The 55,397-nt window shown below is 69.4% G+C and carries 58 protein-coding genes (2 of these 58 running past the window's edge); 42 read left to right on the top strand and 16 right to left on the bottom strand.

Features of this window, described 5'->3' with window-relative positions; translation table 11 throughout:
* Both CLV49_RS03400 and CLV49_RS03395 read right to left on the bottom strand, forming a co-directional pair.
* A protein-coding gene (locus tag CLV49_RS03400; protein WP_106562271.1) for an N-acetylglucosamine kinase crosses the window boundary here: on the bottom strand, positions 1-574 show its 5' portion. 359 nt of this gene lie to the left of the window's left edge; the window shows 574 of its 933 coding nt (coding positions 1-574); the start codon lies at positions 572-574; its stop codon lies off the left edge, out of view.
* Positions 571-1,209: an SGNH/GDSL hydrolase family protein gene (locus tag CLV49_RS03395; RefSeq protein WP_106562270.1), complete on the bottom strand. Its 639-nt coding sequence runs from the start codon at positions 1,207-1,209 to the stop codon at positions 571-573. Before CLV49_RS03395 ends, CLV49_RS03400 begins: the two co-directional genes overlap by 4 nt.
* 111 nt (positions 1,210-1,320) lie before the next feature.
* On the opposite strand from CLV49_RS03395, the gene proC reads away from it, so the two are divergent.
* Positions 1,321-2,172: a pyrroline-5-carboxylate reductase gene (proC, locus tag CLV49_RS03390; protein ID WP_106562269.1), complete on the top strand. Its 852-nt coding sequence runs from the start codon at positions 1,321-1,323 to the stop codon at positions 2,170-2,172.
* A gap of 83 nt (positions 2,173-2,255) precedes the next feature.
* On the opposite strand, the gene CLV49_RS03385 is transcribed toward proC, so the two are convergent.
* Positions 2,256-2,927 carry a potassium channel family protein gene (locus tag CLV49_RS03385; protein WP_106562268.1) on the bottom strand — a complete coding sequence of 224 codons (672 nt, stop codon included), beginning with the start codon at positions 2,925-2,927 and terminating at the stop codon, positions 2,256-2,258.
* Positions 2,920-4,362 carry a TrkH family potassium uptake protein gene (locus tag CLV49_RS03380; RefSeq protein WP_106562267.1) on the bottom strand — a complete coding sequence of 481 codons (1,443 nt, stop codon included), beginning with the start codon at positions 4,360-4,362 and terminating at the stop codon, positions 2,920-2,922. Before CLV49_RS03380 ends, CLV49_RS03385 begins: the two co-directional genes overlap by 8 nt.
* An 86-nt stretch (positions 4,363-4,448) precedes the next feature.
* On the opposite strand from CLV49_RS03380, the gene CLV49_RS03375 reads away from it, so the two are divergent.
* Together CLV49_RS03375 and CLV49_RS03370 are read left to right on the top strand one after the other, a co-directional pair.
* Entirely contained in the window at positions 4,449-4,886 is a 438-nt protein-coding gene (locus CLV49_RS03375) for an ArsR/SmtB family transcription factor (RefSeq protein ID WP_106562266.1), read from the top strand.
* A gap of 151 nt (positions 4,887-5,037) precedes the next feature.
* Positions 5,038-5,256, top strand: coding sequence for a helix-turn-helix domain-containing protein (locus CLV49_RS03370; RefSeq protein ID WP_106562265.1), 219 nt, complete (start codon positions 5,038-5,040; stop codon positions 5,254-5,256).
* Positions 5,257-5,274: 18 nt separating this feature from the next.
* On the opposite strand, the gene CLV49_RS03365 is transcribed toward CLV49_RS03370, so the two are convergent.
* Entirely contained in the window at positions 5,275-5,778 is a 504-nt protein-coding gene (locus CLV49_RS03365; protein ID WP_127054533.1) for a hypothetical protein, read from the bottom strand.
* 291 nt (positions 5,779-6,069) lie between these two features.
* Here CLV49_RS03365 and CLV49_RS03360 point away from each other — a divergent pair, with 291 nt between their 5' ends.
* The 7 genes from CLV49_RS03360 to CLV49_RS03330 all read left to right on the top strand — a co-directional run bounded on the left by CLV49_RS03360 (position 6,070) and on the right by CLV49_RS03330 (position 10,254).
* Complete coding sequence (locus tag CLV49_RS03360) at positions 6,070-6,168, top strand: 30S ribosomal protein bS22 (protein ID WP_003792170.1); 99 nt, start codon at positions 6,070-6,072, stop codon at positions 6,166-6,168.
* 132 nt (positions 6,169-6,300) lie between these two features.
* The gene (locus CLV49_RS03355; protein WP_106562263.1) at positions 6,301-7,275 is read left to right on the top strand and encodes a metal ABC transporter substrate-binding protein; all 975 of its coding nucleotides are present in this window, start codon (positions 6,301-6,303) and stop codon (positions 7,273-7,275) included.
* A complete protein-coding gene (locus CLV49_RS03350; protein ID WP_243696778.1) occupies positions 7,272-8,036 on the top strand; it encodes a metal ABC transporter ATP-binding protein in 765 nt (254 codons plus the stop codon). The genes CLV49_RS03355 and CLV49_RS03350 overlap by 4 nt, the downstream gene beginning before the upstream one ends.
* Before the next feature lies 1 nt (position 8,037).
* Positions 8,038-8,934, top strand: coding sequence for a metal ABC transporter permease (locus CLV49_RS03345; protein ID WP_106562262.1), 897 nt, complete (start codon positions 8,038-8,040; stop codon positions 8,932-8,934).
* Between the two features lie 10 nt (positions 8,935-8,944).
* Positions 8,945-9,631, top strand: a complete 687-nt coding sequence (locus CLV49_RS03340) for a metal-dependent transcriptional regulator (RefSeq protein ID WP_279432425.1) — start codon at positions 8,945-8,947, stop codon at positions 9,629-9,631.
* A 39-nt stretch (positions 9,632-9,670) separates the two neighbouring features.
* Positions 9,671-9,955: a glutaredoxin family protein gene (locus CLV49_RS03335; RefSeq protein WP_106562260.1), complete on the top strand. Its 285-nt coding sequence runs from the start codon at positions 9,671-9,673 to the stop codon at positions 9,953-9,955.
* Positions 9,952-10,254: a Dabb family protein gene (locus tag CLV49_RS03330; protein ID WP_106562259.1), complete on the top strand. Its 303-nt coding sequence runs from the start codon at positions 9,952-9,954 to the stop codon at positions 10,252-10,254. The genes CLV49_RS03335 and CLV49_RS03330 overlap by 4 nt, the downstream gene beginning before the upstream one ends.
* A gap of 86 nt (positions 10,255-10,340) precedes the next feature.
* Here CLV49_RS03330 and aspS read toward each other — a convergent pair whose 3' ends face one another.
* Positions 10,341-11,681: an aspartate--tRNA(Asn) ligase gene (gene aspS, locus CLV49_RS03325; RefSeq protein WP_106562258.1), complete on the bottom strand. Its 1,341-nt coding sequence runs from the start codon at positions 11,679-11,681 to the stop codon at positions 10,341-10,343.
* A gap of 81 nt (positions 11,682-11,762) precedes the next feature.
* On the opposite strand from aspS, the gene CLV49_RS03320 reads away from it, so the two are divergent.
* The 5 genes from CLV49_RS03320 to ccsB all read left to right on the top strand — a co-directional run bounded on the left by CLV49_RS03320 (position 11,763) and on the right by ccsB (position 16,601).
* Positions 11,763-12,398 carry a histidine phosphatase family protein gene (locus tag CLV49_RS03320; protein ID WP_106562257.1) on the top strand — a complete coding sequence of 212 codons (636 nt, stop codon included), beginning with the start codon at positions 11,763-11,765 and terminating at the stop codon, positions 12,396-12,398.
* A complete protein-coding gene (locus tag CLV49_RS03315) occupies positions 12,395-13,012 on the top strand; it encodes a TlpA family protein disulfide reductase (RefSeq protein WP_106562256.1) in 618 nt (205 codons plus the stop codon). Before CLV49_RS03320 ends, CLV49_RS03315 begins: the two co-directional genes overlap by 4 nt.
* Positions 13,009-13,743, top strand: coding sequence for a cytochrome c biogenesis CcdA family protein (locus CLV49_RS03310; protein ID WP_243696779.1), 735 nt, complete (start codon positions 13,009-13,011; stop codon positions 13,741-13,743). The genes CLV49_RS03315 and CLV49_RS03310 overlap by 4 nt, the downstream gene beginning before the upstream one ends.
* A gap of 64 nt (positions 13,744-13,807) precedes the next feature.
* Positions 13,808-15,517 carry a cytochrome c biogenesis protein ResB gene (gene resB, locus CLV49_RS03305; RefSeq protein WP_424979035.1) on the top strand — a complete coding sequence of 570 codons (1,710 nt, stop codon included), beginning with the start codon at positions 13,808-13,810 and terminating at the stop codon, positions 15,515-15,517.
* Between the two features lie 70 nt (positions 15,518-15,587).
* Positions 15,588-16,601, top strand: coding sequence for a c-type cytochrome biogenesis protein CcsB (gene ccsB / locus CLV49_RS03300; RefSeq protein WP_106562255.1), 1,014 nt, complete (start codon positions 15,588-15,590; stop codon positions 16,599-16,601).
* Positions 16,602-16,708: 107 nt separating this feature from the next.
* Here the strand turns inward: ccsB and CLV49_RS03295 are convergent, their stop codons facing one another.
* A complete protein-coding gene (locus CLV49_RS03295; RefSeq protein WP_106562254.1) occupies positions 16,709-17,701 on the bottom strand; it encodes an o-succinylbenzoate synthase in 993 nt (330 codons plus the stop codon).
* 56 nt (positions 17,702-17,757) lie between these two features.
* Between CLV49_RS03295 and CLV49_RS03290 the strand changes: the two genes are divergently transcribed.
* The 4 genes from CLV49_RS03290 (at position 17,758) to CLV49_RS03275 (ending at position 22,163) form a co-directional block, all read left to right on the top strand.
* The gene (locus CLV49_RS03290) at positions 17,758-18,765 is read left to right on the top strand and encodes a hypothetical protein (RefSeq protein WP_106562253.1); all 1,008 of its coding nucleotides are present in this window, start codon (positions 17,758-17,760) and stop codon (positions 18,763-18,765) included.
* Positions 18,766-18,817: 52 nt separating this feature from the next.
* Complete coding sequence (locus tag CLV49_RS03285; RefSeq protein WP_106562252.1) at positions 18,818-19,723, top strand: 1,4-dihydroxy-2-naphthoyl-CoA synthase; 906 nt, start codon at positions 18,818-18,820, stop codon at positions 19,721-19,723.
* A gap of 19 nt (positions 19,724-19,742) precedes the next feature.
* A complete protein-coding gene (gene menE, locus CLV49_RS03280) occupies positions 19,743-20,933 on the top strand; it encodes an o-succinylbenzoate--CoA ligase (protein ID WP_106562251.1) in 1,191 nt (396 codons plus the stop codon).
* A gap of 261 nt (positions 20,934-21,194) precedes the next feature.
* The gene (locus CLV49_RS03275) at positions 21,195-22,163 is read left to right on the top strand and encodes a 1,4-dihydroxy-2-naphthoate polyprenyltransferase (protein WP_424979037.1); all 969 of its coding nucleotides are present in this window, start codon (positions 21,195-21,197) and stop codon (positions 22,161-22,163) included.
* An 83-nt stretch (positions 22,164-22,246) separates the two neighbouring features.
* Here CLV49_RS03275 and CLV49_RS03270 read toward each other — a convergent pair whose 3' ends face one another.
* Positions 22,247-22,510, bottom strand: a complete 264-nt coding sequence (locus CLV49_RS03270; RefSeq protein WP_243696781.1) for a DUF4229 domain-containing protein — start codon at positions 22,508-22,510, stop codon at positions 22,247-22,249.
* A gap of 137 nt (positions 22,511-22,647) precedes the next feature.
* Between CLV49_RS03270 and CLV49_RS03265 the strand changes: the two genes are divergently transcribed.
* From CLV49_RS03265 to CLV49_RS03255, 3 genes are read left to right on the top strand one after another with little or no spacing between them, the layout of a single operon-like run.
* On the top strand, positions 22,648-23,070 hold the full coding sequence (locus tag CLV49_RS03265; protein ID WP_106562250.1) for a PLD nuclease N-terminal domain-containing protein: 423 nt from the start codon (positions 22,648-22,650) through the stop codon (positions 23,068-23,070).
* Between the two features lie 9 nt (positions 23,071-23,079).
* Positions 23,080-24,846 (top strand): 2-succinyl-5-enolpyruvyl-6-hydroxy-3-cyclohexene-1-carboxylic-acid synthase, encoded by a 1,767-nt coding sequence (gene menD, locus CLV49_RS03260; protein WP_106562249.1) that lies wholly within the window; start codon positions 23,080-23,082, stop codon positions 24,844-24,846.
* A gap of 59 nt (positions 24,847-24,905) precedes the next feature.
* Positions 24,906-25,754: a PPK2 family polyphosphate kinase gene (locus CLV49_RS03255; protein ID WP_106564852.1), complete on the top strand. Its 849-nt coding sequence runs from the start codon at positions 24,906-24,908 to the stop codon at positions 25,752-25,754.
* Positions 25,755-25,779: 25 nt separating this feature from the next.
* Here CLV49_RS03255 and CLV49_RS03250 read toward each other — a convergent pair whose 3' ends face one another.
* Together CLV49_RS03250 and CLV49_RS03245 are read right to left on the bottom strand one after the other, a co-directional pair.
* Positions 25,780-27,030, bottom strand: a complete 1,251-nt coding sequence (locus CLV49_RS03250) for an isochorismate synthase (protein ID WP_341810884.1) — start codon at positions 27,028-27,030, stop codon at positions 25,780-25,782.
* A gap of 65 nt (positions 27,031-27,095) precedes the next feature.
* Positions 27,096-27,647 carry a hypothetical protein gene (locus tag CLV49_RS03245; protein WP_106562248.1) on the bottom strand — a complete coding sequence of 184 codons (552 nt, stop codon included), beginning with the start codon at positions 27,645-27,647 and terminating at the stop codon, positions 27,096-27,098.
* A gap of 134 nt (positions 27,648-27,781) precedes the next feature.
* On the opposite strand from CLV49_RS03245, the gene CLV49_RS03240 reads away from it, so the two are divergent.
* From CLV49_RS03240 to CLV49_RS18445, 8 genes are all read left to right on the top strand, one after another.
* Complete coding sequence (locus CLV49_RS03240; RefSeq protein WP_279432427.1) at positions 27,782-28,498, top strand: demethylmenaquinone methyltransferase; 717 nt, start codon at positions 27,782-27,784, stop codon at positions 28,496-28,498.
* A gap of 22 nt (positions 28,499-28,520) precedes the next feature.
* A complete protein-coding gene (locus tag CLV49_RS03235; RefSeq protein ID WP_106562247.1) occupies positions 28,521-29,321 on the top strand; it encodes an MBL fold metallo-hydrolase in 801 nt (266 codons plus the stop codon).
* Positions 29,322-29,398: 77 nt separating this feature from the next.
* Positions 29,399-30,988, top strand: a complete 1,590-nt coding sequence (locus tag CLV49_RS03230) for an APC family permease (RefSeq protein ID WP_106562246.1) — start codon at positions 29,399-29,401, stop codon at positions 30,986-30,988.
* Between the two features lie 17 nt (positions 30,989-31,005).
* Entirely contained in the window at positions 31,006-31,320 is a 315-nt protein-coding gene (locus tag CLV49_RS03225; RefSeq protein ID WP_106562245.1) for a hypothetical protein, read from the top strand.
* Positions 31,321-31,408: 88 nt separating this feature from the next.
* A complete protein-coding gene (locus CLV49_RS03220) occupies positions 31,409-31,921 on the top strand; it encodes a GNAT family N-acetyltransferase (protein ID WP_106562244.1) in 513 nt (170 codons plus the stop codon).
* A 69-nt stretch (positions 31,922-31,990) separates the two neighbouring features.
* A complete protein-coding gene (locus CLV49_RS03215; protein WP_106562243.1) occupies positions 31,991-33,055 on the top strand; it encodes a polyprenyl synthetase family protein in 1,065 nt (354 codons plus the stop codon).
* Between the two features lie 71 nt (positions 33,056-33,126).
* The gene (locus CLV49_RS03210; RefSeq protein ID WP_106562242.1) at positions 33,127-34,503 is read left to right on the top strand and encodes an FAD/NAD(P)-binding protein; all 1,377 of its coding nucleotides are present in this window, start codon (positions 33,127-33,129) and stop codon (positions 34,501-34,503) included.
* 77 nt (positions 34,504-34,580) lie between these two features.
* A complete protein-coding gene (locus CLV49_RS18445; RefSeq protein WP_208019906.1) occupies positions 34,581-35,321 on the top strand; it encodes a hypothetical protein in 741 nt (246 codons plus the stop codon).
* A 9-nt stretch (positions 35,322-35,330) separates the two neighbouring features.
* Here the strand turns inward: CLV49_RS18445 and CLV49_RS03200 are convergent, their stop codons facing one another.
* From CLV49_RS03200 to CLV49_RS03190, 3 genes are all read right to left on the bottom strand, one after another.
* Positions 35,331-36,326, bottom strand: coding sequence for a CPBP family intramembrane glutamic endopeptidase (locus tag CLV49_RS03200; protein WP_106562241.1), 996 nt, complete (start codon positions 36,324-36,326; stop codon positions 35,331-35,333).
* A 76-nt stretch (positions 36,327-36,402) separates the two neighbouring features.
* A complete protein-coding gene (locus tag CLV49_RS03195) occupies positions 36,403-37,941 on the bottom strand; it encodes a PucR family transcriptional regulator (RefSeq protein ID WP_106562240.1) in 1,539 nt (512 codons plus the stop codon).
* Positions 37,942-37,951: 10 nt separating this feature from the next.
* Positions 37,952-38,929, bottom strand: coding sequence for a CPBP family intramembrane glutamic endopeptidase (locus CLV49_RS03190; RefSeq protein ID WP_158261893.1), 978 nt, complete (start codon positions 38,927-38,929; stop codon positions 37,952-37,954).
* A 116-nt stretch (positions 38,930-39,045) separates the two neighbouring features.
* Here CLV49_RS03190 and CLV49_RS03185 point away from each other — a divergent pair, with 116 nt between their 5' ends.
* The 7 genes from CLV49_RS03185 to CLV49_RS03155 all read left to right on the top strand — a co-directional run bounded on the left by CLV49_RS03185 (position 39,046) and on the right by CLV49_RS03155 (position 48,020).
* Positions 39,046-40,260: a sensor histidine kinase gene (locus tag CLV49_RS03185; protein WP_106562239.1), complete on the top strand. Its 1,215-nt coding sequence runs from the start codon at positions 39,046-39,048 to the stop codon at positions 40,258-40,260.
* Positions 40,257-40,976 (top strand): response regulator, encoded by a 720-nt coding sequence (locus CLV49_RS03180; protein ID WP_243696782.1) that lies wholly within the window; start codon positions 40,257-40,259, stop codon positions 40,974-40,976. The genes CLV49_RS03185 and CLV49_RS03180 overlap by 4 nt, the downstream gene beginning before the upstream one ends.
* 145 nt (positions 40,977-41,121) lie before the next feature.
* A complete protein-coding gene (gabT, locus tag CLV49_RS03175) occupies positions 41,122-42,489 on the top strand; it encodes a 4-aminobutyrate--2-oxoglutarate transaminase (RefSeq protein ID WP_106562238.1) in 1,368 nt (455 codons plus the stop codon).
* A gap of 37 nt (positions 42,490-42,526) precedes the next feature.
* Positions 42,527-43,987: an NAD-dependent succinate-semialdehyde dehydrogenase gene (locus CLV49_RS03170; protein ID WP_106562237.1), complete on the top strand. Its 1,461-nt coding sequence runs from the start codon at positions 42,527-42,529 to the stop codon at positions 43,985-43,987.
* A gap of 113 nt (positions 43,988-44,100) precedes the next feature.
* Positions 44,101-45,465, top strand: coding sequence for a flavin monoamine oxidase family protein (locus CLV49_RS03165; RefSeq protein ID WP_106562236.1), 1,365 nt, complete (start codon positions 44,101-44,103; stop codon positions 45,463-45,465).
* Positions 45,466-45,606: 141 nt separating this feature from the next.
* Positions 45,607-46,479 carry a universal stress protein gene (locus CLV49_RS03160; protein ID WP_106562235.1) on the top strand — a complete coding sequence of 291 codons (873 nt, stop codon included), beginning with the start codon at positions 45,607-45,609 and terminating at the stop codon, positions 46,477-46,479.
* 5 nt (positions 46,480-46,484) lie between these two features.
* Entirely contained in the window at positions 46,485-48,020 is a 1,536-nt protein-coding gene (locus tag CLV49_RS03155) for an APC family permease (protein ID WP_106564847.1), read from the top strand.
* Between the two features lie 3 nt (positions 48,021-48,023).
* On the opposite strand, the gene CLV49_RS03150 is transcribed toward CLV49_RS03155, so the two are convergent.
* Both CLV49_RS03150 and CLV49_RS03145 read right to left on the bottom strand, forming a co-directional pair.
* Positions 48,024-48,779 carry a cache domain-containing protein gene (locus CLV49_RS03150; protein ID WP_106562234.1) on the bottom strand — a complete coding sequence of 252 codons (756 nt, stop codon included), beginning with the start codon at positions 48,777-48,779 and terminating at the stop codon, positions 48,024-48,026.
* 3 nt (positions 48,780-48,782) lie between these two features.
* A complete protein-coding gene (locus CLV49_RS03145; RefSeq protein WP_243696786.1) occupies positions 48,783-49,532 on the bottom strand; it encodes a FadR/GntR family transcriptional regulator in 750 nt (249 codons plus the stop codon).
* 136 nt (positions 49,533-49,668) lie between these two features.
* On the opposite strand from CLV49_RS03145, the gene CLV49_RS03140 reads away from it, so the two are divergent.
* The 5 genes from CLV49_RS03140 (at position 49,669) to CLV49_RS03120 (ending at position 54,555) form a co-directional block, all read left to right on the top strand.
* A complete protein-coding gene (locus tag CLV49_RS03140; protein WP_106562232.1) occupies positions 49,669-50,748 on the top strand; it encodes an ABC transporter ATP-binding protein in 1,080 nt (359 codons plus the stop codon).
* Positions 50,749-50,754: 6 nt separating this feature from the next.
* Positions 50,755-51,933 carry an ABC transporter substrate-binding protein gene (locus CLV49_RS03135; protein WP_106562231.1) on the top strand — a complete coding sequence of 393 codons (1,179 nt, stop codon included), beginning with the start codon at positions 50,755-50,757 and terminating at the stop codon, positions 51,931-51,933.
* 6 nt (positions 51,934-51,939) lie between these two features.
* Positions 51,940-52,866: an ABC transporter permease gene (locus CLV49_RS03130; protein ID WP_106562230.1), complete on the top strand. Its 927-nt coding sequence runs from the start codon at positions 51,940-51,942 to the stop codon at positions 52,864-52,866.
* A gap of 7 nt (positions 52,867-52,873) precedes the next feature.
* Positions 52,874-53,674, top strand: coding sequence for an ABC transporter permease (locus CLV49_RS03125; RefSeq protein WP_106562229.1), 801 nt, complete (start codon positions 52,874-52,876; stop codon positions 53,672-53,674).
* A gap of 77 nt (positions 53,675-53,751) precedes the next feature.
* Positions 53,752-54,555, top strand: coding sequence for a hypothetical protein (locus tag CLV49_RS03120; RefSeq protein WP_106562228.1), 804 nt, complete (start codon positions 53,752-53,754; stop codon positions 54,553-54,555).
* A 42-nt stretch (positions 54,556-54,597) separates the two neighbouring features.
* Here CLV49_RS03120 and CLV49_RS03115 read toward each other — a convergent pair whose 3' ends face one another.
* Positions 54,598-55,397 carry the 3' portion of a DUF1206 domain-containing protein gene (locus CLV49_RS03115; protein ID WP_106562227.1) on the bottom strand. 13 nt of this gene lie beyond the right edge of the window, so only the last 800 of its 813 coding nucleotides appear in the window; its start codon lies off the right edge, out of view — the gene reads right to left on this strand; its stop codon occupies positions 54,598-54,600.

Below are 55,397 nucleotides of genomic sequence, written 5' to 3'. Positions count from 1 at the left end.
CGTCACCCTGGATCACCATGTAGAGCTCGTCGAGGGCACCGAATCGGTCGCGCGCCGCCGCTTCGAGGACCGTCGGCTCTCCGCGTCCGTCGAACGCGCGCATGGCGGCATCGAGCCCGCTCCGGCCGATCCAGAACCCGCTCCCGACATCTCCGACGAGGTACCCCCATCCGTCGACCTTCGCCACGGAGGTCTCGGAGACCGCGAGGATCACGACCCCGGTGCCGACGGCGAGCATCGCGCCCGTCGCCGTACCGTTCGCCGCGAGGTAGCCGCTCACGGAGTCGTGCGCGAGTGCGACCCGCCGAACCCCGAGGGGAGCGACAGCGGCGAGGAGCACGTCGGGCCGGGAGGCCGCCGGCGTGAGGCCGGAGAGCCCGAGCGCGAGTTCCCCGACGGGACGGCCGGAGCGCTCGCTCAGCTCGGTCGCGAACGCGGCCACTTGCGGGAGGATCGGGCGGTCCGTGAGGACTCCCGGTGCCTCGTGTTCCTCGAGCACGGCACCGCTCGGGTCCGTCAGGCGCAGCCGTGTGCCGGTCTGCCCACCGTCGACGGCGAGTCTGTTGCCGGTCATGCGCCGACCTCCTCGTCGTCCGTGCTGAGCACCGTGCGGAGCCAGAGCGCGGCGAGGGCGTCGTGCCCCTCCGGCGTGGGATGGACGCCGTCCTCGGCGAGTGAGGGGGCTCCCCTCTCCGCAGCGAGCCGGCCGAGCTCGACGTCGGCGGGCACGAGCACGGCGTCGAACTCGGCTGCGAGCGCCCGGACGGCCTCGATCTTCGGATCCAGGTCCTCTCGCCACATCTTCTGCGCGCGCAGCACCGGGAGGACGAACGGCTCGACGAGCACGAGGGCGAAGCCTGCCTCTCTCGCGGCCGTGAGCAGCGTGCGGTAGCGGGAGGTGAAGTCCTCGACGCTCGTCTCGTCGTGGTCGTCGTAGCGACGCCAGGTGTCGTTGATCCCGACGAGGATCGAGAGGACATCGGGGCGGTGCGCGAGGACATCGTCGGAGAGACGCGCGAGGAGGTCCACGACCCTGTCGCCGCCGACACCCGTGTTCACGACGTCCACGCCGTCGAACTCCCGAGAGTCGGCGAGTCGTCGGACGTAGCCGTCCCCGAGCCCGTCGCCGACGCCGTCGCGCCGACCGGCGTCGGTGATGCTGTCACCGGTGAAGAGCACGCGCGTGCCGTGTCCGATCGTGATGGCCATCGTTGGTGTCGTCTCCTCGTCGATGAGGCGGCGCTCGCCGCCACCGAGTCACGATATCGCCTCCTGGCCCCTCCACGCGGCCGGAGGGGGCCGCGTCTCTAGGATGGAGGAATGGCTACCCCGACGAGACTTCCCCGCATCGCGATCCTCGGAACCGGCTCGATGGGGGGTGCCATCCTGACGGGTCTCGTGCGGCCAGAGGTCGAGGTCGACGGCGGCATCACCGTGACGAACCGTTCACGCGAGAAGGCCGAAGCCCTTGCGCAGCTTCCCGGGGTCACGTCGCTCGCCCTCTCGGACGATCCGGACGCGAACCGGCGAGCGGCGGCGGGGGCCGCCATCGTGCTCGTCGCGGTCAAGCCGGCGATGGTGCCCGATCTTCTCCGCGAGATCGCCGACGTCCTCGCGCCGGGAACGATCGTGGTGAGCGTCGCCGCCGGGGTCACCGTCGCGACGTTCGAAGAGATCCTGCCGGAGCACGTCTCCGTCATCCGCTCCATGCCGAACACCCCGTCGATCGTCGGGCGCGGTCTCGCCGGCGTCTCGGCCGGTTCGCGCTCGAGCGCCGAGGACCTCGCCGTGGTGCGTTCCGTCTTCGAGACCGTCGGAGCGGTGCTCGAGGTGCCCGAGTCGAAGCTCGACGCCCTCAGCACCATCTCGGGCTCGGGCCCCGCCTACGTGTTCTACCTGATCGAGGAGTTCACGCGCACCGCCATCGGGAAGGGCTTCACGCCGGAAGAGGCCGACCTCCTCGTGTCGCAGACGTTCCTCGGAGCGGCCGAGCTCCTCGTCTCGTCCGACAAGACGGCTGAGGAGCTGCGCATCCAGGTGACGAGTCCGAAGGGGACGACCGAACGGGCCATCGCAGTGCTCGAGGCGGCGGGACTGGAGCGCACCTTCACGGAGGCGACGGACGCGGCGCTCGCCCGCTCCCGCGAACTCGCCGCCCCCACCCCCTCCTGACCCCCCTCCAATACCCCAAAAAGATTCGGATGCAGCACGAAATTCGATGCTGTATCCGAATCTTTTTGGGGTGAGAGACGGGGTCAGGAGTCGAGCGCGGCGAAACGTTCGATGTCGGCCGAGGTGCCGGAGACGATGATGAGGTCGTGGTTCGACACGACGGTGTCCGCCGTGGCATAGGTGAACGGCTTTCCCGGGCTCTTCACACCGACGACCGTGATGCGGTGCTTCGTCCGCACACCGCTCTCCGTGAGGTTCAGGCCGCGGATCGGCTTCGGCGGATACATCTTCACGAGGACGAAGTCGTCGTCGAACTGGATGAAGTCGAGCATGCGCCCGCTCACGAGGTGGGCGACGCGCTCCCCGGCTTCGGCCTCGGGGTAGATCACGTGGTTGGCTCCCACACGGGCGAGGATCTTGCCGTGCGACTGCGAGACGGCCTTCGCCCAGATCTGGGGGACTTTGAGGTCGACGAGGTTCGCGGTGATGAGCACGCTCGCCTCGATGGACGAACCGACCGCGACGACCGCGATCGAGAACTCCTGCGCGCCGATCTGCTTGAGGGCCTCGATGTTGCGGGCGTCTGCCTGCACCGTGTGGGTGATGCGCTCAGACCACTTCTGGACGAGACCCATGTCCTCGTCGATCGCGAGAACCTCGCGGTCGAGGCGGTCGAGCTCGCCGGCGCATGCCGCTCCGAAACGGCCGAGGCCGATCACGAGGACGGGTGCGTCGTGCTTGATGCGATCAACCAACGATCGGCCTCTCCTCTGGGCGTCTGAACAGCTTCGATCTCTGACTCGCGGCCACGGCGGCTGCGAGTGTCACTGTACCAACGCGCCCGAGGAGCATCGTCATCGCGAGCACCACCTTGCCCGACTCGGGGAGGTCGCCCGTGAGGCCGGTCGAGAGCCCCACGGTACCGAACGCAGAGATGACGTCGAAGAGCACGTAGTCGAGCGGAGCATTCGTGATGTGGAGGAGGGTCACCGTGGAGAGAGCGACGATCGTCGCGCCCCAGAGCACGACGCTCACGGCCACGCGCGAGACGTCGCCGGGGATGCGGCGCCCGAACGCCTCCATGTCCGGGTTGCCCTTCGCCTCGGCGACGGCGGAGAGGAACAGGACGGCGATCGTCGTCACCTTGATGCCCCCGCCGGTCGACGCGGACCCGCCTCCGATGAACATGAGCATGTCGGCGACGAGGAGGCTCGAGCCGTTGAGATCGGGGATCTCGATGGTCGCGAACCCGCCGGACCTCGTCATCATCGAGAGGAACAGCGACTGGAAGACCGTGTCGGAGGCGTTGAGGGTCCCGAACGTCTTCGGATTGTCGTACTCGAGGACGATGAAGGCGACGGCCCCGAGTACGAGGAGCAGGAGCGTCGTGACGACCGTGAGCTTCACGTGCAGCGACCACAGCCGCGGGCGCAGGAGCTGCTTCTGGAGTGCGTAGATCACCGGGAAGCCGACGGCGCCGAGGAACACGCCGATCATGAGGATGGAGAGGAACCAGTAGTCGTTCTCGAACCGGGCGAGTCCTTCGGCGTTCGGGGTGAATCCCGTGTTCGTGAAGGCCATGGCCGAGTAGTAGAAGCTGTTCCAGATGGCGTCCCAGAGGGGGATCCCGTCGATGAGCATGCGTGGGAAGAGCAGAGCCGCGACTCCCGCTTCGATGACCACGAGGCTGAGCGCCACGGTCACGAGGAGGTTTCCGACCTCGCCGAGGCGCACCGCCTGGCTCTCGGAGACGGGACCGTGGTGCGCCCGCATCGGGTTGGAGTCGCTCGCTGCCATGAGCTTCGCGCGCAGGCCGAGCTTTCGTGAGATCGCGAGGCCCAGGATGGAGGCGAGCGTGAGCACGCCGACGGCGCCGATCTGCACGCCGACGTAGATGAAGATGTGGCCGACCAGGGACCAGTGGGTCGCCATGTCGACCGTCGCGAGACCCGTCACGCAGATCACGGAGACCGCGGTGAAGAACGCGTCGGCCAGGTCCGTGCGCTCCCCGGCGACCGTCGCGGCCGGCATGCTGAAGAGCAGAGTGAACACCAGGATGAGGAACGTGAACACGAGGATCGCGAACCGCGACGGGGAGCTCCCGGTGAAGTCGTTCACCCGGTCGCGCACGCCGGCCCAGAAAGACCGGTGCGCGATCGGGGAGCGACGGAGGTCGCCCTTGAGTGCCATGGGTGCTCCCGGTGCGTGGATTCGGCTCGGAGCCGAGCGAAACGAATGTCATGGTACTCCGTCTCTCGACTCACTAGCCTGGTGGGATGGCCGATATCTTCACCGTGATCGCTGACCCCACGCGTCGCGACATCCTCCAGGTGCTGCTCGACGGGTTCGAGCCGGGGATCGAGGGTGTGCAGCCCGGCACGAGCGTCTCGGAGATCGTGGCCCAGCTCGGGCTCAGTCAGCCCACGGTGTCGAAGCACCTCAAGGTGCTGCGGGAGGCCGGCCTCGTGTCCGTGCGGGAGGAGGGGCAGCACCGCTTCTACAGCCTCGATTACACGCCCCTCGAGTCGGTGGAGGACTGGTTGATCCCGTTCCTCAGCGCGGATTTCGATCCCGCGGAGCAGGCGAGGCAGATGGTCGCGAGCCTCCCGGACCAGGCGCGCCACGTGGCCGATGCGATCGGACATTCGCTCGCCGACACGACGCACCGGGTCACGTCGGCTGTGCAGGCTGTCGGCAAGAAACTGCGGCCCTGAGGGCTGGTCCCTTCGATGGTCCCCCGCGTTTGGGAGCGTGGCTTTCCCGCGCGCCGCTTACTAAGGTGATCATCATTCACATCGGTCGCTCCCGCACCTGGGAACGGCTTTCTCCGTCGTCCGGCGGATCCGATGTCCTGGGGAGGCCCTCTTGAGCAACGAACTGTCCGACGCACGCTTCCTCACGGTCGCCGAAGTCGCCGACATGATGCGGGTCTCGAAGATGACCGTCTACCGTCACGTCCACTCGGGGGAGCTGCCGGCGATCCGCTTCGGGCGCTCGTTCCGCGTGCCGGAGTCCGCGGTGCTCGCGGTCCTGAACAACCCTGTCATCGGTTCGGCCTCGGACCTCGGCGAGCATTCCGCCTGAGTCCCTGCCTGCTCGGGATCAGAGCGCGTCGAGTGCAGCAGGATCGCTGACGAGTCGGCGTGCGCTCTCGTGAGCGACACGCGTAGGTCGACTCTGGAGATCGTCGATCCCGCGTCGGACGAATTCTCGATGGACGCGCCCGCTCACCTCGAAAAGCCAGACGTGCGGCAGGTCTCCGAGAAAGGGTCGCACCTCGTGTCCGTGCGAGTGCGGAAGGGCGTGGAGCAGGTGGTATCCGGAGATCGGCAGGCCGGCGCGGGTTCGGAGGTCGGCCGGCGCCGAGAGGAAACCGACGACGTCCAGTTCGTCGAGAGCGTCGATGAGTCGCTGGGACACGATCTTGTAGCCGGCGCCGTTCGCCGCGATCATGTCGCCCATGAGCATGCCGCCGAGGAGGGGCTCGAACCACAGGGCGAACGGAGCGGAGTCGAATCCGCCGTCCGAGACGAGATCGTCCTCGTCGCGACCGTCGGGGAGGCGGAAGTCTGCGGGCCCCGTCCGTCCCATCCATGCGCTCTGCACCTGAAGACGCGACCTCCCGTGGTCAGCGCCCAGTACCCACCAATCGTCGATGTCATCGACCACGGTGATCCCCCGATCCCTTGGTCTTTCGATCATGGCCTGCGAAGCGGAGGGTCGGTAGTCGGATGTTTGGGGGACACGGCAACATAGTGGATGACGGCGCACCGGTCAGTCACCGGATCTCGCCCGAACGGACCTGTGCGCAGCATGCAGTTGCATCGGCTAGACTGTCCCGAGGCATTTTCCCGGTCGCGGTTGTCGCGGCCCTTTCCGATCTTCAGTGAGGTACCCGTGGGTTCTGTTATCAAGAAGCGCCGCAAGCGTATGGCGAAGAAGAAGCACCGCAAGCTGCTTCGTAAGACCCGCCACCAGCGCCGCAACAAGAAGTAGAGTCGCGCGCGTCGAACGAGCGTCAGGCCGAATGGCCTGGCGCTTTTTGGCGTTCGTCCACTCCGGCCTGATCGTAGAAAGTTTGGATACCCGAACATTGTAAATCGATCAGCCGAACATTAGGATGAACTCATGCCATCCCCGGTTCCACGTACGACAGCGTTCCGACGCCGGCCGTCGTTCCGTGGCAGACGTGTTCGGCGACGCGCGGCGCTCCCGGGGGCGGCCCTCGTGCTCGTCCTGCTTGCCGGATGCGCTCCGGCGCCAGAGGCGGACGACCGGCCCGTCGTCGTCACGACGTTCACGGTGCTCGCCGACATCGCCCAGAACGTCGCGGGTGGGCATCTGCGGGTCGAGTCGATCACCAAGGTCGGGGCCGAGATCCACGGCTACGAGCCGACCCCCGGGGACGTGCGGGTCACGGCGAACGCCGACCTCATCCTCGACAACGGACTCGGGCTCGAATCGTGGTTCGAGCGCTTCGTCGGCGAGCTCGACGTGCCCCACACCGTGGTGAGCGATGACGTGGACCCCATTCCGATCGCGTCGGACGCGTATGCCGGCCGGCCGAACCCTCACGCGTGGATGTCTCCGCTCGAGGCGAGGGACTACGTCGATGCGATGGTCGCGGCGTTCGCCGACCTGGACCCGGCGCACGCCGCCGACTTCCGTGCGAACGGCGACGCGTACAACGTGAAGCTCGACGAGGTGCACGACGAGCTGGCCGCCGGACTCGAGTCGCTTCCTCCCGGTCAGCGGGCGCTCGTGACATGCGAGGGAGCGTTCTCCTATCTCGCCCGGGACGCAGGGCTCACCGAGGCCTACTTGTGGCCGGTCAACGCCGAGCAGCAGTCGACACCTGGCCAGATAGCCGACGTGATCGATTTCGTGAAGGAGAATGACGTCGCCGCCGTCTTCTGCGAGTCGACGGTCTCGGACTCCGCGATGCGGCAGGTGGCCGGTGCGACCGGTGCCGACTTCGGGGGAGTGCTCTACGTGGACTCCCTGTCGCTTCCCGACGGCCCCGTACCGACCTATCTCGATCTCCTGCGGCACGACGTCCGCACGATCGTGGCCGGACTGTCGGGAACGGGAGGCGACTCGTGAGCGGGCGGCTGGAGCCGGCCCCGAGCCGCGACGCCGCTCTCGAGCTCCGCGACGTCACCGTCCGGTACGGCGACGTCGTCGCGCTGGAGGGCGTCCACCTCTCGATCGCTCCCGGTCGCATCTGCGGTGTCGTGGGCATGAACGGCTCGGGCAAGTCCACCCTCTTCAAGACGGTGATGGGTCTCGTGACTCCGGACTCCGGGAGCGTCGCGGTCGCCTCCCTCGCGCCGACTGCGGCGCGAAAGCGCGGCCTCGTCGGCTACGTGCCGCAGAACGAGGATGTGGACGGCCAGTTCCCCGTGAGCGTCGCCGACGTCGTCATGATGGGGCGCTACGGGCGGATGGGCTTCTCGAGGCGACCGCGAGCGGCCGACCATGCCGCCGTCGCTGAGGCGCTCGACCGGGTGGAGCTCACGGAACTCGCCGACCGGCAGATCGGACGGCTCTCGGGCGGGCAGCGGAAACGTGCGTTCGTGGCCCGCGGAATCGCGCAGGGTGCGGACATCCTGCTGCTCGACGAACCGTTCGCGGGTGTCGACAAGCGCTCGGAGGCCACCATCAGTCGTCTCCTCCGCGAGCTCGCGGAGGACGGCCGCACGATCGTCGTCTCGACGCACGACCTGCGGGCGCTCCCCGCGCTGTGCGACGAAGCGGTGCTGCTCCTGAGGCGGGTGCTCGCGCACGGGGATCCGCGCGACGTGCTGCGTCCGGAGCAGCTCGCTCGTGCATTCGGACTCGACGTGCTCGCGGAGGAGGGCTGACATGGCCGGTCTCGACGGATTGCTCGGGCTGCTCCTCGAGCCGCTCCAGTTCGACTTCATGGTGCGAGCCCTCGCCGCGACGGTCGTCGCCGCCGTCGTCTGCGCCCTCCTCAGCTGCTGGCTCGTCCTCATCGGCTGGTCGCTCATGGGGGACGCGGTGTCGCATGCCGTGCTCCCCGGTGTCGTCCTCGCCTACATCGTCGGTGCGCCCTTCGCGATCGGCGCCCTCGTGTTCGGCTTCCTCGCCGTCGCCCTCATCGGGGTCGTGCGCGACACGAGCAGGGTGAAGGAGGACGCGGCGATCGGCATCGTGTTCACGACGCTGTTCGCGCTCGGACTCGTGCTCGTGTCGGTGACGCCGAGCCAGACCGATCTCGGCCACATCGTATTCGGGAACGTGCTGGGGATCGGCACGGGCGATCTGGTGCAGATCGTCGTCCTCGGCGGCGTCGCCGCCGCCGTGCTGCTCGTGAAGCAGCGCGACCTGACGCTATTCGCGTTCGATCCGACGCACGCCCACGCGATCGGCCTCTCACCTCGACTGCTCGGGGCCGTGCTGCTCGGGGTGCTGGCGCTCACGTCGGTCGTGGCGCTGCAGACGGTCGGCGTGATCCTCGTCGTCGCGATGCTCATCATCCCGGGTGCCACGGCGTATCTCCTGACCGATCGGTTCTCCGCGATGCTCGTGATCTCCCCGTCGATCGCGGCTGCGGCGGCCGTCGCGGGGATATACGCGAGCTACTTCCTCGACGTCGCGCCCGGCGGAATGGTGGTGCTCGCTCACGGCGTCGTCTTCGTCATCGTGTTCCTGGCGAGCCCACGGCATGGCGTGCTCGTGGCTGCGGTCCGTCGCCGGCTGCGGCGGCGGGCGGCGGGCCGCATCGCGGTCGCGCCGTAGAATCGCCACCGTGGATCTCGACCGACTGACGCGAATGGCGCAGGATTTCGTCAGTGCCATCTGGAAGTCGGAGGAGTGGAGCGACGCCCCCGCGACGGCAGGCGACATCGCGGCCCGCATGGGGATCGCCACGTCCACGGTGTCGGGCAACCTGAGGAAGCTCGTCGCCGACGGGCTCATCGAGCACGAGCGCTACGGAGCGGTCACCCTCACGGCAGAGGGTCGGGTGGCCGCCGTGCAGATGGTGCGTCGGCACCGGCTTCTCGAGACGTATCTCGTGGAGCGGCTCGGCTATGGATGGGACGAGGTCCACGAGGAGGCCGAGCACCTCGAGCACGCCGCGTCCGAGACGTTCATCGATCGCATCGACCGTGATCTCGGCTTCCCCGTCCGCGATCCCCACGGCGACCTCATCCCGCGGCGGGACGGCCGCGTCGCGTCATCCGATGCCGTCGCGCTCACCGAGCTGGCCGTGGGCGGGACGGGGGTCATCGCACGCATCTCCGACGAGGACCCGGCTCTCTTGCGGTACCTGGCCGGACACGGACTCGGTCTGGATTCACGCGTCTCCGTCCGCGACCGCGTCGACGTCGCCGGTGTGATCGTCCTCGCTCGCGTGGACGACGGATCCGAGACGGTCACCGAGCTCGGTGTGCTCGCGGCTCGGGCGATCTTCGTCCTGCGCGACGAGGACTGACCGCGCGGTCGGGCGCCGGCGGCTGGCTAGGCTGGTGCGATGACCGTCGCCCTCACCCTCATCGGGAAACCGGACTGCCACCTGTGCGACGACGCGCGCGCCGTCGTGGGACGTGTCGTCGCCGATCTGGGTGGGAGCGGGACGGCGCCGGACGTGTCGGTCGAGGAGCTCTCGATCGCCGACGACGAGGCTCTCAGGGAGCGCTACTGGGAGATGATCCCGGTCGTCCTCGTGAACGGTCGGCAGCACTGCTACTGGCGGGTCGACGCCGACCGGCTGACCGCCGCGATCTCGGCCGCCGCGAATATGGAGGAAGACCGATGACCATCCGTCACATCGTGATGTGGACGCTCACCGCGCAGGACGAGGGCACGAAGGCGGCGCACGCCGCGGAGATCGCCTCTCGACTCGGCGCCCTCGTGGGAGTCGTGGAGGAGATCCAGTCGCTCACCGTGTCGACGAACGTCGCGTACCCCGAGCAGAACTCGGACGTGGTCCTGGTCGCGGACTACGCCGACCTCGATGCGCTCGACCGCTACCAGAAGCACCCGGCCCACCAGGAGGCCGCGGCCTTCGTGCGCAGCGTCGTCTCGTCCCGCGCCTCCATCGACTACGCCCTCTGACCCCCCCTCTCACACCAAAAAGATTCCGATACGGCACGGAATTCCATGCTGTATCGGAATCTTTTTGGTGTGGGGTGGTGCGGAGGTCAGGGGAGGAGGCGGGTGGGGCCTCGGAAGAGGTAGGTCGTCTCACGGATGGACTGCTCGCCCAGCAGCAGCATGAGCACGCGCGCGAGGCCCATGCCGAAGCCGCCGTGCGGCGGCACGCCGTAGCGGAAGAAATCGAGGTAGAACCCGAGCTCCTCCGGGTCGAGACCCTTCTCCTTCGCCTGCTCGACGAGCACGTCGACGCGGTGCTCGCGCTGCGCTCCCGTGGAGATCTCGACGCCGTTGAAGATGAGGTCGTAGCTGTTCGTGAGCGACGAATCGCCCTCGTGGCGCATGTGGTAGAACGGCCGGATGCTCGACGCGTAGTCCGTGAGGAACACGAAGTCGTGGCCGAACTCCTCCTTCACGTACGCCGAGATGCGGCGCTCGCCCTCGGGGTCCATGTCGTCGTCGGCGCGGGGCACCTCGTATCCGCGCTCGGCGACGATGCGCTTCGCCTCGGCGAGCGGGATGCGGGGGAACGGCTGTGACGGCACGACGACGTCGAGGTCGAAATGCTCCTTGAGCGCCTCGCCGTGCTTCTCCTTCACCGCGGTGAACGCCGCGACGAGGAGCTCCTCGTGCAGCTGCATGACGTCTTCGTGCGAGTCGATCCAGCTGATCTCGGCGTCCACGCTCGTGAATTCGGTGGCGTGGCGGCTCGTGAAGGAGGGGTCGGCACGGAACGCCGGGCCGATCTCGAACACCTTGCCGAAGCCGGCCGGCTGCGCCATCTGCTTGAAGAACTGCGGGCTCTGGGCCAGGTACGCGGTGGTGTCGAAGTAGCCCACCTCGAAGAGTTCGGCGCGCGACTCGCTCGCAGAGGCCATGAGCTTCGGGGTGTGGAGCTCGATGAAGTCGTTGTCGATCCAGTACTGGCGGAACGCGTGCTCGATCGTGGTCTGCACGCGGAAGATGAGGTTCTGCTTCGGGTTGCGCAGGTCGAGGAAGCGCCAGTCGAGGCGCTTGTCGAGGCTCGAGTCGGCGGCGATCGGGGCCTCCGGCAGCGACTCGGCCACGACGTCGAGCGACTCGACCTTGACCTCGAGCCCGCCGAGCTTGACGCGCTCGTCGTGCTTGAGGGTTCCGGTCACGGTGAGGAAGGACCCGTGCGCGAGAGCGGAGATCGACTCCGTCACCGCGAGGCGCTCAGCGCTCGATGCGTCACCCTCCACGAGTTCGCGGACGGCGGGGTTCACGAGCTGTACGGCGCCCGACTCGTCGCGCAGGACGACGAACTGGACCTTCTTCTGATCGCGGACGGTCTCGACCCATCCGGAAACGCTGACGGGGCCGTCCTCGAGGGCGGCGAGGTTCTTGACGAGGGTGCGGTTGCTCACGGGGGTCAAGCCTACTCGGGGTGGACGCGGGCGGCCGCGGCTGCGGCGAACGTTCAGGCGGCACGAACGTAGAATGATCGGGTGTCTGCCTCCCGGATCCATCTCGTCCGGCACGGCGAGGTCCACAATCCCTCGCGCGTGCTCTACGGACGCATCCCCGGTTTCCGGCTATCGACGCTCGGCGAACGCATGGCCGGGGCCGCTGCGCTCGCTCTGCAGGACGAGCACGCCCCCGTCGCGCGGCTCATCGCCTCGCCGCTGCAGCGCACGCAGGAGTCCGCAGCGCCCGTCGCGACCGCTTTCGGTCTCGACATCGAGACCGACGAGCGCCTCATCGAGCCCCGCAACCACTTCGAGGGGCTCGTCATGGCGAAGGCCGTGCGCAACCCGATCAACTGGTTCGCGCTCCGGAATCCCCGGCTCCCGTCGTGGGGCGAACCGTATCGGTCCATCTCCGAGCGAATGCTCGCGGCCGTGACCGATGCGTGGGAGTCGACGCCCGCCGGCGACGTCGTCCTCGTCAGCCACCAGCTGCCCATCTGGATGGTGCACTCCACGGTCACGGGCACGCCGTTCCCGCACGACCCGCGGAAGCGCCGTTGCGCCCTGTCGAGCATCACGACGCTCGAGCGCCGCGGCGACTCCTTCGTCGAGGTCGCGTACCGCGACCCGGCCGCTGGACTCGCGACAGCCGCGACCGATGTCGGGGCGGTGTGACGAGCTTGACCAGAACCACTCGTCGGCTCGCCGGCATCGCCGCCCTCCTGGCCTCAGCGGCCCTCGTCCTCACCGGGTGCGTCAACGACCCCCTCGCCGAGCAGTACCGCGAGGGCAGCGGCAAGGGGTACGTCGCCGGTGACGGCAGCTGGACGGAGATCGCGGTCGACGATCGGGCCGAGCCGATCGAGTTCGAGGGCATCGACCAGAACGGCGACGCCGTGTCGTCCGACGACTACCTCGGTGAGGTCCTCGTCGTGAACTTCTGGTACGCCGCGTGCGCGCCGTGCCGCGCCGAGGCGCCGGACCTCGTGGACCTCAGCGCCCAGTACGACGGTGAGGGCGCGTCCTTCCTCGGCGTCAACGTGCGGGACCAGGCGGACACCGCGATCTCGTTCGACGAGACCTTCGGTATCGAGTACCCGTCGATCATCGACGCCAACGACGGCGCCGTGAAGCTCGCGTTCTCCGGCGACGTTCCGCCGAACGCCGTGCCGACGACGATCGTGCTCGACGCGGAGGGTCGTGTCGCGGCGCGCATCGTCGGGCAGCTCCGCGACGCGTCGATCCTCGACACCCTCATCCGCGACACGATCGCCGAGACCGCGGAGTGAATCCGGGCGAGGTCATCACGAGCGGCTCCCTCCTGGTCGCCGTGCCCCTCGCGATGCTCGCGGGACTCGTGTCGTTCGCGTCACCGTGCGTGCTGCCGCTCGTGCCGGGCTACCTCGGCTACGTCGGCGGCTTCCAGGGCGACGGCGCTCGCGATCGCCGACGGCTCGTGCTCGGCGCCTCCCTGTTCGTGCTCGGATTCGCCGTGGTCTTCGTTCTCTACGGAGCGGCCTTCGGTGCGATCGGCGCGTGGTTCGTCCAGTGGGAGAGCGTCATCACACGCGTGCTCGGTGTCGTCGTCATCCTCATGGGCCTCGTCTTCATCGGCCGATTCGGTGCGTTCCAGCGCACGGCGAAGCTCTCGTGGCTCCCCGCGACGGGACTCGGCGGCGCCCCGTTGCTCGGAGCCGTCTTCGCGATCGGGTGGACGCCGTGCATCGGGCCGACGCTGTCTGCGGTGCTCTCGATGGGATTCACGGGAGGGTCGGCCTGGCAGGGCGCACTCCTGGCGTTCGGCTACTGCCTCGGGCTCGGCATCCCCTTCATCCTCATCGCGCTGGGCCTCGGCTGGGCGACGCGTTCCGTCGCGTTCCTCAGGACCCACATCCGCGCGGTCAACATCGTGGGCGGCGTGCTGCTCATCATCGTCGGTGTCCTCATGGTCTCCGGCGTGTGGACCATGATCATGTACCAGTTGCAGGGGGTGATGTACGGTTTTGAGCTCCCCATCTGACCCACGTCCCGAGAAGCCGTCACGGCCCGCCCGATCCGCGGGCGGTCGCGGACCCTCCGACCGCATCGACGACCCGAACGCCCGCCCGGAACTGGACGGGGAGAACGCGGAGTCGGAAGCGTCGTCGACGGTCGCGCAGGGCGACGGTCCCGTCTCGCCGAAGCTCGGCGTGATCGGCTCGCTGCGTTTCTTCTGGCGGCAGCTCACGAGCATGAAGACGGCGATCCTGCTGCTCCTGCTGCTCGCGATCGCCGCCATCCCCGGTTCGCTCGTGCCGCAGCGCTCGAGCGACCCGAACGGTGTCACCCAGTACTTCACCGACAACCCCGACCTCGCGCCGATCCTCGACAAGATCCAGCTCTTCGACGTCTACAGCTCGCCGTGGTTCTCCGCGGTCTACATCCTTCTGTTCATCTCGCTCATCGGCTGCATCATCCCGCGCACGAAGCACCACTTCGACGCGATGCGCGCCCGACCGCCGCGCACTCCCGCCCGACTCTCCCGCCTCGCCGATCACCGCGAGGAGACGTATGCGGACGTCGACGTGGAGACGGCGCTCGCCGAGGCGCGATCCATCCTCACCTCGTCCCGCTACCGGGTGGAGGAGTACGAGCAGCGCGGCGTGCGCTCGCTGTCGGCCGAGCGCGGGTACCTCCGTGAGACGGGCAACCTCGTCTTCCACGCCTCCCTCGTGGGCGTGCTCATCGCCGTGGGGGTGGGCGGCGGGTTCGGATACTCCGGCCAGCGCGTCGTCGTCGAGGGGCAGTCGTTCGTCAACTCCGTGATCGACTACGACTCGATCAATCCCGGTCGGTTCTTCGACGAGGACAGCCTCTCCCCGTACGCGCTGAATCTCGACTCCTTCGACGTGACGTACGAGACGGCGAACCTCGACGCGTACGGCCAGCCGATCGACTTCACGGCGCACGTCACGACGACCACGCCGGACGGGGAGTCCTCCGATCAGGAGATCAAGGTCAACCACCCGCTGCGTTTCGAGGGCACCGACGTGTTCCTGCTCGGCAACGGCTATGCGCCGACGATCACCGTGCGCGACCCCGACGGGAAGGTCGTGTTCACCGACTCGGTGCCGTTCCTCCCGCAGGACGCGAATCTCACCTCGATCGGCGTCGTGAAGATCCCCGACGGTCTCTCGGAGCAGGTCGGGATGGTCGGATTCTTCTACCCGACCGCCCAGCCGCTCGACGACGGTGCCTTCACGTCCACCTATCCCGACCTCGTGCTCCCGATCCTGTCGCTCAACGTCTACACGGGTGACCTCGGCATCGACGACGGTGTTCCGCGCTCCGTCTACACCCTCAACACCGACGAGATGACGCAGGTCGCCGGTCGCGACTCCGACGTGGAGGCGATCCAGTTGAGCCCGGGCGACACCGCGGAGTTGCCGAACGGTCTCGGCTCGATCGAGTTCGAGAATGCGAACCCCGATGCGGCGGCCGGCGACTACTCGGGGTCGGTGCCGCGCTTCGCGTCGCTCGACATCCACAACGACCCGAGTCAGGTGTGGGTGCTCGTGTTCGCCGTCCTCGTGGTGCTCGGCCTGCTGACGTCGCTCTTCGTCCCGCGCCGCCGCGTGTGGGTCGCGGTGCACCCCGTGTCCGCCGCGTCCGCGGACGATACCGCGGACGAGTCCGGATCCGGCGTGCGGGTGGAGTACGCGGGCCTCGCCCGCGGTGAGGATCCCGGCCTGGCCGACGCGGTGGACGCGCTCGCCTACCGGCACGGAACGGCCCTCGGCGTCGAGCGACCGTGACGGCCGGAATGACGCGGATGTCGACCTCATCGGCCGTCTGTTCCACAGCTTCGAGAGGTAGTCTGAACAGGTGAATCTCAACGACTTCTCGGTGTTGGCGCTCTGGACGGCCCTCGCGCTGTATGCGCTCGCCTTCATCGCCTTCACCTTCGATCTCGCGCGCCGCAGCAGCGAGGTGCGACTGAGCGCCGAGTCGGCCGTGCCGAGCGCCGTCGAGCGCAACGCCGGCGCCTCGACCGCAGCCGGTGCCGCAGGGTCGCGGGGCTCCGGCACCCTCACGGTCGAACGACCGGCCACGCCGAGCAACGGAGCACGCGTCACCGCGTCGCGCTCACCGTCCCTCCGTGTCGGAGTCGCCCTCACCGTCCTCGGTTTCCTCGTCCACCTCGCAGCGACGATCACGCGCGGCATCGCAGCCGAGCGCGTGCCGTGGGCGAACATGTACGAGTTCGCGATGACGGGCACGCTGCTCATCATCTCGGTGTTCCTCGTCGTTCTCACGCGCGAGGACCTCCGTTTCCTCGGCACGTTCGTCACGGGCCTCGTCGTCGTGCTGCTCGGGCTGTCCTGGAACTTCTACGTGGAGATCGCCCCGTTGCCGCCGGCCCTGCAGTCGGCGTGGCTCGTTGTGCACGTCTTCGTGGCGAGCCTCGGAACCGCATTCCTCGCGCTCGGCTTCGCGCTTTCGGTGGTTCAACTCATCCAGAGCCGGCAGGAGGCGATGAAGCTCGAACTGTCGAAGCTGCGGCTCCGTTTCCTCGCCACCCTTCCGAGCGCCGAGCGCCTCGAGAACATGGCCTACCGGGTGAGCATCATCGGTTTCATCTTCTGGACGTTCACGCTCATCGCCGGCGCCATCTGGGCCGAGAGCGCCTGGGGCCGCTACTGGGGCTGGGACACCAAGGAGGTCTGGACCTTCATCATCTGGGTCATCTACGCGGGTTACATCCACGCACGCGCGACCCGTGGCTGGCGCGGAACCCGGTCGGCCTGGCTGTCGATCATCGGCTTCGCGGCGGTCATGTTCAACTTCGGCGTGGTCAACGTCTTCTTCAAGGGACTGCACGCCTACTCCGGCCTCTGATCCGTCCTCTCTCACACACTCACACCAAAAAGATCGCGATACAGCCCGAAAACACGGGGTGTATCGCGATCTTTTTGGTGTGAGAGAGGGTGAGTGCGGGAGCGCGGTCAGAGGAGGGCGTGGGTGCGCGTGATGCGCTCGTGCCACCAGGCGGTGCGCTCGGGGGACGCTGCATGGCGCTCGAGCAGCGCGGGGGAGAGCACGACGTCGCGCACCGGGATGGCGCCGTCGACCGGGAGGAGCGGGTCGTCGGTCAAATCGGCGGCGAGGAGGGCCGCCGTGCCGAGCCCGCAGTCGAAATCCAGGTCGGGCACCGCTGCCGCGAGGCGTGCGCCCATCGACAGACCGACCGAGGTGTCGAGGGCGCTCGACACCACCACGGGGAGTCCGCTCGCGGCCAGGATCTCGAGCGCTCGGCCCACGCCCCCGAGGGGCTGCGCCTTCACGACGAGGACGTCGGCCGCACCCGCCCGCGCCACGGCGAGCGGGTCGTCGGCCTTCCGCACACTCTCGTCGGCGGCGATGGGGACCCCCATCCACCCGATGCGCGCCCGGAGCTCCACGAGCTCGTCGACGCTCGCGCACGGCTGCTCGACGTACTCGAGATCGAAAGGGGCGAGCTCGCGGATGGCGTGCTCCGCCTCGTCCACGTTCCATCCGCCGTTCGCATCCACACGGATGCGCCCCTCCGGGCCGAGCACACGCCGCACCTCGGCGACGCGCGCCACATCGTCCGCTCGTGACTGCGAGGCCTCAGCCACCTTCACCTTCGCCGTGCGGCAGCCGGGGAAGCGAGCGAGGACGCTCTCCACGTCGGCGGTGGCGACGGCCGGAACGGTGGCGTTCACACGGATGCTGTCGCGGAGGACGGCCGTCTGCTCCACCCAGCCGAAGTCGATCGCCGCCCGCAGCCACGCAGCGGCCTCGGTGTCGTTGTACTCGACGAAGGGGGAGAACTCGGTGGCCCGGAGCGGCCCGTCGAACACGACGGCCTCCCTCGTCGTGATCCCACGGAATCGCGTGGCGAGAGGGAGGGAGACGACGTGGGCCGACGCGAGGAGGTCCTCGGTACCCGGCTTCGATGCGGCGGTCGGATCCATGGCCCCAGTCTCGCATCCGGAGCCCGTTCCGACGGGTGACCTGACACAATCGCAGTATGGCGAGCGACGAGGTAGAGCCGACCGGCGCCGTCCCGGACGAGAACGGACGGGTCGCGGCGGCCTCCGGGGCGGACGAGCCCCGCGCTGACCTCCCCGACGGGTGGTGGCAGCACGTGCTCCCGGCGTACATGCCGGCCGGTGCATGGAAGCCGCACGTCGATGGCGAATCGAGTCTCACGGCCCCCGTGGCCCCCGGCAGCTGGATGCCCCCGGTCTCGTCCTTCCACGCGCTGCGCCCCGGCTCCTCCCTCGCGACGGAGTCCGGTGAGCCCGTCGTTCCGACGCTCGCGGCACTCGCTTCCGCGACCACGATCCCGGGTCTCGCCCACGGCACGAGCGTCGACCTCTCGGCCCTCGACGACGCCGTGCCCGAACTCGCGGGCATGACCGCCTCCGTGCCAGGGGGAGCATCGGCCCTCGAGCAGGTGCGCGCAGCGACCGAGGAGCGAGGGACCCTGTCAGAGGGCGTACCCGATGCGGTCTCGAGCGCTGTGCGGGCCTACGACCCGGCCACGTTCGATCGGGCCCAGTCGGCGATCGCGCGCTACGCCTCCGAGGGCGGCACGGCCAATGCGTTCGCGGATGCGACGCGCGCCGCCGGTATCCCGACGGACGCGACACCGCGCCAGGCGGCGCAACGAGTGCGGCAACTCGCGACGGGCACCCAGCGCCCCGTCGTTCCGACGTCGATCCTCGAGCGGCACCGCGCCCAGGTCTCGAGGCTCGTGACGACCTCGGCCGTGCTCGCCGGCATCGTGGTCGTCACGATCTTCGTCTTCCTCAACCTCGACGACGAATCGGCCGGTTTCATCGGGCTCGGCCTGATCGCGGTCGGGCTCGTGCAGGCCGGGTTCTTCGTCTGGGCGATCGTGCTCGCCGTGCGCGGCAGGGTGCTCCGCATCCCCGTCGGGGGAGCTCGCCCGCTGTATGCGCTCCTGCTCCTGTCGTTGTGTTCGCCCGTGCCCGTCTTCATCCTGCGTACGGTGCTCGAGGTGTTCGCGTGACCGGGATCGGCAGCGAGCGGTCGACGCGTGCCGGCGGGCTTAAACTGGCCGGATGAGCGTCTCCGAGCTGTTCGACGAATCCGAGTGGACCGAGGCCCCCGGCTTCGCCGACCTCGAGGACATCACCTACCACCACACGAACGACGGACGTGTCGCCCGCGTGGCCTTCGACCGTCCTGAGGTCCGCAACGCCTTCCGGCCGCGTACGGTGGACGAGCTCGCACGCGTGCTCGACGACGCGCGTCAGAACCCGCGCATCGGTGTCGTCCTGCTCACCGGCAACGGGCCCAGCCCGAAGGACGGCGGCTGGGCGTTCTGCTCGGGAGGGGACCAGCGGATCCGCGGACGCGACGGCTACCGCTACGCCGAGGGCGACACCGCCGAGACGGTCGAGCCCGCCCGGTCGGGGCGCCTCCACATCCTCGAGGTGCAGCGCCTCATCCGCTTCATGCCCAAGGTCGTCATCGCCGTCGTGCCCGGTTGGGCCGCCGGCGGTGGACACTCCCTCCACGTCGTCTGCGACCTCACGATCGCGAGCCTCGAGCACGGGAAGTTCAAGCAGACGGACGCCGACGTCGGGTCGTTCGACGCGGGATACGGCAGCGCCTACTTCGCCCGCCAGGTGGGGCAGAAGTTCGCGCGTGAGGTGTTCTTCCTCGCCGAGGAGTATTCGGCGGAACGTGCGCTCGCCACCGGCGCGATCAACGCGGCGGTTCCGCACGCCGAGCTCGAGTCGACGGCGCTCGCATGGGCGCGCACGATCCTCGGGAAGTCGCCGACAGCCATCCGCATGCTCAAGTTCGCCTTCAACGCCGTCGACGACGGACTCGTGGGGCAGCAGGTCTTCGCCGGCGAGGCCACGCGCCTCGCCTACGGAACCGACGAGGCGGTCGAAGGGCGCGACGCCTTCCTCGAGAAGCGCGAGCCCGACTGGGCGCCCTACCCGTGGCAGTACTGACCGCGCGTCCATCCGTCTCGTGAGCAGGTCGCTCGTCCGTATCGGGGCCGGAGAACCGTCCCGTCTCCTGGTCTCCATCGCGGCGGCTCTCGATGGCACAGGGGCGGCCGTGCAGCCTCTCGACGAAGGCGCTTCTCCGCTCTCCGTCGCCGACGCCGCACCCGCGTCGGAATCCGTGCCGGACGAGGTCGCCGTCGTCATCGCGACGTCCGGCTCGAGCGGGTACCCGAAGCGCGTGGCGCTGTCGGCCGACGCCCTCCTCGGCAGCGCACGCGCAACGGAATCGGCGCTCGGCGGGCCCGGTCGCTGGGTGCTCGCGATGCCCGCGCACTATGTGGCCGGGGTGCAGGTGCTCGTGCGTTCGATCGTCGCCGGATCCGAACCCGTCTCGGTCGGCCCGTTCTCGGAGGAGCGGTTCGCGCGAGCCGTCGACACTGCAGCCACCGGCGCGGATCGCCGTTACACGGCCCTCGTCCCCGCGCAGCTGGCGCGACTGCTCTCGGATCCGGCCGGGTCGGAGGCGCTCGCCTCCCTCGACGCCGTGATCGTGGGTGGCCAGGCGGTTCCCCTCCTGCTCCGCGACCGTGCGGAGGCCGCAGGTGTGCGCCTCGTCCGCAGCTACGGGTCGAGCGAGACGGCGGGAGGCTGCGTCTACGACGGCCGTCCGCTCGACGGCGTCGACGTCCGTGTCGCCGACGGCGAGATCGAGATCGGGGGTGCGACGCTCGCGCTCGGCTACCTCGGAGACGACGCCCGCACCGCAGCGGCGTTCTCCGAGGACGGCGGGCGCCGTTGGTTCCGCACGGGCGACGCCGGGGCATTCGAGGACGGCGTCCTCGACGTGTTCGGGCGACTCGACAACGTCATCGTCTCTGGCGGGGTGAACGTCTCCCTCGACCGCGTCGAGGCGGCGGTGCGCGACCTCCCGGGCCTCGGCGACGCCGTGGTCGTCGGGGTCGACGACGACCGGTGGGGAGCCGTGCCGATCGTCGTCGTCGATCGCCGTTCTCGTTCGGCGGACGAGGGGGCGGTCTCGCTCGACGAGGTCCGTTCGCGGATCGGCGAGCGTCTGGGGGTCGCGGCGCGTCCTCGGCAGATCGTCCCGGTCGAGACCGTTCCCCTCCTCGCGAGCGGCAAGCCCGACAGGATCGCGGTCGCTCGCATCGTGGCCGGCGCTGACCCGTCCGCTACGGGACCCATCGGCGCATGACGAGTGTTCTCGGCCGAACACCCTAGAATCTGTTGCGAAACGAAAGGTCGGCACGTGGCTGCGAAACAACAGAGACTCGACCCGGCGGGTTCGCTCGGGGGCGGCACCTCATCGACGTCGGGGGGTGCGGCGGGCACGCCGGACGCTGCGGCGAAGAAGGGGCGGGATTCGGGCAAGAAGGGCGCCGCCACCCCGAGCCGCACGCAGCAGGAGCGCGCGGCGAAGCAGCGTTCGATCGACTCGAAGTCGGGCGCAGCGCGCGTGATCGCCCAGGCGGGCGTCGCCGGTGGATCGCGTGCCCCGAAGGGCAAGAGCGGCAACCCCGCCGCGCGCAGACTGCAGGAAGTGCGGCCCGCCCGTTTCGGCGACTGGGTCGGCGGTGCACGCATCCGCACGCTCCCCATGGCCGTGGCCCCTGTGCTCATCGGAACCGGCGCGGCGATCTTCGCGGGCGGCCCCGGCGAGTACCACTGGGTGAGGGCGCTGCTCTGCCTCGTCACCGCGGTGTCGCTTCAGATCGCGGTGAACTACGCGAACGACTACTCGGACGGCGTCCGCGGCACGGACGCGGTGCGCGTCGGTCCGTCGCGGCTCGTGGGCTCCGGACGTGCGAGCGCACGCTCGGTGCTCATCGTCGCCTTCGCCTTTTTCGGCATCGCGGCGGTCGCCGGAATCGTCCTCACGGTCCTCACGCAGTACTGGTGGCTCCTCATCGTGGGGGCTGCCTGCATCGCGGCGGCCTGGTTCTACACCGGGGGCAAGCGCCCGTACGGCTACTACGCACTCGGCGAGGTGTTCGTCTTCCTGTTCTTCGGACTCGTCGCCACCCTCGGCACGATGTTCGTCCAGGTGGGCACGCTCAGCCAGGAGGCCTGGTTCGGTGCGGCGGGAGCCGGGCTCATCGCGTGCTCGGCGATCCTCGTCAACAACCTGCGCGACCGCGACCAGGACCGCCTCGTGGGCAAGCGGACGCTCAGCGTCCTGATCGGCTCCACGGCGTCGCGTGTGCTGTTCGTCGTGCTGCTGCTCGCGCCGTTCCTGCTCGCGTCGTGGGTCGCGTTCCTCTACCCGGAGCTGTGGTTCTCCCTCTTCGCCCTGCTCGCAGCCCTGCCGGCATGTGTCATCGTCGTGACCGCGCAGCAGCCGCGGGAGCTCATCATCGCCCTGCGTCTCGTGGGTATCACGCAGCTGCTCTACGGCCTTGCGTGGTTCTGGGCACTCGCGTTCTGATCAGACCGCGCCACCACCCCGCCGACGTGCGGGCTTCCGTCTCCTCCCGAACGTCCGGGGGACGAAAGCCCGCACGTCGCGTCTCAGGAGGTCGCGTCCCGTGCGTCTTCCGCGTCTTCGTCCGTCGTGTCGGGGGTGTGCCTGCCGTGTCGGCGGTCGTAGATGCCCTCGGCCACCTTCTCCCGTGGCGTGCGCAGCAGGATGAAGGACACGGCGAGGCCGATGAGCGCGGAGAGCACCGCGGCGATCCACGGCTCGATGCGGAGGACGAGGAGGATGCCGAGAGGCACGAAGAACGCGAGCAACCGGAGGACCGTGTAGACGAGGACGGGAGGCACGCGATTCACGCGGATCAGTCTACGTCGGGTCGCCGGTGAGCCCGCCCGGAGCCCGTCGACGGCGCGAGCGACGAGGGGGCTGCGCGGTCTGTCAACGGCTCGGCCTCAGACGGACCACGTCCAGCTTGGGCGGTTACGATGGGATCATGCCCCGCCTGCTCCTCGGAATCGCCGTCATCGTCGTGGTGGTCACCATCTACGCGGTGGTCGATTGCGCCATGATGGCGAGCTCCCGCGTGCGGGGTCTTCCGAAGGCCGCGTGGATCGCGATCATCATCCTCCTCCCCGTCATCGGTCTCGTCCTGTGGTTCCTCATCGGACGCGGACGCAAGAACCCGACCGTCGCTTCCGGCCCGCGTGCGCCGGACGACGACCCGGCATTCCTCGTGAGCCTCAACCGCGACGCCGAGCAGGACGAACGCATCCGCAAGCTCGAGGAGGAGCTCGCCGCACTCGACTCCGAGTCGCCTGACGACGGCGGGCCGGGTGCCGGCCACCCCGACACCCTGCCGGACGATCCCGCCGACCATGGAGCAGACCGCCAGGACGGCGATTCGCGCGACCGGTAGAGTCGCGGCATGATCGACCGCCCCGACTCCTCAGCCGAACATCAGAGGTCGCCGGAGGACGAGACGCCGGCTCCGGCGACATCGTTCGCGGCCGGACTCCTCGACGGTCTCGTGCGTCGCGGAGTGCGTGACGTCGTCGTGTCGCCCGGATCTCGATCGCAGGCTCTCGCACTCGCTGCGGCGGCCTTCGAGCGGGCGGGTGCGATCGCTCTCCACGTGCGCATCGACGAGCGCTCGGCGGGCTTCTTCGCTCTGGGGCTGGCCGTCGAGACCCGTCGACCCGTCGCCGTCGTGGTCACCTCTGGCACCGCTGTCGCGAACCTCCACCCCGCCGTGCTCGAGGCCCACCACTCCCTGATCCCGCTCGTCCTCCTCACCGCCGACCGCCCGGAGGAGCTGCGCGGAATCCGTTCCAACCAGACCACCGTGCAGCCGGGTATCTTCGGCGGTGCGACCCGATTCGCGGTGGACGTGGCCGCGCCCGTCGGCCTCCGGAGCGAGGCGCGCGCGGCCGACGAACTGGCCGACAACGCTGTGTCCTACGCCATCGGGCGAGGTGAGGCGGGGGCCGGTCCCGTGCACCTCAACCTCGCCTTCCGCGAGCCGCTGTCGTCGGGGTTCGTGCACGTGCCGCATCAGCTCGTCGACGCGCTCTCGGACGACGGCTCCCTCACGCTGCCGCCGTCGGCCGCCGCGACGGCGGTCTACCGGCCGTCGATCCTGCTCGACCGCGACAAGCGCACCGTGGTCATCGCGGGCCACGCCGCAGGGCCTGCGGCCGAAGCGCTCGCCCATGCCGGCGGCTGGCCGCTCGTCGCCGAGGTCTCGAGCGACGCGCGCTACGGGCGGAACCTCGTTGTCGCGTATCGCCGACTGCTGGCGGAGGCCGAACTCGGCGGCCGGATCGAGCGCGCCGTGGTCTTCGGACATCCCACGCTCAGTCGGGAGATCCCCGCCCTGCTCTCGCGAGACGGCATCGACGTGACGATCGTGGCGCCGACCGGAGGGGAGGTCTACAACCCCGGTCGCCGATCGGTTCGGGTCGTGTCGTCCGTCGCCGTGGTCGAGGGTCCCATCGACCGGGCATGGCTCGGATCCTGGGTCACGGCGTCGCGCGCGATCGCCGAAGCGGAGTCGCGCGACACGGCCCCGGATCTCGAGGCGGCGCACTCCCACGATCGTGCCGAGCGCCTGGCCTACGTGAAGGCGGAGTTCTCGGCGGTACGGCAGCCGATCGACCGCAGGCTCCTCGTCGAGGCGGTCTGGCGCGCCACCTGGCCGCACGATCGGCTCGTGTTCGGGGCCTCCCGCCTCATCCGGGAGGCAGACGAGGCGGTCGGTGGCAAGAAGATCCGGGTGCACGCGAACCGCGGCCTCGCCGGCATCGACGGAACGATCTCGACAGGACTGGGCATCGCCACGGCGAGTCAGCGTGCGGGAACCCCGGGAGTCACTCGTGTGCTCGTCGGCGACCTCACGGCGCTCCACGACGTCGGGGGCATGCTGCTCGCCGCGGGGGAGACCCCGCCCCGCCTGCAGCTCGTGGTCGGCGACGACGGGGGCGGCACGATCTTCGACGGTCTCGAGGTGGCTGCGACCGCTCGCGAGGACGACGTCGAACGGGTGCTCTACACGCCGCGCGACGTGGACCTCGAGGCGATCGCCCGCGGCTTCGGCTGGCAGCACGTCCGGGTCTCGACGCGTGCGGAACTGGATCAGGCTCTCACGGCGCAGACCGCTTCTCCGACCCTCATCGAGGTCCCGCTCGAACGCTGACCGCGTCGACGGTCCGTCCAGGGGTGTCGCTCGCGACATGGAGTCGCGAGGATGGCGTCATGGATGCTTCAGCTCTCCGCGTGGGCCAGGGATTCCGGCTCGCCGACATCGACCCCTCCGCGACGCCGGGATTCGACCCCGACGAGTTGAACGGACACGGTGCGAAGAAGCGCGGCGCGGCAGCGCTCGAGGAGAACGTCCCGCGGCTGTCCGATCTGCAGGAGCGGCTCTTCGCGTCGAGCACGGGCGGCGCCACGGACGGTGTATTGCTGATCGTCCAGGCGATGGACACGGCGGGCAAGGGCGGGATCATGCGCCACGTCGTGGGCGCCGTCGACCCGCAGGGCGTCCTGATCACGGCGTTCAAGAAGCCCACCGAGGAGGAGCTCGCGCACGACTTCCTCTGGCGCGTCGAGCGCCGTGTTCCGGGCCCCGGTGTCATCGGCGTCTTCGACCGTTCCCACTACGAGGACGTCCTCATCGGCCGGGTCCGCTCGCTCGCCGGCCCCGACGAGATCGAGCGGCGGTACGGCGCGATCGTCGACTTCGAGCGCGGGCTCGTCGAGCGGGGCATCCGGGTGGTGAAGGTCATGCTGCACATCGGGAAGGACGAGCAGAAGGAACGCCTCGCCGAGCGCCTCGGCCGGGCGGACAAGCACTGGAAGTACAACCCCGGTGACGTGGACGAGCGGCTGCTGTGGGACGCGTACCAGGACGCGTATCAGCTCGCGATCGAACGCACGTCGACCGGGGAGGCGCCGTGGCACGTCGTTCCCGCGAACCGGAAGTGGTACGCGCGCCTCGCGGTGCAGCAGCTCCTCATCGATGCGCTCGAGGGGATCGACCCGCAGTGGCCGGCGGCCGACTTCGACGTCGAGCATGAGAAGGCGCGCCTGGCCGCGAGCTGACGGCGTCGCGCCGCCCCTCCGTCGATCAGCCGAACGCCTCGACGATGGGACGGAACTTCATGCGCGTCTCCGCGAGTTCGGCCGCCGGGTCGGAGTCGACGACGATGCCGCAGCCCGCGTACGCCGTGACGGCGCCGCTCGGAGCCACCTGCGCGCACCGTAGGGCGATCGCCCACTCGCCGTCGCCCGCGGCGTCCACCCAGCCGACCGGGCCGGCGTACCGTCCCCGGTCGAAGGGCTCGAGCTCGGAGATGAGAGCGACGGCCTCGGCGCGTGGTGCCCCGGCGACGGCAGCGGTCGGGTGCATCGCGTCGATGAGATCGATCGAGGAGGCGTCACCCGCGAGCCCGCCCTCGAGATCCGTCGCGAGATGCCACAGGTTCGGGAGCTTGAGGGCGAACGGGACCTCACTCGTCGTCAGGTGACGGGTGAACGGGGCGAGTGTCTCCACCGCGCTACGGACGGCGAACTGGTGCTCGTCCTGGTCCTTGCTCGACGTGACGAGCGCGAGCGCCGCCTTCTGATCGGTGTCCGCGTTGGTTCCCCGAGAGGCCGTGCCCGCGAGGACGCGAGCCCCGACCGTCCGGTCCTCGACGCGCACGAGCGTCTCCGGGCTCGACCCGATGAGACCGTCGACGGCGAACGTCCAGCAGTCGGGGTAACCGAGCGCGAGGTCGGTGAGCACGCGGCGCAGGTCGGCCCCGGCCGGCACGCGGCCCGTGAGCTCGCGAGCGAGGACGACCTTGGAGAGGTCGCCGTCGGCGATGCGCTCGATCGCCTGCTCCACGTGATGGACGTAGCCGTCCGCCGTCTCGGACCCCGCGCCGAGGGAGATGCGGAACTCGTCGCCGAAGCGCCGGGACGGCACGAGTCGCGCCGTGTCATCCGGTTCGTCCGCCTGTCGGATGCGCGTCACGAAGGTGTGGCTGCCGCGCCGACCCACGATCGTGCGCGGCACGATGAGCGTGCTCGGCACCTCTGATGCGGCGGAGAAGGCCACGGTGCCGAACGCCACGAGACCCGAACCGGGGACGCGGACGGAGTCCGAGACCGTCGCGGCCTCGGCGATTCCTCGCCACGCGGCCGCAGCCTGGCGCATGCGATCGGGGCCTGTGAACTCGAGCCGGAGCACCTCGCCGATCCCCACCATGCCGTCCCCGCGGTGCAACCATGCGAGGGGACGTTCCCCGTCGGCGTACGCCAGGAGCGGTCCGATCCCGTCGGCGCGCGTTGTGGTCGCGACGAGGGCGGTGGAGGGGGCGGCTGCGGGACTCACGGATTCCAGCCTAGGCCTGCGGACGAGGCCTCGGTCCGTGAGAGCGACCGGGAGGGGCTCGTCACTCAGTCGTCGTCGGTCGAGCCTGATCCGGCGCTCGACGGGACGACGAAGTACCAGACGTCCGTCGTGTCCGACGGGCAGCCGGCCGGCATGCTCAGCGAGAAGGCGCCGTCGGTGGTGGAGCCCAGCGCGCCGGCGTAACGCAAAGGCTGGTCCAGCCCGAACGCGTCCATCCCGACGGCGGAGACGAGACCGTTCTCGAGTGTCGTGCCGGCGGGGAAGGCCACGAGGGCGCGCTCGCCGTCCTCTGCCTCGAGGCCGAGGCAGCCGTTTCCCAAATCGATCAGGGTACCGGCGGCGAGGTTCTCGTCGCCGACGATCGTCCCGCTCGTCGGAACGTAGACGGCCGCGCGGTACTCGCCGTCGTCGAGCGGTTCGGCGGAGGCGGCCCCCGTAACCGGCGGAGCGACGTCCGTGGGGGTCGGCGTCATCGTCGCCGGATCGCTCGTACCGGGAGACTCGGCCGCGCAGCCGAGGAGAGCGGCGGCCGTGAGCGCGAGGACCGCGAGCGCGCTCGCCGCAACCGGTCCGCGATCCCTCGATCCGATCCGCATGTCGCCTCCGACCCTCCTCTCCAGTCTCCGTCGTGACCACGGCCCTGTCCACCGTGCGCCGGTCACGAATGGGGGACGAATGCGCTCGCCGCGACCCCCAGGTTCGCCCGGATCGCCGCGCCTAGACTGAACGGGTGAACAACAAAGCCGATCTCTCGAAGCAGCCCGGTCAGGTCTCGGCCATGTTCGACGAGGTATCGACGCACTACGACCGCACCAACACGGTGCTGTCGGTCGGCAACGACCGCCTGTGGCGCATCGCCACGACGCGAGCCGTCGCGCCGCGGAAGGGCGAGCGCATCCTCGACCTCGCCGCCGGCACGGGCACGTCGAGCGCAGCGTTCGCCGCCTCGGGCGCGAACATCGTGGCCGCCGACTTCTCCCCCGGCATGCTCGACGTGGGGCGCCGCCAGTTCGGCCACCTCGGGAACATCGAGTTCGTCGAGGCCGACGCGACCGCCTTGCCGTTCGATGACGCCGAGTTCGACGCCGTCACCATCTCGTTCGGCCTCCGCAACGTCGAGGGCCCGCAGAAGGCCATCGCAGAGATGCTCCGCGTCACCAAGCCGGGCGGGCGCATCGTCATCTGCGAGTTCTCCACGCCGCCGAACCGCGCCTTCCGTGGCCTGTACGACTTCTACCTCGACCACGTCATGCCCACGGTCGTGAAGGTCGTGAGCTCCAACTCCGACGCCTACGACTACCTCGACGAGTCCATCAAGGACTGGCCGGCGCAGCCGAAGCTCGCGCGCTGGCTGCGCGAGGCAGGTTGGCGGGACGTGGCGTGGCGCAACCTCACGGGTGGCATCGTCGCCCTGCACCGCGGGCGCAAGCCGCTCGAGACCGCCTGACGCGCGCTCGATCGGTGGGCCGATGACGCGAGGCGCTGGCATCCCGTCGTTGCCCGTCGCCGACCCGTGGTTCCGTGTTCGTCCGTCGCGGGACGGACGGATCCTCCAGATCGACGAGCCGCACGTCGACCCGCTCGTGGCCGCGAACGTCTGGATCGTCCGAGGACGTGACCGGGATCTCGTGGTCGACACCGGGCTCGGAGTCGTTCCGCTCCCGAGCGTCGGCCCCTGGTTGATCGAGCGCGACCCGGTCGTCGTCGTCACGCACGCCCATCTGGATCACGCCGGGGGAGCGTCGGCGTTCCCGGCGGTCCACGCCCACGCCTCCGAGGACCTCGCGCACCCTCGGGAGGCGAGCCTCCACGGTGGGACCGAACTGGACCTCCTCGGCATCACGGATGCGTCCATCCGGGCGGACGTGGGGGAGTGGCTCCTCTCCGCCGTCCCGCATCACGGCTTCGACGTGGCGCGCTATTCCGTCAGGGCACCGCGCGGCGTGGTCGAGGTGGAGGACGGGTACACGATCGATCTCGGCGACCGCCGGCTGACCGTTCTGCATCTCCCAGGGCACTCGCCGGGTTCCGTCGCCTTGTTCGACGAGCACGACGGAGCCCTCTTCTCCGGCGACGTCGTGTACGACGACGTGCTGTTCGACGAGCTCGACGGTGCCGACCAGGCCGCGTACGTCCGTTCGCTCGAACGGCTCCTCTCGCTCGACGTCCGCACGGTCTACCCCGGGCATGGCGATGCGTTCGGCGCCGACCGCCTGGCGGAGATCGTGGCGCGACACATCGCGTCGAGACGAGGCGCGTCGGGCGGCTGAGGACCCGGACCACGCGACGAGACCATCCGAGCCGCGCTCACGTTGACACCCGGGGGTGCCGGGAATATCTTTCGAGGATGAGCGCACCCGACGGTTCTGGACGCACTGTGGCGACCGGAGCGAAGAACCCTGGTACCGATCCGAATCCGCCCACGGGCTCGAAGGGGCTCGCGCTCGGAACCCTCGGTCTCTGGGGGTCCGTGGTCATCGGGCTCGCCTCCACTGCCCCCGTCTACTCGCTCGTCGCGACGCTCGGCTTCGTGGTCATGGCCGTCGGCGCCCAAGCCCCCATCGCCTTCATCGTGGCGTTCGTGCCGATGCTCTTCATCGCCTTCGCCTACCGCGAGCTCAACCGTGCGGTCCCCGACTGCGGCACCACGTTCACGTGGGCCACGAAGGCCTTCGGTCCGTGGGTCGGTTGGCTCGGCGGCTGGGGGGTCGCGATCGCGGGCATCGTCGTCCTCGCGAACCTCGCCCAGGTGGCCGGCCAGTACCTCTGGCTGCTCGTGGGAGACGGATCGCTCGCGAAGAACGTTCCTCTCGTCACGTTCACGGGCGTCGTGTTCATCGCCGCGATGTGCTGGATCAGCTATCGCGGTGTCGAGATCGGCGAGCGCATCCAGAACGTCCTCCTCGCGATCCAGTACATCGCCCTCGCGCTCTTCGTCGTCGTCGCTTTCGTGAAGGTCGCGACGGGCGACGCCCCCAACGCGACGCCCGTCTCGCTCGACTGGTTCAACCCGCTCGCCTTCACCGACTACTCCGGCTTCATCGAGGCCGTGCTCCTCGCGCTCTTCATCTACTGGGGCTGGGACACATGCCTCGCCCTCAACGAGGAGACGAAGGACCCCGAGAAGATCCCCGGTCGGGCAGCTGTGCTCTCGACGCTCATCCTCGTCGTCACATACGTGGCCGTCACCGTCGCGGCGATGTCGTTCGCCGGGCTCGGCGAGACGGGCATCGGGCTCGCCAACGAGGACATCTCCGGCGACGTCTTCCTCGCCCTCAAGGATCCGGTGCTCGGTCCGCTCTCGTTCGTCCTCGTGATCTCGGTGCTCGTCTCCGCCGTGTCGTCGACGCAGACGACGATCCTCCCGACGGCTCGTGGAACGCTCGCGATGGCCGCGTACAAGGCCCTGCCGAAGCGATTCGCCTCGGTCCACCCGCGCTTCCTCACGCCGTCGTTCTCGACGTTCGTCATGGGTGTCGTCGCGATCGTCTACTACGTGGTCATGACGCTCATCAGCGACAACATCCTGCAGGACTCGATCCTCTCCCTCGGCCTCGCGATCGCGTTCTACTACGGGCTCACGGGCTTCGCGTGCGTCTGGTTCTTCCGCCGTGACCTCTTCCGGTCGGCCCGGGACTTCTTCTTCAAGGGCCTCTTTCCGCTCCTCGGTGCGCTCATGCTCGCCTACGCGTTCGTGCAGTCGGCGATCGACATGCTCGACCCCGACTACGGATACACGGTGCTCTTCGGCGTCGGCGGCACCTTCGTCGTCGGTGTCGGCTCGCTGCTCTTCGGCGTCGTACTGATGGTCGTGTGGGCCCTCTTCTCCGAATCGAAGCCCTTCTTCCGCGGGGAATCGCTCAACCGCGACACCGAGGTGCTCGTCCCGGACGAGCCGGAGACCTACGGCCGCTCGATCGACGGCGGCCTGACGTAGTCCGCTACGGTGATGCTGTGACCAAGAAGGACGTCTCAGCCAGGCGGACCGATGACATCCTCGGCGGATTCACCTTCACCGTCAATCGCGTGGTCTTCCTCGTCGCCGCAACCGTCCTCGTGTTCGGAACGATCGGAGCGTCGTGGCGAGAGGTCGACACGCCTGGGGATCTCGTCGTGGCGATCCCCTCCACCCTGACGGCGATCGTGGCCCAACTCGCGGCGATCGTCGGCGGTGTGGTGGGTCGACCGTCTGAAGGTTGGGCGCGGGCTGTCGTCCTCTCCCTGTGTGCCCTCCTCTCGGCACTGGTCGCTGCATTCGTCGTCATCTGAGTGGTCGCGGACTCCTCGAGCCGCTCCTCCGTTCGTTGGCCGGCCGGTAGGATCGCTGCACTGTTCCCCCACGGAAAGAGAGTGACGCATGGTCGACGGCGGTTCCGTCGACCTCGTGATCCGTCCGCTCCGCGGCGGCGACGCCGATGCGCTCGCCCTCGTGCACGTGACGAGCTGGCGCGAGACGTACGCCGGGCTCGTGCCCGAGGAGATGTACGGCGACGAGGCGCTCGAGCAGCGGCGGGCGTTCTGGACCCAGGCTGTCGCACGCTCGCTCACCGGCGAGATCCGCTCCACCGTCCGCGTCGCCGAGCTCGATGGGCGGATCGTGGGATTCGCCTCGGCGGGGCCGAGCAGACCGGGTGTGCAGAAGCGAGCGACCGAGCTCAGCATGATCTACACGCTCGCGGAGGTGCACGGCCGGGGGATCGGGGACGCACTCCTCGATGCGGTGCTCGGTGACGGTCCGGCGCAGCTCTGGGTGGCGGAGCAGAACCCGCGCGCCCGGCGCTTCTACGCCCGTCACGGCTTCACGTGGGACGGCACCCGCAAGCTCGACGAGCACATCGCCGATCTGGCCGAGGTGCTCCTCGTCCGCTGATCACGGCACTACCTGCCAGTCCGCCGCTACCCCGTCGGCAGGGCATGACCGCTCGGATAGGCTGTGAGAGTGAATCCAAGCGCCCCCACGCGAGGGTCGAGCCTGTCCAAGCAGTTGGGGCTCGCCGAACGGATGTTCGCGACCCCCGAGACGAAGCGTTTGCTTTCTGCCACCGAGGAGGGTCTCGACGCCGTCGAAGCGAGCCTCGCGGCCGAACTGAGCTTTACAGACGACCTCGCCGACGCCACCAGCCGGTACCTCCTCGAGGCCGGCGGCAAGCGCGTGCGCCCGATGCTTCTCCTCCTCACGGCCCAGCTCGGTGACGGAGCCGTCGACGAGGTGGTCACGGCGGCGAAGGCGATCGAGATCACCCACCTGGCCTCGCTCTACCACGACGACGTCATGGACCACGCCGACCGCCGTCGTGGGGTCCCCAGCGCGCACACGGTGTGGGGCAACTCCATCGCGATCCTCACGGGCGACCTGCTCTTCGCCCGCGCATCCAACCTCATGGCGAGCCTCGGTGAGGGAGCCATCCGTCTTCAGGCCGAGACGTTCGAGCGCCTCGTACTCGGTCAGCTCCATGAGACCGTCGGGCCGAAGAACGGCGAAGACGCCAGAGCCCACTACCTCCAGGTGCTCGCCGACAAGACCGGCTCGCTCATCGCGGCCGCTGCCCGCGCGGGCGTCATCTTCTCGAACGCGTCCAAGGAGTACGAGGAGCCGGTGGTGGAGTACGGCGAGAAGGTGGGAGTCGCCTTCCAGCTCGTCGACGACGTCATCGACCTGTCGACCCGACCCGATGAGACCGGCAAGGTGCCCGGCACCGACATCAAGGCGGGCGTCGTGACGCTCCCGCTCATCTACCTCCGCGAGCACGCAGCGACCGACTCCGCGTCGGCTGCGCTCCTCGAGCGAATCGACCGCGGCGCCAAGGCGGCGGACGGTGCCGACGCGGCCGACTTCGACGCCGCCATAGCGGAACTGCGGGCGCACGAGGCGACCGCCCGAACCCTTGCCGATGCGCACCGCTGGGCGCGCGAAGCCGTCGAGGCCCTCGCCCCGCTGCCCAAGGGGCCCATCAAGACCGCGCTCACGCGATTCGCCGACTCGATCGTCGAACGCAACAGCTGACAGGCGCCGTTCGCGGCGCGACACATCGAGCAGAGGCCCAGAGCCTCGCCCGACCGAAGGAGAACGCACACGTGAAGTTGAGACTCGCGATCGTCGGAGCCGGCCCGGCAGGGATCTACGCCGCGGACATCCTCCTCAAACAGGAACGCGCATTCGACGTGTCGATCGATCTCTTCGAGCGTCTCCCCGCTCCGTACGGTCTCGTGCGGTACGGCGTCGCGCCCGACCACCCGCGCATCAAGGGCATCATCAACGCCCTCCGCGACGTGCTCGACCGCGGCGACATCCGCATCTTCGGCAACGTGAACTTCGGCACCGACATCACGCTCGAGGACCTCAAGGCCCACTACCACGCCGTGATCTTCTCCACGGGCGCGGTCCGCGATGCACCCCTCGGCGTGGAGGGCATCGACCTCGACGGCTCCTACGGCGCCGCCGACTTCGTGAACTGGTTCGACGGCCACCCCGACGTGCCGCGCACCTGGCCCCTCGAAGCGCGCGAGATCGCCGTGCTCGGCAACGGCAACGTCGCCCTCGACGTGGCGCGCATGCTCGTGAAGCACCCCGAGGACCTGCTGCCCACGGAGATCCCCGACAACGTCTACGAGGGCCTCGCCGCCTCGCCCGTGACCGACGTGCACGTGTTCGGTCGCCGCGGCCCCGCGCAGGTGAAGTTCACACCCCTCGAGCTGCGCGAGCTCGGAGAGCTGCGCGACGTCGACATGATCCTCCACGACGAGGACTTCGACTACGACGACGCCTCGAAGGCTGCCGTCGCCTCGAACAAGCAGGTCATGGTGATCGACCGCGTGCTGCAGGCGTGGCGGAAGCGCGAGACGGGGGCCGCGAGCCGCCGGCTCCACCTCCACTTCTACGCGAAGCCGCTCGGGCTCGTCGACGATGGGACCGGGAAGGTCGCGGCCTTCCGGTACGAGCGCACCCGCCCGGACGGAGAGGGCGGGGTCGTCGGAACCGGCGAGATCCGCGAGGTCCCGATCCAGGCGTTCTACCGCGCGGTCGGGTACTTCGGTTCGCCGCTCGACGGCATCCCCTTCGACGAGGAGCACGGCGTGATCCCGAACCACGAGGGTCAGGTGCTGCACGCGGAGAGCAACGAGATCGTGCCAGGCATCTATGCCACGGGATGGATCAAGCGCGGCCCCGTCGGCCTCATCGGCCACACGAAGTCCGACGCGATGGAGACGATCTCCCACCTCGTCTCCGATCAGGCCAACTGGTGGAGCCCGTCGCAGCCCGACGAGGAGAGCGTCGAAGCGCTCCTCGCCGAGCGCGGCGTGCAGTTCACGACGCTCGACGGCTGGCACCGTCTCGACGAGCACGAGCTCGCCCTGGGAGCCGCGCGCGGTCGTGAGCGTGTGAAGGTCGTTCCCCGCGAGGAGATGGTGGAGGTCTCCCTCGGCGGTGCCGCTCCGGCCGCCGACCGCTAGGACGGCTCCGGCGAGGTGGGGAGTTCTCCACCCCGCAACCGCTTCGTGCCGCGGGAGTACCTCAATAGGCTGACCGCATGACGAATCAGGGAAACGCCGACCAGAACCCGGGGCAGGGACAGCCGCAGCCGCCGTACGGGCAGCCGTCGCAGCAGCCGTATGGTCAGCCCTCGCAGCAGCCGTATGGTCAGCCGCCTCAGCAGCCGTATGGTCAGCCGACGGGCCAGCAGTCATATGGTCAGCAGCCGCAGCCGCAGCCGCAGCAGCCGCAGCAGCCGTACGGCCAGCCGGGTCAGCAGCCGTACGGTCAGCCGCCACACGGCTACGGTCAGCAGCCGTACGGTGCTGCTCCCGGTTCCGACGGCGCTCCGCGCCCGAAGCGATCGCTCCGGGAGCCGCTCATCGGCGGAATCGCCGTGGGTGCGTACGTGCTCCTCCTCGCGATCTTCGGACTGATCCGCAACCTCTCCTATGGTGCCGTGACAGGGGCGGATGTCGGCTTCGTCGGGCAGAGTTTCGGGTATTCGCTCATCCCGCTCGTGTTCGCCGGCCTGGCCTTCGTCGGTGCCGCGTTCCTCTCGCCGATCGAGTCGGCGGTCACGCGACCGGCCTTCCTCAAGAGCGCGGCGATCGCGATCGGTCTCGGCGCGGCCGGGTACTTCCTCCTGATGCTGCTCCTCAGCTTCGGAACAGGTCCCGGCTTCCTCACCAACCTCGTGAGCAACGTGGTCCTCGGCACGATCACGACGGCCATGCAGTACGGTGCCGTGTTCGTGGCCGCGATCCTCATCGCCCGGATCGGACGCCGTTCCGCCTGATCACGGGGTTCAGCGGGAACGCGCTCCGGTCGGCGGAAGCGGCGCGCGAGTGACGACCCGGTTCCGCCGCGCCCACCACGTGCTGAAGAGGGCGGCGGCGACGCATACCGCCATCGGCAGCAGCATGTACGGTCCCGCGACGCCGGCTTCGCGCTGGAAGACCGAGTCCGTCTGCGACATGAGGGCTGTGGGCACGAGGAGCAGCACGTTGTTCGTGGCGTGGATGAGGACGGGAGCCTCCAGCCCGCCGGTGCCCCGGGCGGCGAACGAGAGCGAGACGCCGAACACGAAGTAGTAGGCGATGAGCCAGGGATCACCGGCGAGGTGCGCGGAGGCGAAGATCGCCCCCGAGATGATCGCGCCCGCGACGAATGCGACGACGGGGTGGGCGAACCATGAGCCGACGGAGCGCTGGATGAGACCGCGGGCACCGAATTCCTCGCCGGCGGACTGCAGGGGCGTCGTGAGGATCACGACGAGAACCATCGCGATGACCGTCCCGTCGAGCACGACGGCATCGATCGGCGAGAAGAGGAACGAGACGCCGACATAGACGGCCCAGGCCGGCACGATCACGAGGGCGAGGCGTCCGACCCAGCGCCAGCGGAAGCGGCCCTCGACGGACGACATCCAGCCGGGGCGCACACCGAAGAGCCACCACTGCAGGAGCATGGCGATCGGCCACAGGGCGGCGAGCGAGAGGTTGTTCGCCAGCATCGACCACGGCGTCAGCGTGATCTCCCCGCGCGCGAGCTGATCGAGCGTGTACGCGCCGGTCGCGAGGTCGACGAGGACACCGAGCCCGCCGAGCACGACGGAGAGGACGAGGAAGCCGACCACGAGAAGGACGATGGCTACGGCGCCGCGCCACCATGCGGGCGCCGCGCGGAGCGCATGGTCATAGGTGAAGGTGGCCGGGGGAGCGGCCTCGGCGGGCGGAGCCGGTACCGCGGGTGCCTCGGGTGACGGATAACCGGGAGCGGGTTCGCGATCGTAAGCGGTCATGGTCCAACGCTAGGAGTGTCGGCGACAGTCCGCCTCCCCCGAGAGGTGGGCGACCCGAGGCGGAGCAGCCGCATGGTCAGTCGGACGAGCGGATGGCGCGGAGTGCGATCCATGCCTCGGTGCGTGCCTCGACGCCGGAGAGGTCGCGGCCGATGAGGCGCTCGATCGTCGATATGCGCGCCCGCAGTGTGTGTCGGTGCACGCCGAGGCGGCGGGCGGCCGGGTCCGTCTGGCCGTTCGCGACGAGCCAGGCTTCGAGGCTCTCGAGGAGGACCGGGTCCTCGGAGAGAGGCCGGAGGACCGCGGAAGCGAGCTCGCGCGAGCCCGGCCGGTCGAGCAGCCAGTCGACGCCGCGGGTGGTGAGGTCGGCCGCCCGGACGCGCGGCTCGGCCGACGAGGCGGCGTCGAGCGCGGCGCGCGCCTCGCGGTCCGCACGCGCGAGATCATCGCGCGTCGCCACCGTCGAGAGCCCCGCACGGACAGCCCCTGGGTCGTCCTGAGCCGACCTGATCTGCTCGATCGTCGCCTCGACCCCGCTGACGGGACCGATCACCACGACGTCGTCGCCGAGCGACGCGACGAGCACCCGAGCATCACCCCCCTCGACGGGCGTTGGGATCGAGGGCGTCGTCTCCCCGTGCGGTCGCCGACCGACGACCCGCAGGTGCGCGACGACCAGCTCGCCGGCAGGTGTCCTCTCCCCGAGCTCGTCGAGGACGACGTCCGCAAGATCCGCCCGGCCGTCGAGCAGGACCCTCGCGGCAGCGGCACGCACTCCCGCCCGCGCACGGGACACCTCTCGGCCCTGTTCGAGCGCGAGGCCGACGAGTGCGACGACGCTCGTCACGACCGTCTGGTCGGAGGCATCGAGGTCCGCGCGCCCGATCACCGCGAGCACGCCGCGGAGTTCCGCTCGCCGTCCGATGGTCTGGAGGACGGCCGTCTGGCCACCGGGGTGCAGAGTCGAACTCGATCGCTGACCACGCGAGAGAAGTCGGCGTGCCTCGGCCACGACGGCGTCGACGGCATCGTTCGTTCCCGTCTCGTCGACGCGTTCGGAGGCTCGAGAACCGTGTGTGACCTCCGCGCGCGCGTCGAAGAGCAGGACGGTGCGATCGAGGACGCGCTCCAGTTCGTCGACGGTCGCGGCGAGCCCGTCGGGTTTGAGAGCGGCGAACGCGATCGCGCGCATGGCCCCGAGGGCCCAGGCGTCCCTGGCATGCTCGGCGGCGGCGACGCGGTCGGCGATCGAGCGCGCGATCGCGATGAAGGGGATCTCGTACGGCACCTCGAAGAGGGGGAGCCCGACGGCGGCGCACGCTGCGATGAGGTCGGGCGGCGTCCCGGCCGTCGCCACCTCCGTCCCGAACCCGAGGGCCGCGACGCCGGCTCGCGCGAGACGGGACACGTACCCCGCCGGGTCGGCATCACCGCTCAGGAACTGCGTACCCGTCGTGAGGAGGATCTGTCCGGCATCGAGGAACGGGGTGGGATCCGGGAGGTCCGAGCCGTGGGCCCAGGAGACCGGTGCGTCGATCGCCTGATCGTCGCCCGCTCCGAGCAGTGTGAGCCGCAGCGACGGCTCCGCGAGGAGGGCGCGGACCGTCGGATGCATGCTCGGAAGTCTAGGCGCGGGACCCGGAGACGGCGGGGAGATCCGCTCGCGGCGCGACGACAGAAGGGACGGACCTCACGGGCTCGAAGAAGCGCAGTCCATGCGTCCTCGACACCCACAGGGTCAGCCCCGCCGTCACACCGAGGGTGAGCGGCAGGCTGAGGAGGAGCACCCAGGGTTCGACGGTGCCCTGGGTCAGAGACGAGGGGCTGAAGGGCGCGAGGAGGAAGAGGACGAGGTTGTTCGCCGTGTGCACGACGATCGCGAGCTCGACACCGCCGCTCTTCCACACGAGGAATCCCATGGACACCGCGAAGACTGCGATGTCGATCTGTCCGACCCAGTCGTAGCCGTGCCCGATCATGAAGAACGGCACGGGCAGGAGGATGCCCCACAGCGGGGAACGCAGCCACGTCCCGAGCGCCTGCTGGGGGAGCGCCCGGAACGCGTACTCCTCGGCAGCGCACTGGAGGGGAGCCAGGAGGAGCACGATCGCGAAGACGGCCACGGTGCGTCCGTCCGCGGCGGGCCACGAGAAGTCGGGAGGCGGCGCGATCACGAACGACCCGACGAGGACGAGCGCGTAGAGGGGCACGACGACGCTCGCCGCGCGCAGCAGCAGCCCCCAACGGATGCGGAGCGCGACCGAGTGGATGGCGCCGCGCATCCCTCCGCCCCACCGCGAGCCGAGGACGACGGCCGGCACCCCGATCGCCAGGAAGCCGAGCATGAACAGCATGTCGCCGGGATTGCGAGGGTCGTCGAGGAGCTCCGACGGTCGCCACGACGGGGGAGCGACGAGGGTGGCGATCGCGATCGCGAGGATCACGACGAGCGCTCCGCCGACGGCGAGGCCCGCCGCCGTACCGATGCTCGCGAGCGGTCGCCACCAGCGTGCGGTGCCGGGCAGACGGTGGGCGAGCCGATGGTAGGGGAGCGGCTCCGGGGCGGCCGTCGGAAGGTGATGCGGGTGGGTGTCGATGCTCATGACTCCACCCTCGTCGGGTCCTCGTCGTGGCGGATCGTCCGATCGGTCGTACCTCGCCGCTCCGCCTCGTCCTTTCGGAGGATCTGCACCGTGGACCCCGTCCATAGGATGGCCGGATGACCACATCGAGCGCAGCGGCACCGCGTCATCCGCGACTCCGCGCCCTCGCGACGTCCACCGCCTGCATCGTCCTCGGCGCCGGGGTCTTCGTCGTGTTCCTGGGGGCCGAGCTCGACGGCTCGGGCGACACCGGGTCGGTCGCATTTCTGCTGCTGGTGCTCGCTGACATCGTCCTCGGGCTCGCGGCGTGCGCGCTCGTCGGTCCGATCCGACGATCGGTCGGCGGGAACCTCGTCGTCGTGCTCCTCGCGGTCGTCAGCACGTGGGCCCTCCCGGCGCTCGTCGTGAGCGTCGTCCGACTGGGGGCGCGCCGAACGCTCCGCCTCGACGCCCTGGTCGTCGGGATGATCGCCCTCGGGTCACTCGGCTTCACCGCGCTCTACGACCTCGCGCTGCGCCGGCCCTCGGAGGACCCCGTCCTGGTCGTGGGTATCACCGCCGTCGCGACGGTCGCTCTGCTGCTGTGGGGCCGGTCGCGGGGCACGCGGGCCGCCCTCGTGGAGGCGCTCCGCGAGCAGGCGGCCTCAGCCGAGGAGGCGCGGCGCGCGACCGAACGCACCCGTGAGGCCGAGGTGGCCCGCGCGCGAGCGGAGGAACGTGGCGCGATCGCCCGCGAGATGCACGACGGCATCTCGCATCAGCTCGCGATCGTCGCGATGCACGCCGGAGCCCTCACCTATCGGACCGATCTCGCCCCCGAGGAGCAGCGCGCCGCCGCGGAGACGGTCCGCGACGCGGCCGCGACCGGCAGCACCATGCTGAGGGACGCGCTCGTCGCGCTGCGGACGACCGACGGAGAGGTCGCCCGTTCGCCCCTGCCGGACTCGCTGTCGATCGAACGCCTCGTGCAGGATGCGCGCGCCGCCGGACACGACGTCGCGCTCCAGTGGGAGGACATCACCGCGACCGAGCTTCAGGCGATGCCGGGCCGTGCGCCGGCCGTCGCGCGCATCCTCGCTGAGGTGGTTCTGAACGCCCGCAAGTACGCGCCGGGTGCCCCTCTCGCCCTGCGGATCGGACGCCTCGGCGACGGCGTGATCCTCCGTGCCAGCAACCCGATGAGCGACGCGGCCCCGATGGCGACCACGACGGGGACGGGCACCGGTCTCGGTCTGGTCGGAGTCGCCGAGCGCGCGGCCATCCTCGGAGGGAGCGCGACCTCCGGTCCCACGGCCTCGGGAACGTTCGACGTCGAGGTGAGGCTGCCGTGAGCGGGGCGGCGGAGCGGCCGTCCGTCCGCGTGCTCATCGTCGACGACGAGTCCCTCATGCGCGCGGGTCTCCGTCTGATGATCGACGGATCCGAGGGCATCGAGGTCGTGGGAGAGGCATCGGACGGATCGGAGGTGCCCGACGCGGTCGCTCGGCTCGACCCCGACGTCGTGCTCATGGACATCCGGATGCCCGTCGTCGACGGCATCGCGGCCACTGCAGCCTTGCGGCGAGGCGGCTCGCGAGCACGGGTCGTGATCCTCACGGCCTTCGACACGGACGACCTGCTGCGGGACGCGCTGCTCGAGGGGGCCGTCTCCTTCCTCGTGAAGGACGCCGCGCCCCGATCGGTGGTGGACGCCGTGCATGACGCGGCCGCCGGACGGTCGTCGTTCTCTCCCACCGCACTCGCCCGCCTCGTCGCTCTCGCGACGCGGTCCGGCGGGCCGGACCGGGCGCCGTCGACCGTCGTCTCCGCGACGGACCGGCGCGATCCGTCCGGTGCGGATCTGCCCGAGCTCGTGACGGCCCGGGAGTGGGACGTCGGTCGTCTCGTCGCGAGGGGGCTGACGAACAGTGAGATCGCCGATGCCCTCTTCGTGAGTCAGACGACCGTCAAGACCCACCTGTCGAGTCTCTTCGCGAAGCTCTGCGTGACGAACCGCGTGCAGCTCGCCATCCGCGTCCTCGAGCACGAGACGAGGATCGATTCGTGAGGAGGACAGTCTGTCGATCCAGATGGGTGTGGTTCGACAGTCTGAACATGGACGGCAGCTATCCGCGCTCCTACGATGGGCCCAAGCGGCATCGGCGCAGGACCTGTCGCGCGACACCGCATCGACACCTCGGGAGGCAGCGACCATGGCCATCGACACCGCCACGACCGGCACCATCGGAAGCGCACTGGAGCGTGACGAGCTGGCGCAGGAGCGCCGCATCGTCACGGAGCTCCCCGGTCCGCGATCGCGGGAGCTCATGGAGCGCAAGCTCGCCGCGGTCTCCTCAGCCGTCGGAACGACGATGCCCGTCTTCGCGGCCCGCGCCGGCGGCGGCGTGATCGTGGACGTCGACGGCAACTCGCTCATCGACCTCGGCTCGGGCATCGCCGTGACGGGTGTGGGCAACAGTGCACCCCGCGTCGTCGAGGCCGTGCAGCAGCAGGTCGCCGACTTCACGCACACGTGCTTCATGATCACCCCGTACGACTCCTACGTCGGCGTCGCCGAGGCGCTCAACCGCCTGACCCCCGGCGACCACGACAAGCGCAGCGCCCTCTTCAACTCCGGCGCCGAGGCGGTCGAGAACGCCGTGAAGATCGCCCGCTCGTACACGAAGCGGCAGGCCGTGGTCGCTTTCGACCACGCGTACCACGGGCGCACCAACCTCACGATGGCGCTCACGGCCAAGTCGATGCCGTACAAGAGCGGCTTCGGCCCGTTCGCGTCGGAGATCTACCGCGCGCCGATGTCCTATCCGTTCCGCGACGGCCTCTCCGGTGCCGAGGCGGCGAAGCGGGCGATCTCGCTCATCGAGAAGCAGATCGGCGCGGACAACCTCGCAGCGATCATCATCGAGCCGATCCAGGGCGAGGGGGGATTCGTCGTCCCCGCCGAGGGCTTCCTGCCGGCTCTCGTCGAGTGGGCTCGCGCGAACGGCGTCGTCTTCATCGCGGACGAGGTGCAGACGGGCTTCGCCCGCACCGGCCACATGTTCGCCTCGGAGCACGAGGGCATCGTCCCCGACCTCGTCGTCACGGCGAAGGGCATCGCGGGCGGACTCCCGCTGTCCGCGGTCACGGGTCGTGCCGAGATCATGGACGCGCCCCACGCCGGTGGGCTCGGCGGCACCTACGGCGGCAATCCACTCGCGTGCGCCGCGGCCCTCGCGGCCATCGAGACGTACGAGGAGGACGGGCTCGTCGAGCGCGCCCGGTCGATCGGCGAGACGATCGTCTCGCGGTTCCGTGACGCGGCCGTCGCCGACGCGCGCATCGGCGACGTCCGCGGACGCGGCGCCATGATCGCGATCGAGTTCGTCGACCCCGAGACGAACGAACCGGACGCCGCGCTCACGGGACGCATCGCGAAGGCCGCGCACGCCGAGGGCGTCGTCGTGCTCACCTGCGGAACGTACGGCAACGTGATCCGTTTCCTCCCGCCCCTCACCATCCCCGACGCGCTCCTCGACGAGGGTCTCGACGTCGTCCTCCAGGCGCTCGCCGCCTCCTGACCCCACCGACGAGTTCGACCCTTTCGGAAGGAACACCATGACGACAGAGCAGGACCTCCTCGCGAGCATCCCCACGGGCCTCTACATCGGGGGCGAGTGGCGCGACGCCGAAGGCGGCAAGACCTTCGACGTGACCGACCCGTCGACGGGGAAGACGATCCTGGCGATCGCGGACGCGAGCGCGGCCGACGGCATGGCCGCCCTCGACGCGGCCGTCGCGGCCCAGGCCGAATGGGCGGCGACCGCGCCGCGTACACGCTCGAACATCCTGCGGAAGGCGTTCGACCTGCTGCAGGAGCGCAAGGAGGACGTCGCCCTCCTCATGACGCTCGAGATGGGGAAGCCGCTCGCGGAGTCGCGCGGCGAGGTCGGCTACGGCGGCGAGTTCCTGCGCTGGTTCAGCGAGGAGGCCGTGCGCATCAGCGGCCGCTACGGTCTCAACCCCGAGGGCACCGGCCACATGATCGTCAGCCAGCTCCCGGTGGGTCCCTGCTACTTCATCACCCCCTGGAACTTCCCGCTCGCGATGGCGACGCGCAAGATCGCGCCGGCGCTCGCCGCCGGCTGCACCGTGGTCGTCAAGCCCGCGGCCCTCACGCCGCTCACGACGATCGCGTTCGTGAAGATCCTCGAGGAGGCAGGCCTCCCGAAGGGCGTCGTCAACGTCGTGCAGACGACGAGCTCCGGCGCCGTCTCGGAGCCGATCATCGCGGACCCGCGCCTGCGGAAGCTCAGCTTCACGGGGTCGACTCCCGTCGGGAAGAAGCTCATCGCCCAGGCCGCCGAGGGAGTGCTCCGCACGTCCATGGAGCTCGGCGGCAACGCACCCTTCGTGGTCTTCGGCGACGCCGACCTCGACAAGGCCGTGGACGGCGCCATCGCGGCGAAGTTCCGCAACATCGGCCAGGCGTGCACGGCGGCGAATCGCTTCATCGTGCACGCGTCGGTCGCCGACGAGTTCGCTCGCCGGGTGACCGAGCGCGTGAAGGGCTTCGGCGTCGGTCGGGGCACGGAGGACGGCGTGACGATCGGACCGATGATCGACGAGAAGGCCGTCGGCAAGGCGGGGGAGCTCGTCGACGACGCCGTGTCGAAGGGAGCCACGGTGACCACCGGCGGCAAGCCGATCGACCGCGACGGCACCTTCTTCGAGCCCACCGTCGTCACCGGTGTGACGGCCGATGCGCAGATCCTCCGGGAGGAGATCTTCGGACCCGTTCTCGCGATCGCGACGTTCGAGGACGAGGACGAGGCCGTTCGACTCGCGAACGATACCGAGTACGGGCTCGTCAGCTACGTGTTCACCGAGAGCCTCGCTCGCGGGCACCGGATGATCGAGCGGCTCGAGACGGGCATGATGGGACTCAACGTCGGCGTGATCTCGAACGCGGCCGCCCCGTTCGGCGGCGTGAAGCAGTCGGGCATCGGCCGCGAGGGCGGACTCGAGGGCATCCACGAGTACCTCTCGACGAAGTACACGCTCACCCCGGTCTCCTGACCGCCCCCACCTCTCCGAGAGGTGTCGCACAGGTCGCCGCTCCACCCGGACGAACGACCCGAGGCGACGCCCCAGGACGGGAAGAACCCGAAGAACGAAACAGAGGAGCCACCATGGTGGACAGCCAGAGTCTCGACGTGGACGTCGTGATCATCGGAGCCGGCGCATCCGGCCTCACCGCCGCGACGCGACTGACGGCGGACGGACACTCCGTGGCCGTGCTCGAGGCGCGCGAGCGCGTCGGCGGCCGCCTCTGGACCGACACGATCGATGGCGCCCTGCTCGAGCTCGGCGGACAGTGGGTGTCGCCCGACCAGACCGCGCTCATCGAGACGCTCGACGAGCTCGGCCTCGAGACCTACTCCCGCTACCGCGAGGGTGACAGCGTCTACGTGAACGCGGCGGGCGACCTCACGCGTTTCACGGGCGAGCTCTTCCCCGTCGCCGCGGAGACGCAGCAGGAGATGGAGCGCCTCATCGCGATGCTCGACGAGCTCACCGCGGAGATCGGCCCGACCGAGCCGTGGGCCCACCCGCGCGCAGCGGAACTCGACGCCGTCTCGTGGAACGAATGGCTCGAGCAGCAGACCGACGACGTGGAGGCCCGCGACAACATCGCGCTCTTCATCGCCGAGGCGATGCTCACGAAGCCGTCCCACGCGTTCTCCGCGCTCCAGGCGATCCTCATGGCGGCCTCGGCCGGCAGCTTCTCGCACCTCGTCGACGCCGACTACATCCTCGACAAGCGTGTCGCGGGCGGGCTGCAGCAGGTGCCCATCAAACTCGCGGAGGCGCTCGGTGACGCCGTGCACCTCGGTGCCCCGGTGCGTCGCCTCGCGTGGAGCGATGAGGGTGTCACGGCGTACGCCGACGGAGTCACCGTGACCGCGCGTCGCGCCGTCGTCGCCGTGCCCCCGAACCTCTACACGCGGATCGCGTTCGAGCCGCCCCTCCCGCGTCGCCAGCAGCAGATGCACCAGCACGTCTCGCTCGGGCTCGTCATCAAGGTGCACGCCGTGTACGAGACGCCGTTCTGGCGCGAGGCCGGGCTCTCCGGAACGGCCTTCAGCCCGTACCAGCTCGTGCACGAGGCGTACGACAACACCAACCACGGCGACCCGCGCGGCACGCTCGTGGGGTTCGTCTCCGACCTCAAGGCCGACGCGATGTTCGCCCTGCCCTCCGAGGAGCGGAAGCGCCGCATCCTCGAGTCGCTCGCGGCCTACTACGGTCCGCAGGCCCTCGAGCCGGTCGTGTACTACGAGAGCGACTGGGGCTCGGAGGAGTGGACGCGGGGCGCCTACGCGGCGAGCTTCGACCTGGGGGGACTCTCGCGTTACGGTGCCGACCAGCGCACGCCCGTCGGCCCGATCTTCTGGTCGTGCAGCGACGTCGCCGCCGAGGGCTACCAGCACGTCGACGGCGCCATCCGGATGGGGCGCTTGACGGCCGAGGAGATCGCCGCCACTCTGGCGTGACCTCGCATCAGCCCGGTCGCTGAGCCCGTCGGCTGACGGCGGGCTCGGCGACCGGTCATTCTCTCGACAACTCGACACGCGTCAACAGGCTCAGCGACCAGACCGTCGGCTCGGTGAGCCCGGAGGCCGGAAGGACGAACAATGCGGTTCATCGTCGGCTACACCGACACCCCGGCGGGGAAGGACGCGCTCGCCCTCGGCGTGCGCCTCGCCCGCGCCCGCGGTGCCCGTCTCGAGATCGTGCTCGTGCTCACGAGCAGCGATCGGCCCACACTCACCCCCGCGGCGCCGTCGTACGACCGGTATGTGCGGGAGCTCGCCGACGGCTGGCTCGCGAAGGCGAAATCCCGCGTGCCGGAAGGCGTCGAGGCCGACACGCACGTCGTGTACGCCGAATCGCTCGCCGAGGGTCTCCTCGACGCGTCGAAGCGGCTCGAGGGCTCGATGATCGTCGTCGGCGGGGCGAGTGACGGACTCCGCGGCCGCTACACGATCGGCACGGTGCCCCGGGCTCTCCTGCACTCCGCCGTCGTGCCCGTCGCCCTCGCGCCGCGCGGCATCCGGAAGCTCGAGACCACGGGCATCACGCGCGTGACGTGCGCGATCGGCACGCGGCCGGGCGCCGATCGACTCCTCGATGCGGCCGTCGCCGCAGCGTCCCGCGCGAACGCCCCGCTCCGGCTCCTCTCGCTTGTGGCGATCGACCTCCCGGCGAACGCCTCGGACGAGGCGAAGGCCGCGGCCGAGGAGCACGCCACGCGTGTGCTCGACTACGCGAAGCAGCACCTGCCCGACGGCGTCGACGCCGAGGTCGTCATCGCGACCGGCTCCCGCATCGAGGACGCCGTCGCGTCCGTCGCGTGGGATCCCGAAGAGGTCGTCCTCGTCGGCTCATCGCGCCTGGCGGCCTCCGGCCACCTGTTCCTCGGCACCACGGCGGCGAAGATGCTGCGCGAACTGCCCGTCCCGATGATCGTGGTTCCCCGCGACTCGGTCCTCACGATCGAAGGGTGACGACGATGTCCACTCAGCAGCAGGCGTCCGGGCTCTCGAAGAAGGGTCTCGGGGCCGGAACGGTCGGCCTCATCGGCGCGATCGTCATCGGCATCTCGTGCATCGCCCCGGCGTACACGATGACCGCGGCGCTCGGCGGCACGACCTCCGTCGTCGGCCTGCAGGTGCCGGCGATCATCCTCGTCGGCTTCATCCCGATGCTCCTCGTGGCCTTCGGGTACCGCGAGCTCAACAACGTGATGTCCGACAGCGGCACATCGTTCACGTGGGCGACGCGCGCGTTCGGTCCGTACATCGGCTGGATGGCGGGCTGGGGCCTCATCGCCGCGACGATCCTCGTGCTCTCGAACCTCGCCGGTATCGCCGTCGACTTCCTCTTCCTCCTGATCTCGCAGATCGTCGGGAACGAGGACATCGCCGGGATCGCAACGAACCCGTTCGTCAACGTCGTGACGTGTCTCGCGTTCATGTTCGCGGCCACATGGGTCTCGTACCGTGACATGCAGACGACGCAGAAGATCCAGTACGTCCTCGTCGGATTCCAGGTGGTCGTGCTCGTGCTCTTCTCGATCGTGGCACTCGTGCACGTGGCGAACGGCACGGCGTACGACGCGACCCCGATCGACCTCTCCTGGTTCAACCCGTTCGCCGTCGAATCGTTCAGCTCGTTCGCCGCCGGCCTGTCCCTGTCGATCTTCATCTTCTGGGGCTGGGACGTCACCCTCACGATGAACGAGGAGACGAAGGGTGCGAAGACACCCGGCCGTGCCGCGACCATCACGGTGATCATCATCGTCGTGCTCTACCTGCTGCTCGCCGTGTCGCTCACGAGCTTCGCGGGCGTGGGAACGGGACAGTTCGGCCTCGGCAACGAGGAGATCCAGGACAACGTCTTCTTCCACCTGGCCGGTCCGATCCTCGGCCCGCTCGCGGTGCTCGTCTCGATCGCGGTGCTCTCGAGCTCGGCGGCGTCGCTGCAGTCGACCTTCGTCTCACCGGCCCGCACTCTGCTCGCGATGGGCCACTACGGGGCGCTCCCGGAGCGGTTCGCCCGCGTGCACCCGCGGTTCTTCACCCCGGGCTTCGCGACGATCGTGGCGAGTGTAGCCGCATCGGCGTTCTACGCCGTCATGCGTTTCGTCAGCGAGAACGTGCTGTGGGACACGATCACGGCCCTCGGCATGATGATCTGCTTCTACTACGGGATCACGGCATTCGCGGCGGTCTGGTACTTCCGCACCCAGTGGTTCCGCTCGGTGCGCAACGTGTTCTTCCAGTTGCTCTTCCCGCTCGTGGGCGGCGTCGTGCTCGCGGTGCTCTTCGTCACGACGATCATCGACAGCATGGACCCCGACTACGGTTCGGGCTCCAACATCGGGGGAGTGGGCCTCGTCTTCATCCTCGGCGTCACGGTGATCGGCCTCGGCCTCGTCATCATGATCGTGCAGCGCGTCGTGCGCCCGGGCTTCTTCCGTGGCGAGACGATCACGGTCGGGAAGTCCGACGGCCGCGAAGACACCGAGGTGGAGTTGGCGGAGTAGGCCTCAGCCGACGACGACGGCGAGGTTGGTCGAGCCGCACGGGAGGACGCGGCGGCCGTCGGCGAGCGTCGATTCGCCCGTGAACGCGACACGCTCGCCGCCCGCCCGGAGGATCGAACCCGTCGCCAGGTGGGGATCCGTCGACACGACCACGCGGCCCCACGCGTTCACGAGCGTCGTCGTCTCCGCGACCGAGCGGAGGGACGGGAGGATCGAGCGTTCGACGTCGGCGACGTACAGGTCGGCGCCGACGACTCCCACCATCGCCCCGGAGAACACCACGGGTGCGGTCAGCGTGAGTGTGTAATCGTCGGTGCAGAGGTAGTCGACGTACGGTCCCGTGATGTGCTGAGCCCGCGTCGAGGCCGGGACCCGCCACCACTCGAGCGTCGTGTAGTCGCGGAACGCGTCGTCCCGCGGGTCCTCCGTCGCGACGAGTCGGCGCACGCGCGGGGCCGAGCCCGTCCGACCACCGGCGGTGCCGCCGAGCCACCAGGCGAGGTGCCATTCCGCGTCGGCGAGGAACCCGGGCGCCGCCACGAATCCTCCACCGATCTCCAGAGCGCCGGCGCGCTCGAGCTCGGGAACGACCATCGACTCGATCAACGTGTCCACCGCGGTCGACGAGACGACACCGTCGGCGAGTTCTGTGAGCCGTTCGACGTGGGATCGCCACTCGTCGACGCGGGCGAACACCGCGGCGAAGATGGCGTCGACCGCCGCGACGCAGTCCTGTGCGGCATCAGTGGTGGTTCGCATCGCTCATCCCGTCGCTTCGAGTGTCGATTTCATCTCGAGGAGCCATTCGATGGCGTCCTCGATGTGCTCCCTCGTGATGGTTCTCGCGCGTCCGCCATCCAGGTCGGCGATCGCATCCACGACCGCCAGGTGGGCGTCCCTGCTCCGCGCACGATACTCCTCATCCCGCAGGCAGAGCCAGAGCAACGGAGCGAATTCGCTCTGCACCCGTAGCTCCTCACGGACGAGCCGAGCCGATTGTGAGAGCGCGGTGACCTCGAGGCGGAAGGTGCGCTCGCCGCGACGGGTGGCGGTCTCGCTGTCGATGTCGATGGCGAGGACCACCGCGCGGAGGTGCTCGACGTCGTCTCCGGTGGCCCGGTCGGCGGCGAGCTCCGCGCTCGACGAGGCGATCGCCGAGTAGTAGGCGCCCATGTCGCGGAGCTCCGCGCGGGACAGCTCGCCCACTCGCGTGTCGATCGAGGTGGGATGCGTGTGCCGCTCAGTCACGAAGCTGCCGCCGTCGCGTCCTCGTCGCGTCTCGACGAGACCCTTCTCGCGGAGGGCGACGAGAGCCTCGCGCGCCGTCACGGTGGCGACGCCGAACTGCTTGGCCATCTCGCTCTCGCTCGGGAGACGCTCGCCCTCTGCGAGGAGACCGAGCACGATCGCGTCCGTGAGACGTCGCTCCACGAGTTCGGCACGCCCGGCATCGACGAGGGGAGCGAAGACGGCGGCGCGCGCGTCGCTCATCGGTCTGATCGATCGCGGCACGTCATCCTCCTCGTGAGTGTCGTGACACGACCGTAACATCTCCGTGATCCCTTTGACATCTGGTTCCATAGGATTAGTCTCACGATCATCGATTCTCCGGTTCCGCCGGCGACGACCACCCGACGAAGGGACTCTCGTGCAGGCTGCACCCGCCATCCGTCTCACCGGCCTCACCAAGACGTTCGGCGAGACGCGGGCAGTGGACGATCTCGACCTCGACATCGTGGCCGGGGAGTTCTTCTCCATGCTCGGGCCCTCCGGTTCGGGCAAGACGACGGTGCTCCGGCTCATCGCCGGCTTCGAGACGCCCACGTCGGGCACCATCGAACTGTTCGGGGAGGACGTCACCGCGAGCGCAGCGTTCGATCGCCCGGTCAACACCGTCTTCCAGGACTACGCGCTCTTCCCCCACATGTCCGTGCTCGAGAACGTCGCGTACGGGCTGCGGGTGCGCGGGGTGTCGAAGGCGGAACGCACCGAGCGGGCACACGCGGCGCTGGACTCGGTCCGTCTCGGCTCCTACGGCTCGCGCAAGCCCGCGCAGCTCTCGGGCGGGCAGCGTCAGCGCGTCGCCCTCGCTCGCGCCACCGTCGTCCAGCCCAAGGCGCTGCTCCTCGACGAGCCGCTCGGAGCGCTCGACCTCAAACTCCGCGAGCAGATGCAGGTGGAGCTCAAGGAGCTGCAGCGCGAGCTCGGCATCACCTTCATCTTCGTGACCCACGACCAGGAGGAGGCGCTCACGCTCTCGGATCGCATCGCCGTCTTCAACGACGGGAGGATCGAGCAGCTCGGGACGCCGGCCGAGATCTACGAGCGACCGGCGTCGCCGTTCGTCGCTGAATTCGTCGGCACGTCGAACATCTTCTCCGACGACACCGCTCGCGCCGTCCTCGGACGATCGGGCTTCCACTCCGTCCGACCGGAGAAGGTCCGGCTCCGCCCGGAGGGCGCCGCCGGTGCCGGAGGCCCCGACATCGTGCGGGCCGCCGGGACGGTCGCCGAGGAGATCTACCTCGGAACGAGCACGCGCGTCCTCGTCGACCTCGACGGCGGCTTCCGCCTCGTCGTCCTCGAACAGAACGTCTCCCAATCCACGTCGACGGACCGCCGAGGCGACCGTGTGGTCGCGGAGTGGGCAGCCGCCGACGTCGTCGACCTCGTGACGCCGGACGGCGACGCGACGCTCCACAGCACCGCACCATCTCAGAAAGGGTGAACCGCAATGAAAAGCACCACGATCAGGCGTCCCGCTGCCGTCACCGGCATCGCGATCGCGTCCGTCGCACTCCTCGCGGGGTGCGGAACGACCTCTGCGCCGTCGGGAGGCGGTGAATCCGTCGAGGAGCTCGGCGACTACGAGGGCTCCGTCTCGATCCTCGCGTGGCCCGGCTACGTCGAGGACGGCAGCAACGATCCCGAGGTCGACTGGGTCTCCGATTTCGAGGACGACACCGGCTGCCAGGTCACGAGTCAGACGTACGGCACGTCGGACGAGGCCCTCAGCCTCATGAAGTCCGGCGAATACGACGTCGTCGCCGCCTCGGGCGACGCGACACTGCGCATGATCGCCGGCGGCGACGTCGCCCCGCTCAACACGGACCTCATCCCGAACTACGACGGCATCTACGACTTCCTCAAGGAGCAGTCGTGGAACAGCGTCGACGGCGAGGTCTACGGCGTGCCCCACGGCTACGGCGCCAACCTGCTCATGTACAACACGGACGTCTTCTCCGAGGCCCCGACGTCATGGGACGTCGTCTTCGACGACGCGAGTGCGAACGCGGGCAAGATCACGGCGTACGACAGCCCGATCTACATCGCCGATGCGGCGATGTACCTCATGGCTCACGAACCCGACCTCGGAATCGAGAACCCCTACGCACTCGATGAGGACCAGCTCGCCGCGGCCGTCGAGCTCCTGAAGGAGCAGCGCGCGAACATCGGCGAGTACTGGAGCGACTACCTCAAGTCGATCCAGTCGTTCGAGACCGGCAGCATCGTGGCCGGCACCACGTGGCAGGTCATCAAGAACTCGGTCCCCGAAGGCACGCCCGTCGATGTCACCCTGCCGGAGGAGGGTGTGACCGGCTGGAGCGACAACTGGATGGTCGGCTCGGACGCCGCGAGCCCGAACTGCGCGTACGCGTGGCTCGACTACATCGCGAGCCCCGAAGCGAACGCCGAGGCCACCGAGTACTTCGGCGAGGCGCCGTCCAACGACGCGGCGTGCGAGTTCCGCTCAGAAGGACAGTGCGAGCTGTACCACGCGGGCGACGAGGACTACGCGTCGCAGATCTGGTACTGGTCGACGCCCATCGCCGAATGCCTCGACGGCCGCACGGACGTGGAGTGCACCGACTACGCCGCCTGGACGACGGCGTGGCAGGAGATCAAGGGCTGATGCCGCATGTCGAGTGACGCATCGGCGCCACCCCTGAAGCGCGCCGGGGTCCCCGCACCAGCGGAGACCCCGGCCCGCCGGCTGTCCGTCCTGTTGAGCCGGGCTCCCCGGCTCCGGCTCGGGCTGCTCCTCACTGCACCCCTCTTCTGGCTCGGCCTCGTCTACATCGCGGCGCTCGCCGCGCTCCTCGTGACCGCGTTCTGGACCGTCGACAGCTTCACGGGCACGGTGAGCATCGAGTGGAACCTCGACAACATCGTCACGGTGCTCACGGGAGCCGTCTATCAGGCGGTCACGCTGCGGACGGTGGGTGTCGCGCTCCTCGTGACGGTCATCGACATCCTCATCGCGCTGCCGATCGCGTTCTACATGGCGAAGGTCGCGACGCCCCGGATGCAGCGGGTGCTCGTGATCCTCGTGCTCATGCCGCTGTGGGCGAGCTACCTCGTGAAGGCGTACGCGTGGCGATCGGTGCTGAGCGAGGGAGGTCTCGTGGACTGGCTCGTCACGCCCTTCGGGGGGAACACCCCGGGCTACGGACTGCACGCCACCGTCATCACGCTCGCGTACCTGTGGCTGCCCTACGTGATCATGCCGATCTACGCGGGGCTCGAGCGGGTTCCGGACAGCCTGCTCGAGGCGTCGGGCGATCTCGGTGCGAAGACGTGGCGGACCCTCCGCTCCGTCGTCCTCCCGCTCCTCTGGCCGGCGATCATCGCGGGCTCGATCTTCAGCTTCTCGCTCTCGCTCGGCGACTACATCACGGTCAACATCGTGGGAGGGGCGAGCCAGATGCTCGGAAACCTCGTCTACACGAACGTGGGAGCCGCCAACAACCTGCCCCTTGCGGCGGCGATCGCCCTCATCCCGATCGCGATCATGATCGTCTACCTCGGCCTCGTGCGTCGCACGGGTGCCCTCGAGAACCTGTGAGCGCCGAATGAGACTCAGCCGTCCCCTCCGCACGACGCTCGGCGCCCTCACGATCGCCGTGCTCGTCATGATCTACGTGCCGCTCTTCGTCGTCCTCGTCAACTCGTTCTCGACGAGTCAGAGCCTCGTCTGGCCCCCGCCAGGCTTCACGCTCGAGTGGTGGGGCAAGGCGTTCCAGAACCAGGGCGCGCTGTCGGCGTTGTGGACGAGCGTGCAGGTCGCGACCCTCGCGACCCTCATCTCCCTCGTGCTCGGGACCCTCGTCGCGATCGCGCTGCAGCGCTACAGGTTCTTCGGACGGCAGTCCGTGAGCCTCCTCGTGATCCTCCCGATCGCGTTGCCCGGCATCGTCACGGGAATCGCGCTCAACAACGCGTTCCGCACGATCCTCGGGTTGCAGCTCGGCTTCTTCACGATCGTCGTCGCGCACGCGACGTTCTGCATCGTCACGGTGTTCAACAACGTGCAGGCGAGGCTGCGACGCACCGGGACCAATCTCGAGGAGGCCTCGGCGGACCTCGGGGCCGGAATCTGGACGACGTTCCGCCTCGTGACGTTCCCGCAGCTCCGCTCGGCGCTCTTCGCGGGCGGGCTGCTGGCCTTCGCCCTGAGCTTCGACGAGATCATCGTGACGACCTTCACCGCGGGGGTGGGGACGACGACGCTGCCGATCTGGATCTTCCAGAACCTGTTCCGTCCGAATCAGGCGCCCGTCGTCAACGTCATCGCCGTGGTGCTCGTCGCGGTCTCGGTCATCCCGATCTACATCGCACAGCGCATCGCGGGGGCTGAACGCGTCTCGAAGTGACGCCGGTTCGGGGAAACGGATGCGATTCGACCGATGGTCGCCGGTTCCGAGCACGACGCTCGCGATAGCGTGTGCGCATGATGGACGTTGAGGACGACCACCCCGGCCCGGTACCGGCGCTGACCCGGGCGTCGCTGACGTCGAGCGTGCTCGCCATCGTCGCAGCCATAGCCGCCTACGTGACGCTCGCCGGCCTCTTCGGCTCGTCGCCGAGTCGCGCACTGAGCGTCCTGTTCCCGCTCGGCGTGATCGCGGCCGTCGTGTGCGCGATCCTCGCGCTGATCCTCGCCATCGCGGACATCGTGCGTTCGCGTGGATTCGCTCGCTCCCACACCGCGACGCACGCTGCGCTCTTCCTGTCCATCCTCCTGGCCGCCCCTGCCCTCGCCATCGGCGGTCCCTACGCTTCGGGCGTGGCCGGCCAGCTGTGGCAGGGGGGCATCGGTCAGTCGATCGCGTATTCCGAGACGGTCGAGGCGGAGTACGACGCGCAGCTCGACGACCACACCGTCCTCCTCGAGCCGCTCGTGGACACGGCCATCGAGCTCGCCGACGGCTCGATCGCCGAGGACGCCGCCGAGCAGAACACGCGGCTGGGCACGTGCGACGGCGGGAGGTGGGTGACCTTCGCCGCGGATGTCATTGCACGCGCGGGCGACGCCGAGCGGATCGTCGAGGCGTGGCAGGCCGCGGGCCTCACGTTCACCCACCGGAGCGGCGGTGACGTCGAGTCCTGGACGTACGTCCGGTCATCGACATCGCCGTACCCGCTCGTCGAAGCCGACGTGACGCGGACACCGTCCGGAGACGGCGAGCGGCTCACCGTCTCCCTCATCAGTTCGTGTGTCGGGGACGGCCTCTCGGGGCCGATGACCGGATGACACCGGGCGATGGCGGGTCATCGACGGTGGGCGCCTTCGGGATCACATGTGGGCGTAGCGGGCGCGGGCGAAGCAGAACAAGCCGTACAGCACGAGGCCCGCGCCGACCGTCCACAGGATGATCGGGCCGTAGGGGAGCTCGGCTAGCGAACGGAGAGCGGCATCCAGGCCGCCGGCGGCCTCGGGATCGTGCGTCACAGCCGCGACGACGAAGAGGATGCCCGCGACACCGACCGCGATGCCCTTCGCGATGTATCCGGCCACACCGAACGCGACGATCCCCTTCCGCGCGTTCCCCGAGGGCAGCGAGAGGTGCTTCGTGAACTTCTGCAGGATGCCGCGCACGATGAACGCGACCCCGATCCCGGCGACGACGAGGCCCACGAGCACGAGGAGGAAGACACCGGCGGGGGCGGCGAGGATCGTCGCGCTCAGCGACTGCGACGACTCCGAGGAGTCGGAGCTTCCGCCGAGGGCGTAGGTGAGGGCCGTGACCCCGATCGCGATGTAGGCGACGGCGGTGCCGATGAACTTGACGCGGTGAGCCCATTTCTTCTTCTCGTCCGGGTCGCGCTCGAGCAATGTCTCGGCGATCTGCCAGATCGCGAGGGCGAAGAGTCCGACGACGATCGCCCAGAGGAGGAAGATGCCGGCCGGCGTCTGCTTCACCTGCTCGATCGCGCCACCCTGATCGGCCTCGCCCCCGCCGCCCCCGACGATGGAGATGGCGATGGCGCCGATCAGGATGTGGAGGACGCCGAGAACGACGTACCCGACACGTGCGAGCACCTCGAAGGCGTGCGAGTTCTGCGCCTTGCGTGCGGCGCCGGCGGGGGATGCGG

The organism is Labedella gwakjiensis (assembly GCF_003014675.1).
GTDB lineage: Bacteria > Actinomycetota > Actinomycetes > Actinomycetales > Microbacteriaceae > Labedella > Labedella gwakjiensis.
This window is presented reverse-complemented; position numbering and strand designations above follow the sequence as displayed.

What these genes read in the sequence shown, in the direction of transcription:
- CLV49_RS03395 (WP_106562270.1), bottom strand. Translation starts at nt 1,209, where the DNA reads ATGGCCATCACGATCGGACACGGCACGCGCGTGCTCTTCACCGGTGAC.
- proC (WP_106562269.1), top strand. Translation starts at nt 1,321, where the DNA reads ATGGCTACCCCGACGAGACTTCCCCGCATCGCGATCCTCGGAACCGGC.
- CLV49_RS03380 (WP_106562267.1), bottom strand. Translation starts at nt 4,362, where the DNA reads ATGGCACTCAAGGGCGACCTCCGTCGCTCCCCGATCGCGCACCGGTCT.
- CLV49_RS03375 (WP_106562266.1), top strand. Translation starts at nt 4,449, where the DNA reads ATGGCCGATATCTTCACCGTGATCGCTGACCCCACGCGTCGCGACATC.
- CLV49_RS03355 (WP_106562263.1), top strand. Translation starts at nt 6,301, where the DNA reads ATGCCATCCCCGGTTCCACGTACGACAGCGTTCCGACGCCGGCCGTCG.
- CLV49_RS03345 (WP_106562262.1), top strand. Translation starts at nt 8,038, where the DNA reads ATGGCCGGTCTCGACGGATTGCTCGGGCTGCTCCTCGAGCCGCTCCAG.
- CLV49_RS03335 (WP_106562260.1), top strand. Translation starts at nt 9,671, where the DNA reads ATGACCGTCGCCCTCACCCTCATCGGGAAACCGGACTGCCACCTGTGC.
- CLV49_RS03330 (WP_106562259.1), top strand. Translation starts at nt 9,952, where the DNA reads ATGACCATCCGTCACATCGTGATGTGGACGCTCACCGCGCAGGACGAG.
- CLV49_RS03295 (WP_106562254.1), bottom strand. Translation starts at nt 17,701, where the DNA reads ATGGATCCGACCGCCGCATCGAAGCCGGGTACCGAGGACCTCCTCGCG.
- CLV49_RS03290 (WP_106562253.1), top strand. Translation starts at nt 17,758, where the DNA reads ATGGCGAGCGACGAGGTAGAGCCGACCGGCGCCGTCCCGGACGAGAAC.
- CLV49_RS03285 (WP_106562252.1), top strand. Translation starts at nt 18,818, where the DNA reads ATGAGCGTCTCCGAGCTGTTCGACGAATCCGAGTGGACCGAGGCCCCC.
- CLV49_RS03265 (WP_106562250.1), top strand. Translation starts at nt 22,648, where the DNA reads ATGCCCCGCCTGCTCCTCGGAATCGCCGTCATCGTCGTGGTGGTCACC.
- menD (WP_106562249.1), top strand. Translation starts at nt 23,080, where the DNA reads ATGATCGACCGCCCCGACTCCTCAGCCGAACATCAGAGGTCGCCGGAG.
- CLV49_RS03255 (WP_106564852.1), top strand. Translation starts at nt 24,906, where the DNA reads ATGGATGCTTCAGCTCTCCGCGTGGGCCAGGGATTCCGGCTCGCCGAC.
- CLV49_RS03245 (WP_106562248.1), bottom strand. Translation starts at nt 27,647, where the DNA reads ATGCGGATCGGATCGAGGGATCGCGGACCGGTTGCGGCGAGCGCGCTC.
- CLV49_RS03235 (WP_106562247.1), top strand. Translation starts at nt 28,521, where the DNA reads ATGACGCGAGGCGCTGGCATCCCGTCGTTGCCCGTCGCCGACCCGTGG.
- CLV49_RS03230 (WP_106562246.1), top strand. Translation starts at nt 29,399, where the DNA reads ATGAGCGCACCCGACGGTTCTGGACGCACTGTGGCGACCGGAGCGAAG.
- CLV49_RS03220 (WP_106562244.1), top strand. Translation starts at nt 31,409, where the DNA reads ATGGTCGACGGCGGTTCCGTCGACCTCGTGATCCGTCCGCTCCGCGGC.
- CLV49_RS18445 (WP_208019906.1), top strand. Translation starts at nt 34,581, where the DNA reads ATGACGAATCAGGGAAACGCCGACCAGAACCCGGGGCAGGGACAGCCG.
- CLV49_RS03200 (WP_106562241.1), bottom strand. Translation starts at nt 36,326, where the DNA reads ATGACCGCTTACGATCGCGAACCCGCTCCCGGTTATCCGTCACCCGAG.
- CLV49_RS03195 (WP_106562240.1), bottom strand. Translation starts at nt 37,941, where the DNA reads ATGCATCCGACGGTCCGCGCCCTCCTCGCGGAGCCGTCGCTGCGGCTC.
- CLV49_RS03190 (WP_158261893.1), bottom strand. Translation starts at nt 38,929, where the DNA reads ATGAGCATCGACACCCACCCGCATCACCTTCCGACGGCCGCCCCGGAG.
- CLV49_RS03185 (WP_106562239.1), top strand. Translation starts at nt 39,046, where the DNA reads ATGACCACATCGAGCGCAGCGGCACCGCGTCATCCGCGACTCCGCGCC.
- gabT (WP_106562238.1), top strand. Translation starts at nt 41,122, where the DNA reads ATGGCCATCGACACCGCCACGACCGGCACCATCGGAAGCGCACTGGAG.
- CLV49_RS03170 (WP_106562237.1), top strand. Translation starts at nt 42,527, where the DNA reads ATGACGACAGAGCAGGACCTCCTCGCGAGCATCCCCACGGGCCTCTAC.
- CLV49_RS03165 (WP_106562236.1), top strand. Translation starts at nt 44,101, where the DNA reads ATGGTGGACAGCCAGAGTCTCGACGTGGACGTCGTGATCATCGGAGCC.
- CLV49_RS03160 (WP_106562235.1), top strand. Translation starts at nt 45,607, where the DNA reads ATGCGGTTCATCGTCGGCTACACCGACACCCCGGCGGGGAAGGACGCG.
- CLV49_RS03155 (WP_106564847.1), top strand. Translation starts at nt 46,485, where the DNA reads ATGTCCACTCAGCAGCAGGCGTCCGGGCTCTCGAAGAAGGGTCTCGGG.
- CLV49_RS03150 (WP_106562234.1), bottom strand. Translation starts at nt 48,779, where the DNA reads ATGCGAACCACCACTGATGCCGCACAGGACTGCGTCGCGGCGGTCGAC.
- CLV49_RS03135 (WP_106562231.1), top strand. Translation starts at nt 50,755, where the DNA reads ATGAAAAGCACCACGATCAGGCGTCCCGCTGCCGTCACCGGCATCGCG.
- CLV49_RS03130 (WP_106562230.1), top strand. Translation starts at nt 51,940, where the DNA reads ATGTCGAGTGACGCATCGGCGCCACCCCTGAAGCGCGCCGGGGTCCCC.
- CLV49_RS03125 (WP_106562229.1), top strand. Translation starts at nt 52,874, where the DNA reads ATGAGACTCAGCCGTCCCCTCCGCACGACGCTCGGCGCCCTCACGATC.
- CLV49_RS03120 (WP_106562228.1), top strand. Translation starts at nt 53,752, where the DNA reads ATGATGGACGTTGAGGACGACCACCCCGGCCCGGTACCGGCGCTGACC.